Annotated in this window: 59 protein-coding genes, 2 tRNA genes and 1 pseudogene (2 of these 62 cut by a window edge); 30 read left to right on the forward strand and 32 right to left on the reverse strand. The window is 64.8% G+C overall.

Features of this window, described 5'->3' with window-relative positions; all coding sequences use genetic code 11:
• The 4 genes from SBA_RS13225 to SBA_RS13240 all read left to right on the forward strand — a co-directional run.
• Positions 1-59 carry the 3' end of a PhoH family protein gene (locus SBA_RS13225; RefSeq protein ID WP_261934778.1) on the forward strand. The gene continues 946 nt to the left of window position 1, outside the view, so only the last 59 of its 1,005 coding nucleotides appear in the window; its start codon lies beyond the left edge, outside the window; its stop codon occupies positions 57-59.
• An 88-nt stretch (positions 60-147) separates the two neighbouring features.
• A complete protein-coding gene (gene ybeY / locus SBA_RS13230) occupies positions 148-660 on the forward strand; it encodes an rRNA maturation RNase YbeY (protein WP_224549878.1) in 513 nt (170 codons plus the stop codon).
• 8 nt (positions 661-668) lie between these two features.
• On the forward strand, positions 669-1,610 hold the full coding sequence (locus SBA_RS13235; RefSeq protein WP_224549876.1) for a hemolysin family protein: 942 nt from the start codon (positions 669-671) through the stop codon (positions 1,608-1,610).
• A gap of 83 nt (positions 1,611-1,693) precedes the next feature.
• On the forward strand, positions 1,694-3,181 hold the full coding sequence (locus SBA_RS13240) for a DUF2142 domain-containing protein (protein WP_261934779.1): 1,488 nt from the start codon (positions 1,694-1,696) through the stop codon (positions 3,179-3,181).
• A 48-nt stretch (positions 3,182-3,229) separates the two neighbouring features.
• On the opposite strand, the pseudogene SBA_RS13245 reads toward SBA_RS13240, so the two are convergent.
• The 4 genes and pseudogenes from SBA_RS13245 to SBA_RS13260 all read right to left on the reverse strand — a co-directional run.
• Positions 3,230-3,817: pseudogene (locus SBA_RS13245) on the reverse strand (phosphatase PAP2 family protein); the annotation flags it as partial.
• Entirely contained in the window at positions 3,774-5,168 is a 1,395-nt protein-coding gene (gene lpdA, locus SBA_RS13250; protein WP_261934780.1) for a dihydrolipoyl dehydrogenase, read from the reverse strand. The gene lpdA and the pseudogene SBA_RS13245, both read right to left, overlap by 44 nt.
• Before the next feature lie 29 nt (positions 5,169-5,197).
• On the reverse strand, positions 5,198-5,599 hold the full coding sequence (locus tag SBA_RS13255) for an acyl-CoA thioesterase (RefSeq protein ID WP_224549871.1): 402 nt from the start codon (positions 5,597-5,599) through the stop codon (positions 5,198-5,200).
• On the reverse strand, positions 5,599-6,903 hold the full coding sequence (locus SBA_RS13260) for a pyruvate dehydrogenase complex dihydrolipoamide acetyltransferase (RefSeq protein WP_224549870.1): 1,305 nt from the start codon (positions 6,901-6,903) through the stop codon (positions 5,599-5,601). Before SBA_RS13260 ends, SBA_RS13255 begins: the two co-directional genes overlap by 1 nt.
• 183 nt (positions 6,904-7,086) lie before the next feature.
• Between SBA_RS13260 and SBA_RS13265 the strand changes: the two genes are divergently transcribed.
• Complete coding sequence (locus tag SBA_RS13265; RefSeq protein WP_224549869.1) at positions 7,087-7,542, forward strand: universal stress protein; 456 nt, start codon at positions 7,087-7,089, stop codon at positions 7,540-7,542.
• Positions 7,543-7,551: 9 nt separating this feature from the next.
• Here the strand turns inward: SBA_RS13265 and rnr are convergent, their stop codons facing one another.
• The 3 genes from rnr to SBA_RS13280 form a co-directional block, all read right to left on the reverse strand.
• Positions 7,552-9,897 carry a ribonuclease R gene (gene rnr / locus SBA_RS13270; protein ID WP_261936732.1) on the reverse strand — a complete coding sequence of 782 codons (2,346 nt, stop codon included), beginning with the start codon at positions 9,895-9,897 and terminating at the stop codon, positions 7,552-7,554.
• 510 nt (positions 9,898-10,407) lie between these two features.
• Positions 10,408-11,061 carry an MOSC domain-containing protein gene (locus SBA_RS13275; protein WP_261934781.1) on the reverse strand — a complete coding sequence of 218 codons (654 nt, stop codon included), beginning with the start codon at positions 11,059-11,061 and terminating at the stop codon, positions 10,408-10,410.
• Between the two features lie 58 nt (positions 11,062-11,119).
• Positions 11,120-11,338, reverse strand: coding sequence for a hypervirulence associated TUDOR domain-containing protein (locus SBA_RS13280; RefSeq protein ID WP_224549867.1), 219 nt, complete (start codon positions 11,336-11,338; stop codon positions 11,120-11,122).
• Positions 11,339-11,461: 123 nt separating this feature from the next.
• On the opposite strand from SBA_RS13280, the gene SBA_RS13285 reads away from it, so the two are divergent.
• From SBA_RS13285 to SBA_RS13300, 4 genes are all read left to right on the forward strand, one after another.
• Positions 11,462-12,640, forward strand: coding sequence for a glycosyltransferase family 4 protein (locus tag SBA_RS13285; RefSeq protein WP_261934782.1), 1,179 nt, complete (start codon positions 11,462-11,464; stop codon positions 12,638-12,640).
• Positions 12,641-12,668: 28 nt separating this feature from the next.
• On the forward strand, positions 12,669-13,985 hold the full coding sequence (locus tag SBA_RS13290; RefSeq protein WP_224549865.1) for a replication-associated recombination protein A: 1,317 nt from the start codon (positions 12,669-12,671) through the stop codon (positions 13,983-13,985).
• Positions 13,982-14,836 (forward strand): hypothetical protein, encoded by an 855-nt coding sequence (locus SBA_RS13295; protein WP_224549864.1) that lies wholly within the window; start codon positions 13,982-13,984, stop codon positions 14,834-14,836. Before SBA_RS13290 ends, SBA_RS13295 begins: the two co-directional genes overlap by 4 nt.
• A gap of 27 nt (positions 14,837-14,863) precedes the next feature.
• Positions 14,864-14,939 (forward strand) — tRNA-Thr (locus SBA_RS13300).
• A 497-nt stretch (positions 14,940-15,436) separates the two neighbouring features.
• On the opposite strand, the gene SBA_RS13305 is transcribed toward SBA_RS13300, so the two are convergent.
• Positions 15,437-15,877, reverse strand: a complete 441-nt coding sequence (locus SBA_RS13305; protein ID WP_224549863.1) for a cupin domain-containing protein — start codon at positions 15,875-15,877, stop codon at positions 15,437-15,439.
• 121 nt (positions 15,878-15,998) lie between these two features.
• On the opposite strand from SBA_RS13305, the gene SBA_RS13310 reads away from it, so the two are divergent.
• Entirely contained in the window at positions 15,999-16,301 is a 303-nt protein-coding gene (locus SBA_RS13310) for a glycine zipper 2TM domain-containing protein (RefSeq protein ID WP_224549862.1), read from the forward strand.
• Between the two features lie 112 nt (positions 16,302-16,413).
• Here SBA_RS13310 and SBA_RS13315 read toward each other — a convergent pair whose 3' ends face one another.
• Both SBA_RS13315 and SBA_RS13320 read right to left on the reverse strand, forming a co-directional pair.
• Positions 16,414-16,695 carry a hypothetical protein gene (locus tag SBA_RS13315; protein WP_224549930.1) on the reverse strand — a complete coding sequence of 94 codons (282 nt, stop codon included), beginning with the start codon at positions 16,693-16,695 and terminating at the stop codon, positions 16,414-16,416.
• 153 nt (positions 16,696-16,848) lie between these two features.
• Positions 16,849-17,256 (reverse strand): EVE domain-containing protein, encoded by a 408-nt coding sequence (locus tag SBA_RS13320; RefSeq protein ID WP_261934783.1) that lies wholly within the window; start codon positions 17,254-17,256, stop codon positions 16,849-16,851.
• A gap of 105 nt (positions 17,257-17,361) precedes the next feature.
• Between SBA_RS13320 and SBA_RS13325 the strand changes: the two genes are divergently transcribed.
• On the forward strand, positions 17,362-18,309 hold the full coding sequence (locus tag SBA_RS13325; protein WP_261934784.1) for an isopenicillin N synthase family dioxygenase: 948 nt from the start codon (positions 17,362-17,364) through the stop codon (positions 18,307-18,309).
• An 87-nt stretch (positions 18,310-18,396) separates the two neighbouring features.
• On the opposite strand, the gene SBA_RS13330 is transcribed toward SBA_RS13325, so the two are convergent.
• Positions 18,397-18,780, reverse strand: coding sequence for a dihydroneopterin aldolase (locus SBA_RS13330; protein ID WP_224549856.1), 384 nt, complete (start codon positions 18,778-18,780; stop codon positions 18,397-18,399).
• A gap of 110 nt (positions 18,781-18,890) precedes the next feature.
• Here SBA_RS13330 and SBA_RS13335 point away from each other — a divergent pair, with 110 nt between their 5' ends.
• The 4 genes from SBA_RS13335 to SBA_RS13350 are packed head-to-tail and all read left to right on the forward strand — an operon-like array spanning position 18,891 to position 21,833.
• On the forward strand, positions 18,891-19,427 hold the full coding sequence (locus SBA_RS13335) for a GNAT family N-acetyltransferase (RefSeq protein ID WP_261934785.1): 537 nt from the start codon (positions 18,891-18,893) through the stop codon (positions 19,425-19,427).
• Between the two features lie 42 nt (positions 19,428-19,469).
• A complete protein-coding gene (locus SBA_RS13340; protein ID WP_261934786.1) occupies positions 19,470-20,036 on the forward strand; it encodes a DUF1285 domain-containing protein in 567 nt (188 codons plus the stop codon).
• Positions 20,033-20,641, forward strand: coding sequence for a CoA pyrophosphatase (locus SBA_RS13345; protein ID WP_261934787.1), 609 nt, complete (start codon positions 20,033-20,035; stop codon positions 20,639-20,641). Before SBA_RS13340 ends, SBA_RS13345 begins: the two co-directional genes overlap by 4 nt.
• Entirely contained in the window at positions 20,622-21,833 is a 1,212-nt protein-coding gene (locus SBA_RS13350; RefSeq protein ID WP_261934788.1) for a CCA tRNA nucleotidyltransferase, read from the forward strand. The genes SBA_RS13345 and SBA_RS13350 overlap by 20 nt, the downstream gene beginning before the upstream one ends.
• Here SBA_RS13350 and SBA_RS13355 read toward each other — a convergent pair.
• The 5 genes from SBA_RS13355 to SBA_RS13375 all read right to left on the reverse strand — a co-directional run bounded on the left by SBA_RS13355 (position 21,797) and on the right by SBA_RS13375 (position 27,479).
• Entirely contained in the window at positions 21,797-23,551 is a 1,755-nt protein-coding gene (locus tag SBA_RS13355; RefSeq protein WP_224549847.1) for a putative bifunctional diguanylate cyclase/phosphodiesterase, read from the reverse strand. The two genes, SBA_RS13350 and SBA_RS13355, sit on opposite strands and share 37 nt — an antisense overlap.
• 88 nt (positions 23,552-23,639) lie before the next feature.
• On the reverse strand, positions 23,640-25,928 hold the full coding sequence (gene parC / locus SBA_RS13360; protein ID WP_261934789.1) for a DNA topoisomerase IV subunit A: 2,289 nt from the start codon (positions 25,926-25,928) through the stop codon (positions 23,640-23,642).
• Between the two features lie 45 nt (positions 25,929-25,973).
• A complete protein-coding gene (locus SBA_RS13365) occupies positions 25,974-26,270 on the reverse strand; it encodes a CcdB family protein (protein ID WP_129926126.1) in 297 nt (98 codons plus the stop codon).
• Entirely contained in the window at positions 26,270-26,512 is a 243-nt protein-coding gene (locus tag SBA_RS13370; protein ID WP_261934790.1) for a type II toxin-antitoxin system CcdA family antitoxin, read from the reverse strand. The genes SBA_RS13365 and SBA_RS13370 overlap by 1 nt, the downstream gene beginning before the upstream one ends.
• Positions 26,513-26,558: 46 nt before the next feature.
• Positions 26,559-27,479, reverse strand: a complete 921-nt coding sequence (locus SBA_RS13375) for a LysR substrate-binding domain-containing protein (protein WP_261934791.1) — start codon at positions 27,477-27,479, stop codon at positions 26,559-26,561.
• A gap of 86 nt (positions 27,480-27,565) precedes the next feature.
• Here SBA_RS13375 and SBA_RS13380 point away from each other — a divergent pair, with 86 nt between their 5' ends.
• From SBA_RS13380 to purC, 7 genes are all read left to right on the forward strand, one after another.
• Complete coding sequence (locus SBA_RS13380; protein ID WP_261934792.1) at positions 27,566-27,772, forward strand: hypothetical protein; 207 nt, start codon at positions 27,566-27,568, stop codon at positions 27,770-27,772.
• A gap of 76 nt (positions 27,773-27,848) precedes the next feature.
• Complete coding sequence (gene otsB, locus SBA_RS13385) at positions 27,849-28,607, forward strand: trehalose-phosphatase (RefSeq protein ID WP_261934793.1); 759 nt, start codon at positions 27,849-27,851, stop codon at positions 28,605-28,607.
• A 150-nt stretch (positions 28,608-28,757) separates the two neighbouring features.
• Positions 28,758-30,482: a glycoside hydrolase family 15 protein gene (locus SBA_RS13390; protein WP_390902453.1), complete on the forward strand. Its 1,725-nt coding sequence runs from the start codon at positions 28,758-28,760 to the stop codon at positions 30,480-30,482.
• On the forward strand, positions 30,479-31,885 hold the full coding sequence (otsA, locus tag SBA_RS13395) for an alpha,alpha-trehalose-phosphate synthase (UDP-forming) (RefSeq protein WP_224549833.1): 1,407 nt from the start codon (positions 30,479-30,481) through the stop codon (positions 31,883-31,885). Before SBA_RS13390 ends, otsA begins: the two co-directional genes overlap by 4 nt.
• Entirely contained in the window at positions 31,882-32,289 is a 408-nt protein-coding gene (locus SBA_RS13400) for an SRPBCC family protein (RefSeq protein ID WP_261934794.1), read from the forward strand. The genes otsA and SBA_RS13400 overlap by 4 nt, the downstream gene beginning before the upstream one ends.
• Before the next feature lie 32 nt (positions 32,290-32,321).
• Positions 32,322-32,456 carry a hypothetical protein gene (locus SBA_RS13405; protein WP_261934795.1) on the forward strand — a complete coding sequence of 45 codons (135 nt, stop codon included), beginning with the start codon at positions 32,322-32,324 and terminating at the stop codon, positions 32,454-32,456.
• Between the two features lie 231 nt (positions 32,457-32,687).
• Complete coding sequence (purC, locus tag SBA_RS13410) at positions 32,688-33,470, forward strand: phosphoribosylaminoimidazolesuccinocarboxamide synthase (protein ID WP_224549829.1); 783 nt, start codon at positions 32,688-32,690, stop codon at positions 33,468-33,470.
• Positions 33,471-33,671: 201 nt separating this feature from the next.
• On the opposite strand, the gene SBA_RS13415 is transcribed toward purC, so the two are convergent.
• Entirely contained in the window at positions 33,672-34,424 is a 753-nt protein-coding gene (locus SBA_RS13415; RefSeq protein ID WP_261934796.1) for a sulfite exporter TauE/SafE family protein, read from the reverse strand.
• A 120-nt stretch (positions 34,425-34,544) separates the two neighbouring features.
• Between SBA_RS13415 and SBA_RS13420 the strand changes: the two genes are divergently transcribed.
• A tRNA-Pro gene (locus SBA_RS13420) sits at positions 34,545-34,628 on the forward strand.
• Between the two features lie 358 nt (positions 34,629-34,986).
• Here SBA_RS13420 and SBA_RS13425 read toward each other — a convergent pair.
• Entirely contained in the window at positions 34,987-35,136 is a 150-nt protein-coding gene (locus tag SBA_RS13425; protein WP_224549824.1) for a hypothetical protein, read from the reverse strand.
• 161 nt (positions 35,137-35,297) lie between these two features.
• Here SBA_RS13425 and purS point away from each other — a divergent pair, with 161 nt between their 5' ends.
• Complete coding sequence (gene purS / locus SBA_RS13430) at positions 35,298-35,531, forward strand: phosphoribosylformylglycinamidine synthase subunit PurS (protein WP_088182756.1); 234 nt, start codon at positions 35,298-35,300, stop codon at positions 35,529-35,531.
• Between the two features lie 3 nt (positions 35,532-35,534).
• Positions 35,535-36,209 carry a phosphoribosylformylglycinamidine synthase subunit PurQ gene (gene purQ, locus SBA_RS13435; protein WP_261934797.1) on the forward strand — a complete coding sequence of 225 codons (675 nt, stop codon included), beginning with the start codon at positions 35,535-35,537 and terminating at the stop codon, positions 36,207-36,209.
• A 105-nt stretch (positions 36,210-36,314) separates the two neighbouring features.
• Here the strand turns inward: purQ and SBA_RS13440 are convergent, their stop codons facing one another.
• The 5 genes from SBA_RS13440 to wecB all read right to left on the reverse strand — a co-directional run bounded on the left by SBA_RS13440 (position 36,315) and on the right by wecB (position 42,182).
• Positions 36,315-38,432: a GumC family protein gene (locus tag SBA_RS13440; protein ID WP_261934798.1), complete on the reverse strand. Its 2,118-nt coding sequence runs from the start codon at positions 38,430-38,432 to the stop codon at positions 36,315-36,317.
• Positions 38,432-39,139, reverse strand: a complete 708-nt coding sequence (locus SBA_RS13445) for a polysaccharide biosynthesis/export family protein (RefSeq protein ID WP_261934799.1) — start codon at positions 39,137-39,139, stop codon at positions 38,432-38,434. The genes SBA_RS13440 and SBA_RS13445 overlap by 1 nt, the downstream gene beginning before the upstream one ends.
• Before the next feature lie 102 nt (positions 39,140-39,241).
• Positions 39,242-40,537 carry a UDP-N-acetyl-D-mannosamine dehydrogenase gene (gene wecC, locus SBA_RS13450; RefSeq protein WP_261934800.1) on the reverse strand — a complete coding sequence of 432 codons (1,296 nt, stop codon included), beginning with the start codon at positions 40,535-40,537 and terminating at the stop codon, positions 39,242-39,244.
• A gap of 105 nt (positions 40,538-40,642) precedes the next feature.
• A complete protein-coding gene (locus tag SBA_RS13455) occupies positions 40,643-40,879 on the reverse strand; it encodes a hypothetical protein (protein ID WP_129926133.1) in 237 nt (78 codons plus the stop codon).
• A gap of 175 nt (positions 40,880-41,054) precedes the next feature.
• Entirely contained in the window at positions 41,055-42,182 is a 1,128-nt protein-coding gene (gene wecB, locus SBA_RS13460; RefSeq protein WP_261934801.1) for a non-hydrolyzing UDP-N-acetylglucosamine 2-epimerase, read from the reverse strand.
• A gap of 163 nt (positions 42,183-42,345) precedes the next feature.
• Between wecB and SBA_RS13465 the strand changes: the two genes are divergently transcribed.
• The gene (locus SBA_RS13465; protein ID WP_224549818.1) at positions 42,346-43,650 is read left to right on the forward strand and encodes a UDP-glucose dehydrogenase family protein; all 1,305 of its coding nucleotides are present in this window, start codon (positions 42,346-42,348) and stop codon (positions 43,648-43,650) included.
• A complete protein-coding gene (locus SBA_RS13470; protein ID WP_261934802.1) occupies positions 43,643-43,783 on the forward strand; it encodes a hypothetical protein in 141 nt (46 codons plus the stop codon). The genes SBA_RS13465 and SBA_RS13470 overlap by 8 nt, the downstream gene beginning before the upstream one ends.
• A 15-nt stretch (positions 43,784-43,798) precedes the next feature.
• Here SBA_RS13470 and SBA_RS13475 read toward each other — a convergent pair whose 3' ends face one another.
• Positions 43,799-44,659: an ABC transporter permease gene (locus SBA_RS13475; protein ID WP_224549816.1), complete on the reverse strand. Its 861-nt coding sequence runs from the start codon at positions 44,657-44,659 to the stop codon at positions 43,799-43,801.
• Between the two features lie 117 nt (positions 44,660-44,776).
• On the opposite strand from SBA_RS13475, the gene SBA_RS13480 reads away from it, so the two are divergent.
• Positions 44,777-45,472 carry a GcrA family cell cycle regulator gene (locus SBA_RS13480; RefSeq protein ID WP_261934803.1) on the forward strand — a complete coding sequence of 232 codons (696 nt, stop codon included), beginning with the start codon at positions 44,777-44,779 and terminating at the stop codon, positions 45,470-45,472.
• Between the two features lie 69 nt (positions 45,473-45,541).
• On the opposite strand, the gene SBA_RS13485 is transcribed toward SBA_RS13480, so the two are convergent.
• Positions 45,542-46,381 (reverse strand): outer membrane protein, encoded by an 840-nt coding sequence (locus SBA_RS13485; protein ID WP_261934804.1) that lies wholly within the window; start codon positions 46,379-46,381, stop codon positions 45,542-45,544.
• Positions 46,382-46,538: 157 nt separating this feature from the next.
• On the opposite strand from SBA_RS13485, the gene parE reads away from it, so the two are divergent.
• Together parE and SBA_RS13495 are read left to right on the forward strand one after the other, a co-directional pair.
• Positions 46,539-48,515 (forward strand): DNA topoisomerase IV subunit B, encoded by a 1,977-nt coding sequence (gene parE / locus SBA_RS13490; RefSeq protein ID WP_224549811.1) that lies wholly within the window; start codon positions 46,539-46,541, stop codon positions 48,513-48,515.
• Positions 48,512-49,831: a class A beta-lactamase-related serine hydrolase gene (locus SBA_RS13495; protein WP_261934805.1), complete on the forward strand. Its 1,320-nt coding sequence runs from the start codon at positions 48,512-48,514 to the stop codon at positions 49,829-49,831. Before parE ends, SBA_RS13495 begins: the two co-directional genes overlap by 4 nt.
• Here the strand turns inward: SBA_RS13495 and SBA_RS13500 are convergent.
• From SBA_RS13500 to leuB, 7 genes are all read right to left on the reverse strand, one after another.
• Complete coding sequence (locus SBA_RS13500; RefSeq protein ID WP_261934806.1) at positions 49,812-50,222, reverse strand: hypothetical protein; 411 nt, start codon at positions 50,220-50,222, stop codon at positions 49,812-49,814. The two genes, SBA_RS13495 and SBA_RS13500, sit on opposite strands and share 20 nt — an antisense overlap.
• A 104-nt stretch (positions 50,223-50,326) precedes the next feature.
• Complete coding sequence (locus SBA_RS13505) at positions 50,327-51,118, reverse strand: LysR family transcriptional regulator (RefSeq protein ID WP_261934807.1); 792 nt, start codon at positions 51,116-51,118, stop codon at positions 50,327-50,329.
• On the reverse strand, positions 51,115-51,513 hold the full coding sequence (gene apaG / locus SBA_RS13510) for a Co2+/Mg2+ efflux protein ApaG (protein ID WP_261934808.1): 399 nt from the start codon (positions 51,511-51,513) through the stop codon (positions 51,115-51,117). The genes SBA_RS13505 and apaG overlap by 4 nt, the downstream gene beginning before the upstream one ends.
• Positions 51,514-51,545: 32 nt before the next feature.
• Positions 51,546-52,754, reverse strand: coding sequence for a trans-sulfuration enzyme family protein (locus tag SBA_RS13515; protein WP_261934809.1), 1,209 nt, complete (start codon positions 52,752-52,754; stop codon positions 51,546-51,548).
• On the reverse strand, positions 52,751-53,749 hold the full coding sequence (locus tag SBA_RS13520; protein WP_261934810.1) for a threonine dehydratase: 999 nt from the start codon (positions 53,747-53,749) through the stop codon (positions 52,751-52,753). The genes SBA_RS13515 and SBA_RS13520 overlap by 4 nt, the downstream gene beginning before the upstream one ends.
• Positions 53,750-53,836: 87 nt before the next feature.
• Positions 53,837-54,256, reverse strand: a complete 420-nt coding sequence (locus SBA_RS13525; RefSeq protein WP_261934811.1) for a hemerythrin domain-containing protein — start codon at positions 54,254-54,256, stop codon at positions 53,837-53,839.
• A gap of 82 nt (positions 54,257-54,338) precedes the next feature.
• Positions 54,339-55,118: the 3' portion of a 3-isopropylmalate dehydrogenase gene (gene leuB / locus SBA_RS13530; protein WP_261934812.1), read on the reverse strand. It continues 264 nt past the right edge of the window; only the last 780 of its 1,044 coding nucleotides appear in the window; the start codon falls outside the window, past its right edge; it ends in the stop codon at positions 54,339-54,341.

Here is a 55,118-nt window from a genome sequence, read left to right on the forward strand (position 1 = left end):
TCGTCCGGCATCCCGTGGTCGGCCGGATCGTGGAGGCCTATGAGGGGCCGGATGCCTGACGCAAACATCCGTTCGCTTCGCGTTTGTGGCGAAGCGTCGCGTGCAACCGGTTCTCGACCAGCGCGAACCGAACGGAAAGAATGTTAAATGATTGAAGTCGCTGTTCTTCATGACGAAGGCTGGCCGGGTGTCGATTGGGACTTTGTGGCCCAGCGCGCCGTGGCGGCGGCCATTGCGCATAGCCCCTATGCCGCCTTCGCGACCGACGAGGCGCTGTATGAAATCGCGGTCAAGCTGACCAGCGACGCGGAGGTGCATCAGCTCAACCGCGCCTATCGCGACAAGGACAAGCCGACCAACGTCCTGTCCTTTCCGATGGTGCAGGACGACCTGCTGGAAGTGACCGCCAATACCGACGACGGCGAAGTGCTGCTGGGCGATATCGTGCTGGCGGAAGGCGTCTGCGTCGCCGAAGCGGCGGAAAAAGGCATATCGGTGGCCGATCATGCCACGCATCTGATCGTCCACGGGACTTTTCATTTGCTTGGATATGACCATATGGACGACAATGAGGCCGAAGCGATGGAAGCGCTGGAGATTGCAGCGCTGCTGAGCATGGGTCTTTCCGATCCCTATGGGGATCGCGCAACTGGGGAATAAGAACGATCATGGCTGACGGCAGTCCGAAGGACGGCACCGCTTCGAAAGAAGGGGACAGTAGCAACGAGGGCGGATTATGGAGCGGCATCAAGTCGCTCCTGTTCGGCGAGGGGGAAGAGACCAGCCTGCGCAAGGAGCTGGAAGAAGCGCTCGACGAATATGACGAGGACGAGCAGGACGAGAATGGCGGGCCGCCGGCCAAGGGCGACCTGTCGGCGATCGAACGCCAGATGGTGCGCAACCTGCTCCATTTTTCCGAACATACTGTGGACGATGTCGCCGTGCCGCGCGCGGACATCATCGCGATCGAGGAGAAAGCCAGCTTTGCCGACCTCGCCGCGCTGTTCGCCGAGGCGGGGCATAGCCGCGTGCCGGTCTATCGCGGCACGCTCGATACGATCGTCGGCATGATCCATATCCGCGACGCTTTCGCGATCCTGGCAGGCAAGTCGCCTGTGCCCGAGACGCTGGAGCCGCTGATCCGACAGCCGCTCTACGTGCCCGAAAGCATGGGCGCGCTCGACCTGCTCGCGGAAATGCGGGCCAAGCGGACCCATCTGGCCATCGTGCTGGACGAATATTCTGGGACCGAAGGGCTGCTGACCTTCGAGGATCTGGTCGAGGAAATCGTCGGCGATGTCGAGGACGAGCATGACGATGCGCCCGAGGCGATGCTGGTCCCGCTCGACGGCGGCCTGTGGGAAGCCGATGCGCGCGCCGAACTGGACGATGTCGCCGAGGAAATCGACGAGAAGCTGGGCGAGGTCGAGGAAGATGTCGACACGCTGGGCGGCCTGGCCTTCGTCCTTGCCGGACGCGTGCCGGAACCAGGTGAGATACTGGATCACGGCCCCAGCGGCTGGAAGCTGGAGATCGTCGCGAGCGACGGTCGCCGCGTGACCCGCCTGCGACTGCATCCGCCGGTCGAGCGGGAAGAAGCGGAGGCGTAAAAGCCTTTCGCTCCAACGCCATCTTGCCAGCAATAAAGGATTACGGTCGCGAAATGTTAAGCCGCGCCGGATAGGGTGCGGCCATGCGGAACGAGCGGAGCAGATTTACCGGCGCGGCCAATGGCGACATGCTGTTTGCTGGGCCATGGACCCCAATCGAGAGGCTGCTGCTCGCGGCCGTCTGTGTCGCCACGCTCTTCTTCGCCATCGTCACCCCGCCCTTTCAGGCGCCGGACGAAAACCAGCATTATATGAAGGCGCTGGCGCTGGCGCAGGGGCATGTGCTGACCGAACAGCGCGGCGAAGCGATCGGCGTGGAACTGCCGCGAGCGGCACTGGCTATCCATGGCGTGGATTTCCCGACCGATGTGCCGCCCATATTGCGCAGCTTCGATCGCGCGCAGATCGCCCGCAGCGCGGCCGTCGACGCCGGCCGTCCGGGCACGGCCTTTGCCGATTTTCCCAATGTCGCCAGCTATGCGCCCAGCCTTTATGCGCCAGGCGCGGTGGGGCTGACCTTGGGGCGGATGCTGGGCCTGCCGTGGATCGACGCCTTCTATGTCGGGCGGCTCGTCAACGCGCTGATCGGACTGGCGCTGCTGATCGCGGCGCTGCGCCTGTTGCCCTTCGGCCGCAATGCGCTGCTGGCGACCGCCCTGCTGCCGACCTTCGCCTATCAGACCGGATCGCTGTCGCCCGATGCCGTCATCAACGGGCTTGGCTTTCTGGGCCTGGCGCTGGCGCTGCGTACCGGGTTCATGGGGGCGACGCCGGCACGATCGATGGCCTTGCTGGTGACGGGGCCGCTGCTGGCGCTATGCAAGGGCGTCTATCTGCCGATCATGGCCGCGGGACTGCGCTGGCCGCAGGATCGCCGCAACCTGCGGACAGGACTGATCCTGGGGGCGATGGGCCTGGGCGCAATCGCCTTCATCGGCTGGATGCACTATTCGGGCGGAAGTCAGGCGCTCTATCATATCCAGTCGCGCAAGACGGGCGAGACGATGATGACCGCACCGCTGCGCGACCAGCTTGCCATCCTGCTGCATGATCCAATGGGTTATGTCCGCATTCTCGTCGGCAGCGTAGTCGAACGTGCGCCGGTCTATGCGTTGCAGATTGTCGGGCGTTTCGGCTGGAACGCGATCCTGTTGCCGCTGGTCGCCTATCCACTGGCGCTGCTGATGCTGGGTGCGGGCGTCGCCAACGGCAGCGGTGCGCGCTTCGGCATCGGCCAGCGGCTCTGGTGGCTGGCGGTCGCAGCGGGCGTTGCACTGCTGATCGAAACGGCCATGTACCTGACGGGAACGCCGCTGGGCGCCGACTATATCCAGGGGACGCAGGGGCGCTATTTCCTGCCGCTGCTACCGCTGGTGCTGATCGCCCTGTCGCCCGATAGCGCCGTGCGCGGTGCGCAACGGATATTCGCCGTCACGGCGATCATGCTATTGCTGATCGCCGCGGCGACGGTGTTCGACAGTTTCTGGGTCCATGGCTTCATCACCAGCGACGGGATGCCGCCGCACAGCAGCATGGGCCGCGCCCTGCTGCTCCCCTCCCCGCGCTGGTAGCCAGACGCGGCATAAAGCGAGCCAGCCCAGCCCTTCGATCCAGCCCGCGGTAACATCGCTGGGCCAATGGACGCCGAGCCAGACCCGGCTGACGCCGATCAAGGCGATCATAGCCGCCGCCGCATGATAGCCGCCGCGCCGACCGGCGAGCAGCGCCAGCGCGCCGAAGAAGATCATGTTTCCCGCCGCATGGCCGCTGGGGAAGCTGTAACTGTGGACGATGTCGAGATGGGGCAGCAGATCCGGGCGCGGCGCGGCAAAAACCTGTTTCAAGCCAAGGTTGAGCAAGGTGCCGCCCGCCATCGTCAGCGCCAGCCACAAGGCGCCCTGCCGCCGTCCGTGCAGGAGCAGCCAGCCGAAAGCCATGGCGAGCAGGAGCAGCCGCCCCGCGGTACCGCCGACCGCGGAAGCCGATCGCATCAACAGCGTCACATCGCGGCCGATGGCGCTGTCGCGTGCCTGTCCTGCCCCTTCCATCAGCCGGACATTCAGGCCGTCGAGCCACCCGGCCCGTTGCATCAATGCGATCGCCAATACGCAAAAAAGCGCGAGAGCCAAAGCTCCCGCGCCTTTCACCGGCGATATGCGCCAATCAGATATGGAGCGCACGGCCATATGCCGCGAGTACGCTTTCATGCATCGATTCCGAAATCGTCGGATGCGGGAAGACGGTGTGCATCAGTTCCGCCTCGGTCGTTTCCAGCGTTTTGCCGATGGTATAGCCCTGGATCATTTCCGTGACTTCCGCGCCGATCATGTGCGCGCCCAGCAGTTCGCCGGTCTTGGCATCGAATATGGTCTTGGTGAAGCCTTCCGCCTCGCCCAGCGCGATCGCCTTGCCATTGCCGATGAAGGGGAACATGCCGACCTTCACCTCGTAACCGGCTTCCTTCGCCTTGGCTTCGGTCAGGCCGACGCTGGCGATCTGCGGGTGGCAGTAGGTACAGCCCGGAATGTTGCGGACGTCCATGGCGTGGGGATGCTTCCCCGCAATCGCTTCGGCCACGATCACGCCTTCATGGCTCGCCTTGTGCGCCAGCCATGGCGGCGCGGTGACGTCACCGATGGCCCAGATGCCATCGACATTGGTCTTGCAGGTCGGGTCGGTGACGATATGGCCGCGTTCGGACTTGATGCCGAGTTCTTCCAGACCGATATTTTCGGTGTTGGGGACGATGCCGACAGCGACGATGACATGGCTGAAGTCGCCATTCACCACCTTGCCGTCCTTGCCCTTGATCGCGGCCTTCACCCCGTTCGCGCCGACTTCCAGCTTTTCGACGCCCGCGCCGGTCATGATCGTCATGCCCTGCTTCTTGAGCGCCTTTTCGAGGAAGGCGGACACATCGGCATCCTCGACCGGGACGACGCGGTCCATCATTTCGACCACGGTCACGTCCGCGCCCATATCGTTATAGAAGCTGGCGAACTCGATGCCGATCGCGCCCGATCCGATGACCAGCAGCTTGGTCGGCATTTCCGAAGGCGTCATGGCGTGGCGATAGGTCCACACGCGCTTGCCGTCTGCCTTGGCGAAGGGCAGGTCGCGGGCGCGCGCGCCGGTCGCGACGATGATGTTCCTGGCCGTCAGCTCTTCGCTCTTGCCGTCCTTGGTGACGCTGAGCTTGCCTTTTCCGGTCAGCTTGCCGTCGCCCATATGGACGGTGATCTTGTTCTTCTTCATCAGGTGCGTGACGCCCTGATTAAGCTGCTTGGCGACGCCGCGCGACCGCTTTACGACGGCTTCGATGTCCGCGCTGATCTTCTCTGCAGCCAGGCCATAATCCTTGGCATGCTGCATATAATGGAAAATTTCGGCAGAGCGCAGCAGCGCCTTGGTCGGGATACAGCCCCAATTGAGACAGATGCCGCCCAGATTTTCGCGCTCGACGATCGCGGTCTTGAGGCCCAGCTGGGCGGAACGGATCGCGGCGACATAGCCGCCGGGGCCGGAGCCCAGAACGATGACATCGTAATTCTCAGCCATGGTCAGTCTCGCTTATTGTCTTGATCATTTCACTCGCCCGGCAGGGGCGGCACGGAACGGGGCTGGCGATCCTCACCGATCGCCACGAAGCTGAAGGTCGCGTGGGTCACGCGGTAGGACCGGTCGTCATGCCGGGCACGCCGCCAGGCTTCGACATAGATTTTCATCGACGTACGCCCGACGGATTTGAGCGTGGCGAATACCGACACCTCATCCCCAACCACGACGGGGCGCAGGAAGGTCATCCCTTCCACCGCGATCGTCACGGCGCGACCATGGCTGTGCCGGGCGGCGACGGAACCCGCCGCCGAATCCATCAGACTCATCAACCAGCCGCCGAAGATATCCCCATAGGGATTGGTATCGGTCGGCATGGCGATGACCCGCACCGCCGGACTGATATCCGGCGGGGTTTCGTCGACATAGGCCATCAGGCCAGCATACCGATCGGGTTTTCGACCAATTCCTTGAACGCCTTCATCAGGCGGGCGCCATCGGCTCCATCGATGGCGCGATGGTCGAAGCTGCCGGTCGCCGACATGACGGTCGCGATCTGGACCGAGTCATCGACGATATAGGGCCGCTTCTCGCCCGCGCCGATCGCCATGATCATGGCCTGGGGAGGGTTGATGACCGCTTCGAACTGCTTGATGCCGAACATGCCCATGTTGGACAGCGAGGCGGTGCCGCCCTGATATTCCTCGGGCTTGAGCTTGCCGTCCTTGGCACGGGCAGCCAGATCCTTCATCGCTTCGGAAATGGCGGCGACGCCCTTGCTGCCCGCATCGCTGACGATCGGCGTGATGAGACCGCCGGGGATCGACACGGCGACGCTGATGTCGGCGCGCTTGAACTGCAGCATCTGGTCGCCGGCAAACTGCACGTTGCATTCGGGCACCTGGATCAGCGCGACGCCCAGCGCCTTGATGAGCAGGTCGTTGACCGACAGCTTGACCTTGCGGCTGGCGAGACCGGCATTGAGTTCGCCGCGCAGCTTGAGCAGCTTGTCGAGCTGAATGTCGACGGTCAGGTAGATGTGCGGCACCTGCTGCTTGGATTCGGTCAGGCGGCGCGCGATCGTCTTGCGCATACCGCTGAGCTTGATGACGTCGTGCGGGATGCCGAAATCCTGCGCGGCGGCAGCGACCGGCGCGGGCGTCGCAGCGACCGGCGCACTGGCGGGGGCAGCGGTCGGCGCGGCGGCGCCGGGCTGTGCGCCTTCGATATCAGCCTTGACGATGCGGCCGTTGGTGCCCGTGCCGGTGATGCTGGCCAGATCGACCCCCTTGGCCTCCGCCAAGCGGCGCGCCAGCGGGCTGGCCTTCACACGGTCGTCCGACGCCACCGCAGGCTTGGCCGCAGCGGCCTCAGCCTTGGGCGCGGCGTCCGCTTTCGGGGCGGGTGTTTCGGCCTTGGCGGGGACGGGATCGGCCTTTGGCGCGGGAGCGGCGTCCGCTTTGGCACCGCCAGCGGCGACGGTCGCGGCATCTTCCCCCTCTTCGGCGATGATGGCGATGACGGTGCCGACCTTCACGCCCTCCGCGCCTTCGGCGATCAGTATCTTGGCGATCACGCCTTCATCGACCGCTTCGAATTCCATCGTCGCCTTGTCGGTCTCGATCTCTGCCAGCAGATCGCCGGACGATACCGTGTCGCCCTCCTTGACCAGCCATTTGGCCAGCGTCCCTTCCTCCATCGTCGGGGACAAAGCGGGCATCTGGATCGTCTTGCTCATGCTTTCGGGCCTCTTCTTGGCTTCACGGCTTTGACCGTTGGCTGCCCGTTTTCACCCATTCGCCGGATCGGTCAAGGGACGGCTTGCCAGACGCGCCTTTATGCCGCACATTTCACCTCTATGGTTCGTTGAGGCGTTTTGCCAACGTCCGACGCCATTAATTGAACGCGGGGGCGATAAGAAGTGCGGACATATCTGGTTGTCGTGGACGAATCGCCGGAAGCGGAAACCGCTTTGCGGTTCGCCGCGCGGCGCGCAGCCAAAACCGGCGGCGCGGTCCGCATCCTGGCGCTGATCCCGCCGGCCGAGTTCGTACAATGGGGCGGCGTCCAGGCCACCATGGAGGACGAAGCGCTGCAACGCGCAGAGGCGCTGGTGACCAGCGCAGCGGGGACGCTGACCGATGAATCGGGCATCCGTCCCAGCATTACCGTGAGACAGGGTGAGGCGGTCGCTGTCGTGCGCGGCACACTGGAGGAAATGGACGATGTCGCGGCGCTCGTTCTGGGCGCTGCGGCAAGCGGCAATCCGGGCAAGCTCGTTACGCATTTCGCGGGCGCTGACGCGGGCAAGCTGCCCTGCCCGCTCATGATCATTCCGGGCGGGCTGGATAGCGAGGCGATCGACCGGCTGAGTTGATCTGCGACTTTACCGCTTATGCTTGCCGCGCTTCGCCCCCATATGCCGGATATTGGTCGGTCGGCCGCGCTTGATGCCGGGACGGGTGCGATCGCGCTTCAACAGGCCGCCGCGGGGCGCGGGATTGTCGGGCAGTTCAAAGCGTAGCGAGCCGTTGATCGGATCGGCTTCCGCCAATCGCAGTTCCAGCCGCTGGCCGACCGTGTAGCGATCGCCGCTTTCGACGCCCTGCAAGGCCTTGCCCGCTTCGTCATAAAAAAAATGTTCGGCGCCCATGGTGGACACCGGCACCAGTCCGTCGCCGCCCAGCCCGTCGACCGTGGCGAAGAAGCCGAAATTCTGGACCCCGGTGATGCGCGCCTTGACGATTTCGCCGACATGGGCGGACAGGAAGGCCGCGACATAGCGATCGACGGTCTCGCGCTCCGCCTCCATCGCGCGGCGTTCATGGCCGGAGATGAGTTCGCCGACCCGCCCCATATTCTCATAATCGTCCTGGCTGAGCGACGAGCGGCTCGGGATCGCGTCGCCCTTGGGCGCGGGCAGTTCCAGGCTGTAGGCGCCGACCAGCGCGCGATGCACCAGCAGGTCCGCATAGCGGCGGATGGGCGAGGTAAAATGGGCGTAGCTGCCCAGCGCGAGGCCGAAATGGCCCATATTTTGCGGGCTGTAATAGGCCTGGGTCTGGCTGCGCAGGATCTGGACCATGATCTGCTCCTTCTCCTCCGACTCTGCGATTTTGCGGATCAGCGCGTTGAAGGTCGATGGGCGGATGACCTGACCAAGCGCGAAATTCATGTCGAAGGTGGCGAGATAGTCCTTGAGCGCGACCAGTTTTTCGCGGCCCGGCGCTTCATGCACGCGGTACATGACGGGGGCCTTCTTCGCCTCCAGCGCCTTGGCCGCCGCGACGTTGGCCGCGATCATATAATCCTCGATCAGCATATGGGCGTCGAGCCGTTCCCGCACCGCGACGCTGACGATCTTGCCATGCTCGTCCAGCACCACGCGGCGTTCTGGCAGGTCGAGCGCCAGCGGATCGCGCGCGTCCCGCGCCTTGCGCAGCAGCGCCCAGCAGGTCCAGAGCGGTTTGAGGGCGACGTCGAGCAATTCGTCCGCCTGCTTGCGCGATGCTGTCGGCGCAGCGTCGGCTTCCGCTCCGTCGATCGCGGCCTGCGCATCTTCATAAGCCAGCACCGCCGCGACGCGGATCACGGCGCGGGTGAAGCGCCAGCCCGTGACCTTGCCCTGGGCGTTGATGGTGAGGTGGCAGGCCATCGCCGCCCGGTCCTGCCCGGCGCGGAGCGAACACATGTCGGACGAGAGGTCGTGGGGCAGCATCGGCACGACCTGGTCGGGGAAATAGACGCTGTTGCCGCGCTTGCGCGCTTCCTTGTCCAGCGCGCTACCGGGCCGGACATAGTAGCTGACGTCGGCGATGGCGACGATAGCCTTATAGCCGCCGGCATTGCCCTCATCCTCGTCCGGGGTCGCCCAGACGGCATCGTCATGGTCGCGGGCGTCGGACGGATCGATCGCGACGATCGGCAGGTGGCGCAGATCTTCGCGCTTGTCCGCATGCAATGGCAGGGCGGAGGCGGTGATCGCCTCCTCCTCCACCCGCTCCGGGAAGACATGGGGGATGCCATGCTTGTGGATCGCGATCAGGCTGAAGCTGCGCGGGGCGAAGGGGTCGCCGAGAATGTCGGTGACGCGGGCGGCAATGCGCGGCGGGCGGCCATGGGGTTCGGCCAGCACCAGGTCACCGGGCTTGGCGTTGCCGACGTCGCTGATCGGCGTATCCTTGCGGATGCGCTTGTCGACCGGGCGCAGCCATAGCTTGCCGTCGGCCATCACCTCCACCACGCCCAGCAATTCCTCGCTGGCCTTGGCGAGCTTCTTCATGACGTGCGCGACATAGCCGCGCCCGGCTTCCTCGGTGCGGGCGAGGATGCGGTCGCCGATGGTCAAGGCGCCGCGTTTGCCGCGTTCCAGCACGCGCAGGCGGGGCGCAGGCTGGCCTTCGGCTTCCCACCGTTCGGGGGTGGCGATCAGGGTCGTGTCGTCGACATCGACGATGCGCAGCACCGTGACCTTGGGCACGCCACCCATCTTGTGGAAGGCGCGGGCGGGGCCGAGATCGATCAGCCCCTCGTCCGCCATATCCTTGAGCAACGCCTTGAGCGCGATCTTTTCCTGCCCCTTGAGGCCGAACGCCTTGGCGATCTCGCGCTTGCCGGCGGGCTGGTCGGAACTGGTGATGAAGTCCATCACCGCGTCGCGGGTCGGAAAGCCGGCGGGCCGGACTTTGGTGCGCGCGGGGGCGGATGCTTTGTTCTTGGGGGTCGATGCCATGGACCAGCTATAGGCAGGCGTACCGTCCGATGCCAGCGATATGGCGGCGGCTTCGGCGCCCGGGAACGCCGCAGGATCGGCGGGCGGATGACGGACCGGAACTTCCCGAACTTCATGCATGTGCCGCATGGTGAATTTTTTATCCCAAAGTGGGGCGCACCCTCCGGAGACTGGCGGATAAGCGGGGCTGACGATGCGAAGGAACCGGACGCGGATATAGCGGAATCCGGCGCTGTAGGACAGCGAGGACGGCTTTGTGCCTGTGGGGGAATTGGGTCGCGGGGATGGAGGGCCGGGATAGGCGGGAAGCAGACGGGCTTTCCCACCATCATGCCATCGAAAGGCGCGTGACCCTCGGAAGCATCTCTCTTTTCCTTCAAGCGTTTCGTTGGAAGAAGGGAGATTCCAGACTAGGCTGGGATGACGAAGATGAGAGACCAAATATAGTTACTTTTGGACATTGCACTCACCCTGCCGCGGAAACGCGCTCCGCTCCCATCTCCCGCCGACCTATGCCGCCAGTTTGCGTGCCCTCTCCCGCCAGGCTTCGGCCAGGAGCGGCATGTCCGCCAGCGCGCAAACAGCGTCGGGATCGCGTTTGTGGCCACCGCCGATCAGCAACTGGAAAATCCGGGCGATGCTCCAGTCGGGCAAGGGACGGTCCAGCAGGTCCATGCGCGTGCCGGATTCCGCCTCGCCCTGCCGGATGACGCGGAAATAGAGGCCGCTACGCGCGGTCTTGATGATCGTCGTCATGACGTCGCGTGCGCCGAAGCGATGGTCGAGCTTCCAGCAGGGCTGGCGGCCGTGGCTGACCTCCACCACCGCGCTGCCCAGCGAGAAGCGATCGCCCAGGCAGATGTCCGCCTCCGTCATCCCGCGCGAGGCGATATTCTCGCCAAAGGCGCCGGGCGCGTCGAGCAAGGGCTGGTCGGGCTTGCGGCCCCGCCACCAGCCATAATGATCCTGCGGGTAGAGATGGATCGCCTTGTCCCAGCCACCATGATGGATGGGGTCGGCTACCGCATCTTGTTCGAACCCGTCCCATGTGATGCGCACGACGCCATCAACGGGTCGCTTGGCGATGGCGCTATAGTCGCCGTCGCGAAAGGGTGCGGGTGTGCCGACCAGCAGCGCGTCGATGGTCATGAAGGGCGTCGTCATCGGAACGATATGCCATGATCGCACGCGCGGCGCGATGGCCGGTTGACGAACAGAGGCTTCAGCCGCTGCTGAGTTCGGACCGCAGCTTGAGCACCTCACCGCCGCTATCTGCCTGAATGAGATAGGCGGGGTCGCGCGGCGAGCCGTTGCGGCGGATCAGCGATCCTTCGATGGTGCGCTCGACATGGCGATCGAACCGTTCCGCGATACGTCCTCGGCCGACGCCCTGCCCCCAATTCCATTTGACCCGCGTTCCTTTACGGAAAGTCTCGGTCATGGGCATTCTCTCCAATTCGGGCGCAAGCTGCGCCGGCCGTTCCAAGCCCCTGCGAAAAGCAAAATTCCCGACGCGCCGACTGGTTCCCTTGGGTTTTTTCGCCGGTTGCGTTAAGGGGCGGCGATGGATGCTACCGGCCTGCGCGTCGCCCTGTTCAGCGGCAATTATAATTATGTGCGCGATGGCGCGAACCAGGCGCTCAACCGCTTCGTGACCTATTTGCTGCGGCAGGGGGCGGCCGTGCGCGTCTATTCGCCCACCACCCCCACCCCGGCCTTCGATCCGGCCGGGGATCTGGTCAGCACGCCGTCCTTCCCGGTGCCGGGGCGCAAGGAATATCGAGTCCCCTATCGCATGTCGGCGCAGGTTCGCCGCGATCTCAAGGCGTTCGCGCCCAATGTCGTGCATCTGTCGAGCCCCGATCCGCTGGGGCACCGGGCATTGAGCTGGGCGCGCGCGCGCGGGCTGCCGACCGTGGCGTCGGTGCATACGCGGTTCGAAACCTATCCGCGCTATTATGGGCTGGCCTTTCTGGAGCCGCTGATCGAATCCATCCTGCGCCGCTTCTATCGCCGCTGCGACGCGATCGTCGCGCCATCCGAATCGATGGCGCAACTGCTGCGCGATCAGCGGATGAACTATGATGTCGGCATCTGGACACGCGGCATCGACCGGGAGATTTTCCATCCCGGCCGCCGCGACCTGGGCTGGCGGCGGTCGCTGGGCATCGCCGACGACGCGCCCGCCATCGGCTTCATCGGCCGGCTGGTGATGGAAAAGGGGCTGGACGTCTTTTCCGACGCAATCGACCAGCTCGCCGCCCGGCAGGTGCAGCACAAGGTGCTGGTGGTGGGCGAAGGCCCGGCGCGCGAATGGTTCCAGAACCGGCTGCCAGATGCAGTTTTTACCGGCTTCCAGAAGGGGGCGGAGCTGGGCCGTGCAGTCGCCAGCATGGACGTGCTGTTCAACCCGTCGGTGACCGAGACGTTCGGCAATGTCACGCTGGAGGCGATGGCGTGCGGCCTCCCCACCGTCGCGGCGCGGGCCACCGGCAGCGAGAGCCTGGTCACGGACGGCGTCACCGGGCGGCTGATCCGCCCCGGCGCGATCGGCGCCTTCGCCGACGCATTGCAGGCCTATTGCATCGATGACGGCGCGCGGCAGGTGGCGGGCGCGGCGGCGCAGCAACGGGCGGAGCGCAATGGATGGGACCAGGTCAACCAGGCGCTGGTCGACACCTATCTGCGCGTCATCCGCCAGCGCGCCCAGGGGCTGGCGCCGCGATCCAGCCCGGTTCCATAATGCGCGACGCACCCTATACACGGTAGCGATGGCCGACCTTTTCGCTTCCGATGATCTTCCTGCCGACGGACCGGCGGACACCGCCCCCCTCGCCGATCGGCTGCGCCCGCGCACGCTGGCCGATGTGGTGGGACAGGAACATCTGACCGGGCCGGACGGCGCGATCGGCCGGATGGTGGCGGCCGGGCGGCTGTCATCGATCATATTATGGGGGCCGCCCGGCACCGGCAAGACGACCACGGCGCGGCTGCTGGCCGATGCGGTGGGGATGCGCTTTGCCCCGATATCGGCGGTATTTTCGGGCGTGGCCGACCTCAAGAAACTTTTCGCGAACGCCAGGGACCATGCCCGGCGCGGCGAGAAGACATTATTGTTCGTGGACGAGATCCACCGCTTCAACCGGGCGCAACAGGACGGTTTCCTGCCCTTCGTCGAGGACGGTACGGTGACTTTGGTCGGGGCGACGACCGAAAATCCGAGTTTCGAGCTGAACGCGGCCCTGCTGTCGCGGGCGCAGGTGCTGATCCTGCGGCGGCTGGACGCGGCCGCGCTGGAGCAGTTGCTCGACCGGGCCGAGGCGCTGACGGGGCGGCCGGTGCCGATCGACGCCGCCGCGCGCGAGGCGCTGGTGGCGAGCGCGGATGGCGACGGGCGCTTCCTGCTCAACCAGGTCGAGACGCTCTATGCGATCGATTTGCCGCAGCCGCTCGATCCGGCCGGCCTGTCCGCCCTGCTCCACCGCCGGGTCGCGGTGTATGACAAGGACCGGGAGGGGCATTATAATCTCATCTCCGCGCTGCATAAGTCGCTGCGCGGGTCGGACCCGCAGGCGGCGCTCTATTATCTGGCGCGGATGCTGACGGCGGGGGAAGAGCCGCTTTATGTACTGCGCCGGCTGGTGCGCTTCGCGACGGAGGATATCGGCCTCGCCGATCCGCAGGCGGTGGTGCAGTGCCTGGCCGCCAAGGACGCCTATGATTTCCTGGGATCGCCCGAGGGCGAGCTGGCGATCGTACAGGCGTGCCTCTATTGCGCGACCGCGCCCAAGTCGAACGCAGCCTATGCGGCGATGAAGGCGTCGTTCAAATCGGCGCGCGACACCGGGTCGCTGATGCCGCCGATGAACATCGTCAACGCCCCCACCAAGCTGATGAAGCAGGTCGGTTACGGCAAGGGCTATCAATATGACCATGACGCGGCGGAGGGCTTTTCCGGGGCCAATTACTGGCCGGACGAGATGACGCCGCAGATTTTCTATGCGCCGACCGATCGCGGGTTCGAGGCGCGGATCGCCGAGCGCATCGCCCATTGGGACCGGTTGCGGGCGGAACGCGGGGGCGGGTGACGCGGTTCGGGCGGTTCGCCGCGATCGACTGGTCGGGCGCCAAGGGCGCGCGGCACAAGGGGATTGCAGTGGCGTTGTGCGAGGCGGGCGATGCCGTGCCGCGGCTGGTGGCGGCGCCGGGTGGTATCTGGTCGCGGCAGGCGGTGGCCGACTGGCTGGTCGGGGTCGGGCGGCAGGCCCCTACCCTGTTCGGCTTCGATTTCAGCTTCGCGCCGCCCTTCGTCGCGCGGGGCGGCTATCTGCCGGGCGATCGGGTGCCGGAAGACGGCCCCGGTTTCTGGGCCTATGTCGATGCGATCTGCGAGGATGCGGACCTGGGCGCGGCGAGCCTGCTGGAAGTCGCGCATCGCCGCCATTTCTATTTCGGCAAGGCGGACGGGGTGAAGGCCGCTTTCATGCATAATCGTGTCTGCGAGGCGCGGTATAAGGCGGGCGGCGGGGGCAAGCCATCGACCGTCTATGACGCGATCGGCGCGGCGCAGGTGGCCAAGGCCAGCTTTGCCGGGATGCGGATGCTGCATCACCTGCGCGGCAGGCTGCCGGTCTGGCCATTCGATCCATTGCCCGATACCGGGTCGGTAGTGGTGGAAATCTATACCAGCATCGCCGCGCGCGCGGCGGGGCGGCCCAAGGGGCGCAGCAAGATGCGCGATGCGGCCGCGCTGAACGTGGCCCTGGCGGCGTTGGGATCGGCCGCGCATGACGGCCCGATGCCCGACGACCATGGCGCGGACGCGATCGTCACCGCCGCCTGGATGCGCCGGGCCGCGGCTGAACCGGCCATGTGGAAGCCCGCGATGCTGACGGCGCAGATTGCGCATACTGAGGGCTGGACGTTCGGCGTCATCTGATAGTAAGGGCGTGCGTCCGAAAGGCACGCCGGCTTAGCTCAGTTGGTAGAGCACCTGATTTGTAATCAGGGGGCCACGGGTTCGAATCCTGTAGCCGGCACCATTTTAAAATCGTTCCGGACCATCAAGACGCTGCCGCCGCCCAAACGCAAAATGGGGGCCGGCATTGCTGCCGGTCCCCACTTCCGTCGGGTCATGCGATCCGCGTCCCTCGCAGGATGCGATCATCGGCCCGGCGTATCCTGAACGTCATCTTCGGGCGAAGATGGCCATACAGGCTGTGCTTCGGATTCTAGGCCAAGGGCCGCCTTTCCGATGCTGGCTGCTTGCTTCCGATGCCCGACGTTCACTTTCGCGCGTACCCGGCAATGGTCCCAAACATCCCGTCCGTCTGCCCGGCGCCGTCCTTGCGGACATTGCCTGCTAGCGAACTATCTCCACAGCATAATCCCAGATTTCTCGGGGATTTTGGATCTGGATCACTCCGTTTCCGCTGTCTCGATAACTGGATGGTCTCACCATCGGTGAGTCGCTCCAAGCGAAATCGGACGAATTTGTGACGGACCGGTTCGCAAAGCTGTGGATAACTGTGGATAAGTTTCAGCCGGGCGGCGACCAGTCCGGCGGCGCCAGGGAAAAGCCAGCAAAATCAAAGCCCGGCGTGACGGTGCAACTGACCAACACCCATCCTCCTTGCGGTGTCGATGCCTGCCAATGATGCGCCGGCACCCAGCCTTGCGGCCTCTGACCGCCCAGAATGTCCGGCCCCAGCAGTAGATCGCGGGCCGGCGCGCCCGGCGGCGCGATCGACAGGACCAGCGGCGCGCCAGCGTGCCAGAACCAATGTTCGTCGGCATCGACACGATGCCAGTGGGAACGCTGATGCGCCTCCAGCAGGAACAGGATCGCCGTGCCGGCAGCACGCTCGCCGGGCGATTCCGCCGCACGCCACGTCTCCAAATACCAGCCGCCTTCGGGATGCGGGGCGAGGCCGAGCCGGTCGATCAGCGCCCGTCCATCCCGTTCGTCGTCCGCCCGCATCCATTCACCTCAAAATTTATTGCATTGGAAACAGTTACTTAGATTGTTGCCTGACGTTCATGCAACCTCGATCAAGGTAAGCGGGTTGAAGCGACAAATCACGCTATCGGAGGAGATACTCATGCGTAAAGCTCTACTCGCCCTGGCCGCCGTTTCGCTGGCCATTCCCATGTCCATGGCGGTGCCGACCGACGGCGCGCAGGCGCGCAAACATTATCGCTATAAGGAATGGCGTGGCCGCGACGGCCGGACCTATTGCCGCAAGTCGAACGGCACCACCGGCCTGATCGTCGGCGGCGTGGGTGGCGCGCTGGTCGGCCGGGCGATCGATACCCGCGGTGACCGTGCGACCGGCACGATTCTCGGCGCTGCCGGCGGCGCCCTGCTGGGCAAGTCGATCGACAGCAAGCGCACCTGTCGCTGAGGTGTCGGAGCCGGCTGGAAACAGCCGTCTCTTTCCAACAGCTTTGTAGCGCGACAAAAAAGGGACGGCATCCCGTCGGATGCCGTCCCTAACTTTTTGCCAGCCTGAAGGCTTATTCCGCGGCGGCGCCGCGCGCGTCTTCAACCTTGAAGGCGACCGGCTGACCACCCGATACGCCCGAAACCTTGCCATTCTTGACGGCCAGGTTGAACGCGACGGCATCGGGGAAGCGACGGCCGGAAATGACCTTGCCGGTCTTGGTGTCCTTCACCTGATACACGTAGGTATAGCCTTCGTGAGTAAAACGCTGCTTGCCGGCTTCTTCAGCCTGGGCGGGAGAGGCAATGGCGACGATGGCGCTCAGGGCGCCGGTGACAATGAACTTGGACAGCATTCGCATGGGTAAACTCCTTGTGAATGCCGATCAAACACCTCTTGTTTTTTCTTATTCTGTTGCGGGCGCTTCTATGTTGCAGCGCGGCAGAGCCACAATCGCAAAAAACGGCGCGCCAGTTGCATCCTGTGCAACCGCGCGACACGCCGTGGATCAAGCCTTTGACATTGCGACGATATGGTCGAATTGCTCTTTGGTCAGAGGGGCGACGGAAAGGCGCGATTGGCGCAGCATCACCATGTCGGACAGGGCTGAATCCGCCTTCATCGCCTTGAGCGACACTGGCCGCGCGAGTTTTTCATGCGGCGCGACATGGACGGCGATCCACTTCCCGCTGTCGTCGGTGCTGTCGGGCGCGGCTTCTTCGACGATCGTCATGATACCGACCGCCTCAAGTCCGATATTGCTATGGTAGAAGAAGGCCAGATCGCCCTTGCGCATCGCCTTCATATGACCCTGTGCGGCATGGTTGCGCACCCCGTCCCATTCGGCCTTCCCTTTCCTGACGAGATCGTCATAGGAAAAGACATCGGGTTCCGATTTCATCAGCCAGTAGTTCATTTTGCCTCCTTGCAACAGCGTCCCGGCGCGATCAAGGATGGCGTCATGCACGGGCCGCCCCATATGCAGGGCATGACCCCGACAAATGATATTTGGAGATAAGACGTGTCGCAAGCGGTACTGGATCAGGTGCCTGTCCTGTCCATGGAGGCAATGAGCAAGGCGGATTTCGCCGCGGCGTTCGGCCGATCCTTCCAGCAGTTCGGCTTCGCCATGGTGAAGGACCCTGGCATGGACCAGGCGCTGGTCGATGACGGCTGGGCGCTGGCCCGGCGCTTCTTCGCGCTGCCGGAGGATGTGAAGCAGCGCTACAACGCCAGGGTCAATGGCGGACAGCGGGGCTATACCGCGTTCGGCACCGAGATCGCCAAAGGCGCGAGCGAGAACGACCTGAAGGAATTCTGGCATGTCGGCCGCGACCTGCCCGAGGGCGATCCGCTGGCCGCTACGATGCCGCCCAATATATGGCCGGAGGAAATGCCGGAGTTCGAGCCGGTCTTCGCCAAGCTCTATCGCGAGTTCGATCGGGTCGGCGCGGAATTGCTGTCGGCGATCGCGCTCTATCTCGGCCTGCCCGAACGCTGGTTCGACGGACCGATCGACAATGGCAATTCGATCCTGCGGCTGCTCCATTATCCGCCAGTGTCGCCGCAGGCGCCGGGCATTCGCGCGGGCGCGCATGAAGACATCAACCTCATCACCCTGCTGCTGGGCGCGGAAGAAGGCGGGCTGGAGCTAAAGGATCGCGGCGGCAACTGGCTGCCGGTGGTGCCGCCGCCCGGCGCGCTGGCGATCAATGTCGGCGACATGCTGCAACGGCTGACCAACCATCTGCTGCCGTCGACCAGCCACCGCGTGGTCAACCCGCCGCCGGAGCGGCGCGGCCATTCGCGCTATTCCATGCCCTTCTTCCTGCACCTGCGCCCCGATTTCATGATCGACGCGCTGCCGCAATGCGTGAACGAGGAGAATCCACGCCGCGATCCGCCGATCAGCGCGCATGATTATCTGACCGAGCGGCTGATCGAGATCGGGCTGATCAAGAAAGGCTGACGTCGTTGGCTTCGAACCCAGTCGAGAAGCAGGTAACGGAGCGCTTCCCGTTTCTCGACACGCTCGAAACAAACGAAGGTTGGTGCGTTACTTCCGGCCGCGGCCCAGGGTGATGCCGATTTCCTCGCCGCGTTCGGACAAAGCGAGCTTCACGATCTTCACCTCGACATGGCTGACCTTGTCGTCCTGCAGAAAGATGGTGTCGATGATATGGTCTGCCACCGCTTCGATCAGGGTGAAGTGCACGCCCTGGGGCAGCGCGGTCGAGGCGGCGTGCTTGAGGTCCATATAGTTTTTGGATTGGCCAAGCGCCGTGTCCGGCTCGTAATGATCGGCGATTCGCAGGCGGGCGCGGATGGAGATGCGCAGCGGCTGGGGGAGATGCGTCTCCTCCGAATAAATGCCGGTCAGCACGTCGACATGGAGGTTGTTGACCTCCAGCGTCAGAAAATCGTCAAATCCAGTCTGCATAACTCGCCAACTCAGACCCATGCCGTGCCGTGCGGGCGGGCCAATTTAATCTTTCATTTTGCAAAGCGGGCGCTAAAGCCCCGCTTCCGGCGCTGCCCCATGCGCCATTGATGGCGGATCGGCAAGACGTGTCTCACATTGTTCCCCTGGACAGCCAGCCCGAAGCGGCAATCGAGCAACTGCTCGACGCGGCGTTCGGCGCCGACCGGCACGGACGCACGGCCTATCGCATCCGCGACGGTATGCCCTGGTTGCCCGCCCTCTCCTTCGCCACCGTCGACGCCCAAGGCGCGCTGATCGGGTCGCTGCAAAGCTGGCCGGTGGCGCTGACGGGTGAGGATGGCGCGCAAATCCCGCTGATCATGGTGGGGCCGGTGGCGGTCGATCCGGCGCATCAGTTTGGCGGCCATGGCCGGGCGATGATGGACGCGGTGGTCGCCGCCGCGCGCGCGCAGGGCAGCGAGCCGCTGATGATGATCGGCGATCCCGAATATTATGGCCGTTTCTGGGGCTTTGTCGCGGAGGGCACGGCAGGCTGGGACGCGCCCGGCCCGTTCGAGCCGCGCCGGTTGCTGGCATTGTCGGTCGATGGTCGTCCGGTCGGCGGAAGCGGGATGCTCGGTCCCAGAATCGCCGTCGCGGCCTGATTTACCCTTTGCCTTCGGGCGAGAGGCTCCTATCTCCGCCCCATGCCGATGGAGCCCCTGCCCGACCTGTCCACCCTCTCGCTCGCCGATATCGCGCGGCTGGCTGCCGAAAAGCGCCTGCCGCCGGTCGAGAAGTGGAATCCCGATCATTGCGGCGACAGCGAGATGCGGATCGCGCGCGACGGCACCTGGTTTCACCAGGGATCGCCGATCGGCCGGGAAACGATGGTGCGGCTCTTCTCCTCCATATTGCGGCGCGAGCCGGACGGCAGCCATGTGCTGGTGACGCCGTTCGAGAAGCTTGACATCGCGGTGGAGGATGCGCCCTTCGTCGCCGTCGAACTGAAGAGCGAAGGTGAAGGCCGCGGCCGCACCCTCGCCTTCCAGATCAAGAATGGCGACATCGTGACCGCCGGGCCGGACCACAAGCTGTGCCTGCGCGAGACGCCGGATGGGCCGCATCCCTATCTGCATGTGCGCGGCGGAATGGAGGCGCTGGTGGCGCGCAGCGTCTATTATGAGTTGATGAACCTGGCGCTGGAAGAAGACGCCGAGCGCATCGGCCTGTGGAGCGACGGCGCCTTCTTCCCGCTGGACGGGGCGGCATGACGCTGGCGCAGCGGTTGCGCGCCGCGCTGGAAGAAGGGCACAGGCGCGAAGATCTGGCGCCCGACGATATGCGCGATCCGCGGATCGACGGAGAGATTGCGCTGGCGCCCGCGGCCGTGCTGGTGGCGATCACCGACCGAGCGGAACCCGGCCTGATCCTGACCGAGCGATCGTCGCGCCTGCGCAAACATGCGGGCCAGATCGCCTTTCCGGGTGGCCGGGTGGATGCGGGCGACGCCGACGAGATCGCCGGGGCCCTGCGCGAGGCGCAGGAGGAAATCGCGTTGCCGCCCGACCGGGTGCAGGTGATCGGGACGTCCGATCACTACCACACCTTTACCGGCTTCGACATTATCCCGGTGCTGGGCGTCATTCCGCCCGACCTGCCGCTGCGCGCGCAGGAAAGCGAGGTCGCCGACTGGTTCGAACTGCCGCTCGCTTACGCGCTCGATCCCGCGCGCAGGGTGCGCCATGCGGTGGAATATGAGGGCAGGCAGCGTCATTATTACGAGATATATTGGGAAGGCCGCCGCATCTGGGGGATCACCGCCGCCATTCTCGCCAACCTCTCGCGCAGGCTGGGCCATGACCATATACCTGCCTGATGCCGAATGGCGCCATCGCCCCGGCCTGGACGGCCTGTTCGCCGCGCTGGAGGCGGCGGAGAGCAAGGCGCATTTCGTCGGCGGCGCCGTGCGCGACGGGCTGCTGGGCCTGCCGGTCAATGATCTGGACATCGCCACGACGCTGGGCCCGCAGGACGTAGTCGATCGGCTGAAGCGCGCGGGGATCAAGGCGGTGCCGACCGGGATCGACCATGGCACCATCACCGCCGTCCTGCCCGACGGGCCGGTCGAAATCACCACGCTGCGCCGCGACGTCAGCACGGATGGGCGGCGCGCCACCATCGCCTATACGGACGACTGGCGCGAGGATGCGGCGCGGCGGGACTTTACGATCAACGCCCTTTATGCCGATCCGCTGACCGGCGCGATCAGCGATTATTTCGGCGGGATCGCGGATCTTGAGGCGCGTCGGCTGCGCTTCATCGGCGATGCCTCGGCGCGGATCGCCGAGGATCATCTGCGCATCCTGCGCTATTTCCGTTTCCTGGCGCGCTATGGCGACAATGAGTTGGACAGTATCGCCTATGATGCGTGCGTCGCCGCGGCCAACAGCCTGATGGCGCTGTCGCGCGAGCGGATCGCCGACGAACTGCTGAAATTGCTGGGCGTTGCGGCGCCGGTCCATGCGCTGCGGCTGATGGTCGAGGGCGGCATATTGCGGCCGGTGCTGCCGGAAGTGGATGCGGCCGGGATCGGGCGGGTCCATCAGTTGATCGCGCGCGAGGCGGAGGCCGGGATCGCATCATCGGCGCTGCGGCGGCTGGCTGCCCTGCTGCCGCCCGATGCGACATTGGCGGATGGGGTTGGCGCGCGGCTGAAGCTGTCGAACAAGGCGCGCAAGCGGCTGGTCGTCGCGTTGAAGCCGGCGGCGGCGGTGGAAAGTCCGCGCGCGCTGGCCTATCGGGTCGGGCTGGAAGGCGCGATCGACAGGCTGCTGCTCGATTTGGACAGGCCGCTGGCGGTGTTGACCCCGTTGCGGGACTGGACCCCGCCTGCCCTGCCGATCGGCGGCGGGGCGTTGATCGCACGCGGTCTGACGCCCGGCCCGGATGTGGCCAAGGCGTTGCGTGCGGTGCAGGATGAATGGGTGGCGGAAGATTTCCCCGACGCGACACGCGTCGCGGTAATCGCGGATCAGATCGTCTCGAAATTCCAGCGCGCGCGCCAATAGTCGAACGCTTCCGCTTCGGGCATCGGCTTGGCGAAATGATAGCCCTGCCCCTGCCAGCAGCCCATCTGCTGGAGCGCGAGGGCCAGCGCCTGCGTCTCGATTCCTTCGGCGGTGACCCGCAAGTTCAGCGATTCGGCGAGTGACAGGATGGTGCGGACGATGACCGCCTTGTCATGATCCTCCAGCATCGTGGACACGAAGCTGCGATCGATCTTCAATATGTCGATCGGCAGGCTGTGCAGGCTGGCGAGGTTGGAGAATCCGGTGCCGAAATCGTCCATCGCGATCGGCATCTGCAACCCCTTGAGCGCGACGAGCAGTTTCCGCGCCTTGTCGGGATCGGCGATGATCGCGCTTTCCGTCAATTCCGCCGTCAGCCGATGCCCGCCAATGCCCGAATAGCGCAAGGCTTCCTCGAACATCGAGGCGACATCGTCGCGCGCCATCTGGATCGGCGAGAGGTTGACGTTGACGCCCACGGGCAGAGGCTGGCCGAATTTCGCATCCCAGCGCGACAGCGCCTGCGCGGCCTCATAGGCGGCCCACCGGCCCAGCGGCGTGATAAGGCCACTTTCTTCGGCGACGGCGATGAACTCGACCGGGGGCACATGGCCCAGTTCCTCGTCATTCCAGCGAGCCAAGGCCTCGAACCCGGTGATCTCACCGGTCTGGAGATGGATCAGCGGCTGGTAGGCGAGCGTCAGGCCGCCCTGGGCCAGCGCGTCGCGCAGGCGGCTTTCGATCGAGAAGCGCCGCTGCGCTTCCTTGAGCACGCCATTGCGATAGATTTCGACCTTGCCGCTGCGCTTGGCGATCTTCACCGCGGCCTGCGCCTTGCGCACGACGTCGTCGGGATCATCGTCCAGGTTGAGCGAAAGCGCGCAGCCGATGGCGCAGTCGACGCGGATTTGCAGGTCGCTCAAGCGGATCGGCGAACTGAGCGCCTCCTTGATCCGCTGCACGATATGAAGAGCGTCTGACAAGCCGTTGTTCAAACGTGCAAAAATAGCAAAATCATTGCCGCCGATGCGGGCCAGCACATCGCCCTGGCGCAGACTGGACTTCAGGCGCTTGGCGACGGTGATGAGCAGTTCGTCGCCCGCCATGGGACCGAGCGATTCATTGACCCGGCTAAAGCGGCTGAGGTCGATCGCGATGATGCCGAACTGCGCCTTGTCGGGCCAGGCCGAATTGGCGAGACGGTCGTCAATCTCTTCGCCGAATCCCGTGCGATTGGGCAGCGCGGTCAGGCCGTCCGACAGCAATTCCCGGCGGAGATTCTTTTCGATCGTCCGCTCGCCGGTGCGGTCGGTGGCGGTGAAGAGATATTGTTCCGGGCGTCCTTGGGCTGCGGGCAGGCGGCCGATGGTGCACATGAAATATTCCGGCCCCAGCTTGCCGTCGCGACGCAATTCGAAACTGTCCGAATCGCGTCCGGATCGGATGAAGCCCATGACCCGGTCACGCCATGCCGCCGCCATCTTCGCCGCGGCGTCGGCCCGTTCGGACTGCGCCTGAAATGCGGCGGCGAAGCGCGCATTGCCGTGAACCAACGTTATTTCGTTGTTTTCGCAGGAAAATATGGCCGCAAGCTGTGGCAGGGCCGATAGCCAGTCAGGCACGCTGATGCCCGGCACAGGATGCGCGTCATCGCCCCCCGGCAAGGGGGTGCCGCTGGCCTGTTTGACCGGCAAATTGCGCACCGACGTCGATTCCATACGCCCGCTGTATCGAGAAGGAGTAAATTTTCGGGAAACGCTAACCGCCGAATGGGAGGAACTTAGACCAAAGGCGAAATGCTTGAAATCAGAAGCGATTGTCGCGCGGGAACCCCGTCGGCGGCATACGCCCGGCGGCGCCGCGCGCGACCTTCCACGGCATCATGTCGCTTTCCGTCCGGGTACGCCCCGACTCGCCGCCCATCGTCCAGCTCAGGCCATCGGACAGGCGGAAAGCGATTGCGTCGGACAGGCCGCCGTCGCGATAGCGTTGCATCTGCACGCCCTGCCCACGCGTCATTTTCGGCATTTCGGTGATCGGGAACACCAGCAGCTTACGGTTTTCGCCGATCACGGCGATGCTGTCCGCCTCGGCCGGGATCGGTCGGATGACGCTGAGCTTCGCGCCGGCCCGGACGTTGACCACCTGCTTGCCCTTGCGCGTTTCCGCCATCAGGTCCGCCGTTGCCGCCACGAAACCACGGCCATCCGACGAAGCGAGCAGCAATTCGGTCCCGCTGCGCGCCGGCATGAAGGCGACGATCGCGCCTTCATTGTCCATATCGACCAGAGAACGCACCGGGTCGCCAAAGCCGCGACCACCCGGCAGCTTGTCCGACGCCAGCGTGTAGATGCGGCCGGTCGAGGTCGCCAGCAGCAGCTTGTCCGTGGTGTAGGCGTGGAACGCATAATGCGGGCCGTCGCCTTCTTTGAATTTGAGCGTGTCGGCGGCGGCAAGGTCACGATGGCCGCTCATCGCCCTGATCCAGCCGCGTTCGGACAGGATCACGGTGATGGGTTCGCGCTCGATCATCGCCTCCAGCGGAATTTCGCGCGCCGGGGCGGCTTCCTCGACCAGGGTGCGGCGGCGGCCGAGATCGGTTTCGGGGCCGTAGCGCTTGCGCAGTGCGGCCAGATCGCGCTTCAGGCGGGTGCGCTGGCGCGCCGGGCTTTCGACCAGCTTCTCCAGTTCCTCCTTCTCCTTGACCAGTTCCGCATGTTCGCGCCGCAACTCCATCTCTTCCAGCTTGCGCAGCGAGCGCAGCCGCATGTTGAGGATGGCTTCCACCTGGCGGTCGTTGAGGGCGAATTCGTCCATCATCACCGCCTTCGGCTCATCCTCGGTGCGGATGATCTCGATCACCCGGTCGAGGTTGAGATAGGCGATGATATAGCCGTCGAGCAGTTCCAGCCGGCCGGCGATCTTTTCCAGCCGATGCTGGGCGCGGCGGACCAAAACGTCGATCTGGTGCTTGAGCCATTCTATCAGCAGCGGGCGCAAGCCCAGCACGCGCGGAGTCCGGGTAGCGTCGAGAACGTTGAGGTTCAGCGGGAAACGATTTTCCAGATCGGTCAGCCGGAACAGGCTGTCCATCAACATCTGCGGATCGACGGTACGCGCGCGCGGTTCGATGACGATGCGGATTTCCGCGTCGCTCTCGTCCCGAACGTCCGCCAGGATCGGCAGCTTGCGATCGTTGATAAGCGCCGCAATCTGTTCGATCAGCTTGGATTTCTGCACCTGATAGGGAATTTCGGTGACGACCGCGATCCACGTGCCGCGTCCTCCCTCTTCCTTATGCCAGCGCGCCCGCGTGCGGAAAGCGCCGCGCCCGGTGACATAGGCTTCGGAGATGATCGACGGGCTGTCCACCAGGACACCGCCGGTCGGAAAATCCGGCCCCTTCACCACCGCCATCAAGGCGGCATGATCGGTGTCGGGATCGTCGATCAGCAGGCCGGCCGCGTCGATCAGTTCGGTGACATTATGCGGCGGGATGCTCGTCGCCATGCCGACCGCGATGCCGGTCGCGCCATTGGCGAGCAGATTGGGGAACAGGCCGGGAAAGACCTCCGGCTCCTCATCCTCGCCATTATAGGTGGGTCGATAATCGACCGTGCCTTCGTCCAGTCCCGCCATCAGATCGGCGGCGGCCTGGGTCAGGCGCGCTTCGGTGTAGCGCATCGCCGCAGCGTTATCGCCGTCGATGTTGCCGAAATTGCCCTGCCCGTCGACCAGCGGCGTGCGCAGCGAGAATTCCTGCGCCAGCCGCACCATGGCGTCATAGACCGACTGGTCGCCATGGGGGTGATATTTGCCGATGACGTCGCCGACGACGCGGGCGCATTTCTTGTAACTTGTGGTGTTCCGCGCCGGGTTGGCGACCAGCACGTCCGGGGACGCGCCGCCCGGCTCCATCTTTAGCAGGCGCATCGCCCAGAGCAGGCGGCGATGCACCGGTTTCAGGCCATCGCGCAGGTCCGGCAACGACCGGGCGGTGATGGTCGACAACGCATAGACGAGATAGCGCTGCGAAAGCGCATCGTCGAACGGGTGATCCTTGATGGCGTCGAACGGGTCGCGAAAATCAGTCATCGCAGGTCGGATAGCAGGACGGGCACGAAACGGAAACGGATTTGGTCAGAAGCCGGCGATCAGCATATCGAGGGCCTTGGATATCTCATAATCCTGATCCCGCAGCGACAGCACGACTTTCCCCAGCGACCGCGCAGGCACCGCGCCGGAAAATTGCGTCATCATAACCAGTCGATGCCCATCGACATTAAATTGCGGATTGAGGCGCGCCATCGGCGTTCCGACATCGTCGAGCGGGACCAACGGCACTACGAAGCGGGTCGTCAGATGGTCCAGCAGGTCGGTTTGGCAGTCCAGAACATAGGCACCATCAGGCAGGCGATGGACACAAAAACGCGCCATTAGAACCGCCGATATTTTTCGAGCGGCAATCCATGTTGTTCGACATAGGCGTTGGAGGCGGCAATGCCGGCCGCGTTGTCTTCTTTCCATTGCCGTCGGCGCGCCGACGCAATCTCGCTGCGCAAAGCATCTTCGCACGTGCGGGACAGGTTGATGCCCAGTGCTTTCGCATCGGCTACCAGATCAACGTCCAGTGACAGGTTCGTCGCCTTTCGCGTGGCGATCCGCTCATGTTTGGTCACGACCGACTCCTGTATCTGATATGCGCATGAATATACGCATGACGCGTCAATGCGGCAAGTATCGCCCTTCGGGATCGGCGGCGATCTCGGCCGCAAATTCCGCCACGATCCAGTCGCGGAAGGCCTTCACCTTGGGCGTGTTGCGGGCGTGAGGCGGATAGACCACCCAATAGCTGGCGATTTCCCGGACATAGGAGGGCACGGCTTCGACCAGCAGGCCCGACTCGATCTCCATCTTCCACAGGAAATGATTGAGGATGGCGACGCCCTGCCCGCCGATCGCCGCGCGACCCTCCATCACCTGGCTGTCGAGGGCGATGCCGGGCGGGCCGGCCGCCGGATCGGCCTCCACCGCCATCGCCGCGAACCATTCATGCCACCACATGTCATCGGGTGACAGGCGGGGCAAAGCATGGAGCGCTTGCGCATCGGCGATCGGGCCGTGCCGGTCCAGCCAGGCCGGGCTGCACATCGGCACCAGCCGGTTGTGGGTCAGCAATGTCGCCTCCAGCCCCGGCCATTGCCCCTTCCCGCCCCGGATCGCCAGGTCCACGCCGTCGCGGGCGAGATCGACGACACTGTCATCCGCCTGGATGCGCACGGCGAGCTGCGGATGGCGCATCTGGAAGGCGCCGATCTTGGGCGCGAGCCACAGATGCGCGAAGCTGTTGGTGCAACTGATCGTCAGCACGGCCGAATGATCCTGCGTCAGCGCGGCGAAGCCCTGGCGCATCTGGTCGAAGGCGCGGGTCAGGATCGGCGCGATGTCCCGCCCCTTGTCGGTCAAGACGACCTTGCGTCCGATGCGCTGGAACAGGCTGAGCCCCATTCGTTCCTCCAACAACTTCACCTGATAGCTGACCGCAGCCTGGGTCATGCCCAGTTCCAGCGCCGCGGCGGTGAAATTTTCGAGGCGAGCGGCTGCTTCGAACACGCGGATGGCGGACAGGGGCGGCAATGTCGACATGCCGCCATCAATAAGCTGAGCTTATCTAAAGCGTCCAGCCTTTTGTTGGCGGGCGTAGCGGCAATCGGGCAGAAGCAACGGCGCGGATGGCTTTTCCGATCCGCCTCCCGCTTCACGAAAAGGACGGCATCATGCGTGACGAATATGACGACCGGCTGCGGCATGACGGTCGCGAGCAGATCAACGACGGCATCGACAGGCTTCTGGCGAAGATCATGCAGGCGTTTCGCGTCCTGCATGCGATCCATTGGTCTTCACCCTGGGCGGCCAGTGAACGGCGATGCCGCAACTGAGCCGGCCGGCGGAGAAATCGACGGCCGACACCAAATCGGGGGTTGCGGTTTCGGGCGGGGACGCCACCTTGCGCCCGTGTCCGAATCCGCTTTTGCCCCCCTTCCCGCCCTTCCCCCTCCTCCGACCGCTTTGCTGAACGGCGCGGCGCTGTTCGTCGATTTCGATGGAACGCTGGCGCCGCTGGCCGACACGCCGGATGCGGTGGACGTGGGCGACGACCTGTTGTCGCTGCTGGCTCGGCTGCGCGATCGACTGGACGGACGGTTGGCGATCGTCAGCGGCCGATCGATCGCGACCCTGCGTGACCTCGGCTTTGGCGATTTCCTGCTGTCCGGCACCCACGGGCTGGAATTCGCCCGGCCCGGCGCGGCGGTGGACGCCCCGCCCCGCCTGCCTGCGATCGATGCGGTGGAGGCCGCCTTCAACGCCTTTGTCGAGGGCAAGCCCGGCCTGCTGGTCGAACGCAAGTCCATCAGCGTAGGGCTGCATTTCCGCGGCGCCCCGCAGTGGGGCGACGAAGCGGGCCGGCTGGCGAAGGCTCTGGCGGATGCACATGGCCTGGCGCTACAACATGGCAAGATGCTGTATGAACTGCGCCCCGGCGGCGCGGACAAGGGCAGCGCGCTCCTGACCCTGATGCAAAGCGCGCCGATGGCCGGCGGCGTGCCGGTCTTCATCGGCGACGACGTGACCGACGAGGAAGGCTTTGCAGCCGCCGCCGAATTGGGTGGCGCGGGCATATTGGTCGGAATGCCGCGCGCGACATTGGCCGCATTCTCTTTGGAACAGGTTGCCGCCGTCAGGCATTATCTGGCGGAGGGGGTCGCCGGATAGCATATTCGGGCGTCCCTTGTCGTGAGCAACGAAAGGGGCAGACCGATCCAAGCACCAATTGACTCCATCCTGGCCGGTAGCGAGCGCACGCTCGACCTTTGGCCCATCGGCAATTGCCAGGCTTCCGCGCTGATCGATCGCATGGGCCGCATGGTGTGGGCCTGCGTTCCGCGCGTGGACGGCGACCCGGTCTTTTCCGCCCTGTTGGACGCCAAAGCATGGGACGACCCGCAGGCGCGGGGCTTCTGGGCGATCGAACTGGAAAATTGCGTCGCGGTCGAGCAGCATTATATCCGCAACACCCCGATTTTGGTGACCCGCCAGAGCGATGCGCAGGGCAATGCGATCGAGATCCTCGATTTCTGCCCGCGGCACAAGCATAAGGGCCGCATCTACCGCCCGGTCGCCTTCATCCGGATCGTGCGTCCGGTCGCCGGCTCCCCCCGTATCCGCGTCAAGCTGCGTCCCACCACCGCCTGGAACGCTGAAAAAGTGCCGGTCAGCTATGGGTCCAACCATATTCGCATCGTGTTGTCCTATATGGCGATGCGCATATCGACCAATGCGCCGATCGGCCTGATCGCGCAGGAAAGCTGGTTCCGGCTGGAGCAGGACGCCCATTTCTTCATGGGGCCGGACGAAGGCTTTTCCGATGCGCTGCGTCCCGCGATCGAACGGATGCTGGACGACACCATCCATGAATGGCAACTCTGGGTCCGCGGCCTCGCCATCCCGGCCGAATGGCAAGAAGCGGTAATCCGGTCCGCCATCACGCTCAAGCTCTGCCAGCATGAGGAAACCGGCGCGATCGTCGCCGCGCTCACTACCTCCATACCCGAACATGCCGACAGCGGGCGGAACTGGGACTATCGCTACTGCTGGGTTCGCGACGCCTATTATACGGTCGAGGCATTGAACCGGCTGGGCGCGCTCGACGTGCTGGAATCCTATCTCGTCTATCTGCGCAACATCGTCGATGGCGCCAAGGGCGGGCATATCCAGCCGCTCTACGACGTGCGCGGCAACGCGACGTTGACCGAATGGGAGGCCGAGCAACTGCCGGGCTATCGCGGCATGGGACCAGTGCGCGTGGGCAACGCCGCCTATGAACAGATACAGCATGACGCCTATGGGCAGATCGTGCTGTCGTCGGTGCAGGGCTTCATCGACCAGCGCCTGCTGCGCATGGCGGGCCATGCCGATTTCGAGGCGCTGGAGGCAGTCGGCGAACGCGCCTGGGCGGTGTACGACCAGCCCGACGCCGGCCTGTGGGAACTCCGCACCCGCGCCCATGTCCACAGCTATAGCGCGGTCATGTGCTGGGCGGCGTGCGATCGGCTGGCCCATGCCGCCACCGCGCTCGACCTGCCGGTGCGCGCCGGTCATTGGCAGAACCGCGCCGACACGATGAAGGCGCGCATCCTGGAGGCCGCCTGGCGCACCGACAGCAAGGCGATCTCCGCCAATTTCGAGGATGATTCGCGCGATGCGTCGCTGCTGCAACTGCTCGACCTGCGCTTCCTGACTGCCGACGATCCGATGTTCATCGGCACGCTGGCGGCGCTGGAAACCGACCTGCGGCGCGGCAACGACATGCTGCGTTACAGCGCGCCCGACGATTTCGGCGAACCGGTGACGGCATTCAACGTCTGCACATTCTGGCTGATCGAGGCGCTGCATCGCACCGGCCGGACCGACGAGGCCCGCGCCCTGTTCGAGGAGATGCTGTCCCGCCGCACCGCCGCAGGGCTGCTGTCCGAAGATATCGACCCCATTAGCGGGGAATTATGGGGCAATTATCCCCAGACCTACTCATTGGTCGGCATCATCAATTGCGCCGTCTTGCTGAGCAAACCGTGGAGCGCGATGCGATGAGCCGCCTTATCGTCATATCGAACCGGGTCAGTCGGCCCAGCAAGTCGGGCAACCAGGGCGGGCTGGCCGTCGCCCTGTCGCAAGCCTTGCGGGAAAGCCGGGGCATCTGGGTCGGCTGGTCGGGCGACGTCACCGACAATTTCACCGGCCATATCGGCTTTGCCGAGGATGAGGGGGTCAAGACCGCGACGATCGACCTGGAAGAACAGGATGTCGACGAATATTATAATGGCTACGCCAACAAGACGCTGTGGCCGCTGTTCCATTTCCGCATCGACCTGGCCGAATATGCCCGCGATTTCGAGGGTGGCTATAATCGCGTCAACAAGCGCTTCGCGGAGACGGCCAGCCCGCTGATCGAACCCGAAGACGTCATCTGGGTCCATGACTATCATATGATCCCGCTGGGCCAGATGCTGCGCGACAAGGGGCTGAAGAACCGCATGGGCTTCTTCCTCCACATTCCCTGGCCCCCGACCCGGCTGCTGGTGTCGCTGCCCCATCACAGCAAGCTGGTCAGCACGCTGTTCGCCTATGACGTCATCGGTTTCCATACCGAGGAATGGCTCGAATCCTTCCGCCATTATGTCGAGCGCGAGATGGGCGGCAGCGTCAATGGCGACTTCGTCACCGTCGGCGATCGCACAATCCAGGCGGTCGCCTGTCCGATCGGCATCAACGCGAAGGAATTTGCCGAGGCCGCCGAGAGCGACGAGGCGCAGGATATGTTGAGCCTGGTTCGCGCGTCGTTGCAGGACCGGTCGATGATCGTCGGGGTCGATCGGCTGGATTACAGCAAGGGGCTGGAGGAGCGGTTCAACGGCTATGCCCGTTTCCTGAAGGATCATCCCGAACACCACCGCAAGCTGCTGCTGACCCAGATCGCCCCGCCCTCGCGCGGGGAAGTGGAAAGCTACCAGCAGATCCGTGCGACGCTCGATTCCCTCGCAGGACGGATCAACGGCGAATATAGCGACGTCGACTGGACCCCGATCCGCTACGTCAACCAGGGTTATCCGCGCGACAAGCTGGCCGGCATCTATCGCGCCGCAAAGATCGGGCTGGTGACACCGCTGCGCGACGGCATGAACCTGGTCGCGAAGGAATATGTCGCGGCCCAGGACCCCGAAGATCCGGGCGTGCTGATCCTGTCCCGCTTCGCCGGGGCGGCGATGCAGCTCAAGGATGCATTGTTGATAAATCCCTACAGCCCGGAAGAGATGTCCGACGCGATCCTGCGGGCGCTGGCCATGCCGCTGGACGAGCGCAAGCGGCGCTGGCGCGCGATGATGGACAGCGTGGAGCAACAGGATATCAGCTGGTGGCGGCAATGTTTCACCGGCCGGCTGATGGCGGTTGAACGCGCCGAAGCGCCGCCGCTGACGGAAGACATGGCGGGATGACGGCACAGGTCCGCCACCTGAGCATGGGCATCGCCGTGCCTCTGGCGCGGGCCTATGCCTTCGCACGGCGGCCGGAAAATTTTCCGCGCTGGGCCGCCGGCCTGTCCGCGACCCTGCATGAAAGCGATGATGGCTGGGTCGCGGATACGCCCGCGGGCGAAGCGCTGGTGCTGTTCACACCGGCCAATGATTTCGGCATCCTCGACCATCGCGTGCGGCTGGCGGGCAGGCCGGACATCTATATCCCGCTGCGGATGATCGAACATGGCGCCGGGACCGAGGTAATCTTCACTTTGCTGCGCCAGCCGGACGTGGACGATGCGGCGTTCGAGGCCGATGCGCAGGCCGTGACGGCGGACCTGCGCACGCTCAAAGCCTTGCTGGAAGCGGCGCCTGCCGGTTGAGCGGAGCGGCTTCCCTCGCTAAGGCCCGTGTCATGCACAGCGACGATGAAGACGAACCCCGCGGCTTCTGGCCCGCCATTCGAGCCCGATCCGGCCTGATCCTGGGCGTAATCGGCCTGGTCGGCTGGTGCGCGATGATCTGGTTCATGTTCGGGGATGTGCTGTAACGGGCGCACCAATTGCACGCCCATCCACTTTGCTCTATGGGCCGGCCTAGCAGCCCCGGCACCCGCTGATCCTTTCCGATTCGCGTTTGCCGGGGCGCAATCTTTTCTAGATCGGTTTTCGATCCGATGGCATCGGATCGGCCGATCTGGGGTGTTGGTTTTACGCGATTTCCGAGCCATCAGATGAGTCCATCTGATTAGAAATCGCTCTAAGATAAGTCAGGAACGCGCATGGCCCGTCGCCGCCAGATTTACGAAGGCAAGGCAAAGATCCTTTACGAAGGCCCCGAGCCCGGCACGATCATTCAATATTTCAAGGATGACGCCACTGCCTTCAATGCCCAGAAAAAGGGCACGATTTCGGGCAAGGGCGTGCTGAACAACCGGATTTCCGAGCATATCTTCACCCTGCTCGGCCAGATCGGCGTGCCGACCCACTTCATCCGCCGCCTCAACATGCGCGAACAACTGGTTCGCCAGGTCGAGATCGTGCCGATCGAGGTCGTGGTGCGCAACGTCGCCGCCGGGTCGCTCAGCAAGAAGCTGGGCATCGAGGAAGGCACGCAACTCCCCCGCACGCTGATCGAATATTGCTACAAGGACGATGCGCTGGGCGACCCGCTGATCTCCGAAGAGCATATCGCCTGCTTCGGCTGGGCGACGCAGGACGAGATGCACGACATCGCCGACATGGCGATCCGTATCAACGACTTCATGTGCGGCCTGTTCGCGGGCATCGGCATCCGCCTGGTCGATTTCAAACTGGAATTCGGTCGCCTCTATGACGGCGAATATAGCCGCGTCATCCTGGCCGACGAGATCAGCCCGGACGGCTGCCGCCTGTGGGACATGGCGACCAACGAGAAGCTGGACAAGGATCGCTTCCGCCGCGACCTGGGCGGCGAAGTCGAGGCTTATCAGGAGGTTGCGCGCCGTCTTGGCCTGCTGCCCGAAGGGCTGGACACAACCGTCCTCGACCTCGACACCCATCGCAAGAAGCGCGAAAAGGACTGAAAATAGAAAGGCCGGCCACTAGCGCCGGCCTTTTTTTCGGCTCAATCCCCGCTCCTATGCCCGTTCGCCCTGCGTAGGGACTGACCTTGTCGAAGGCCCGTATCGAAGGGGCTTGCGTGCCCACTCCCTCGATACGCCGCTTCCACTTCGCTCGGCGCTACTCAGGACGAACGGCAGGGGGATAGGACTAGCTGCTGAACGCTACGCCATCAGCGCGTCGGCGATCAGTTTGATGCCCAGCAGCACCATCAGCACGTAGATGAGCGTATAGAAGCGGGCGGGATCGACCCGCCGCACCAGCGCCACCCCGGCGAAGGTCGACAGGATCGCCACCGGCGCCAGCATCGCCGTCGCCATCAGATTGGCGTGGGTGAACTGTCCGAGCGCGGCATAGGCGGGCAGCTTCATCCAGTTCATCGCGGCAAAGGCGAGCGCGGTCGTCCCCACCAGCATGTCGCGGGGCAACCGCTTGGGCAGCACCCACATCTGGAAGGGCGGCGACCCGGCATGGGCGATATGGCTGGTGAAGCCGCTGCCGATGCCGAACAGGAAGCCGATCCAGCCGGGCGAATCCGACGGCAGCACCACGGCCGTGCCGCGTTCGATCCACAGGCGCTGCAACCCGAACAGCACGGAGATCGCGCCGAGCACACCCAGCACGGCGGTTTCCGGCACCCGCGCCGCGAAGGCATAGCCAAGGCCGATGCCGACCGCGGCGCCGGGCAGCATGACCTTGAGGATGCCGCCATCCCAACTGTGGCGATAGACCCAGACACTGACGGCATCCTGCAGGATCAGGATCGGCAGCAGGATGGCAGCGCCGCGGACCGGATCGACGGCGAGCGCCATCACCGGCATGGCCAGTGCGCCGATGCCGGCAAAACCGCCCTTGGCGAGGCCCGCAAGGGTGACGGCGATGATGGCGCATATATAATAGAGCGTATCGGGGTTCATGCCCGTCGCTTAGGGGATAGATGGACGGGTGGGAATGGCTTGTATGGGTGGGAAGTGGACGGGCAGCTTTCCAAAGAAATGCACATGTCGACTGGCCGTTAGATCGTGCTATGTCGGTGTGTCAGCGTGGGAGAATGGAGAATCCCGTTGCCTTCGGGTGGCGCTCGTTACGCGGGGTTGTAGGTTCGAATCCTACCTCTGGCTATGTCTACAAATGGTCGCTTCCAGACCATCGTCACCAACGATATTTGATCCTTCCAATGTTGGATTTTCTCTGATTTATCCTTATGGATGACATGTTTTCCGACAACCCGCTCGGCCAACCGCTCACTCCCAACAGATAAGCCGATGTCCCTGACGCGCTGGCGGCGCGCAGGCGTGACCTTGATGACGCGCCCCGGTCAGGCGGGTGGCGCATGCGTGACGCGTCGCGGGCGCGTCGCGAGCGCTTTGGAGGCGCAATGCTCGAAAAAGGCGGACGATGGTGTGAACTTCGGGGGTGTGAACTTCGGGCCGTCGCGTCGGCATGACCGCGACCATGGCCAATAGCAGCCCTCGCGCCTCACCGATTGGCGCGATAGCCGATCAGCAGGCCGAAGCTGAAGGTCGCCAGCAGGGCGAGTTGGACCTTGCCGTGCGGATCGTCATATCCCACGATCTGCTGTCCCCATGCGAACAACCCGACAAACATCGCCAGCGCCAGTCCGGACATCGCCCCGCACGTCCCCCAAAATCCCATAGTCACACTAGCGCAATGGTCGCTAACAAAGTCATAATGGCTTGCCTCCGCGCGCCGCCGCGCCTAGGGGGTGCGGCAAAGTTCGGCCGTGCGGAATCGCGCGGCGTCAGTCGATTCCAAGGAGTCCGCGTCCCATGAAAGCCCGCATCTTCGTCACTCTCAAGGGCGGCGTCCTCGATCCCCAGGGGCGGGCCATCCATCATGCGCTCGACGGGCTGGGCTTTGGCGGCGTCAACGACGTGCGCGCGGGCAAGCTGATCGAACTGGACCTGGCCGACGACACCAGCGACGAGGATATCGACGCCATGTGCCGCAAGCTGCTGGCCAATACGGTGATCGAAAACTATCGCATCGAAAAGGTGGCCTGAAGTATGAAAAGCGCCGTCATCGTCTTTCCGGGCAGCAATTGCGACCGCGACCTGGCGGTGGCGTTCGAGGCTGCGACCGGTAGCAAGCCCGCCATGGTGTGGCACCGCGACACGGAGCTGCCCGACGACATCGACCTGATCGGCGTGCCGGGCGGCTTTTCCTATGGCGATTATCTACGGTCCGGCGCGATGGCGGCCCGTTCGCCGGTGATGCAGGCGGTGGCGAAGGCGGCGACACGCGGCGCTTTCGTGCTGGGCATCTGCAACGGCTTCCAGGTGCTGACCGAAAGCGGCCTGCTGCCCGGCGCGCTGCTGCGCAACGCCGGCGGCCATTTCGTGTGCCGCGATGTCGCCCTGACGGTCGAGAATGCACAGAGCGCCTTCACCAGCCGCTATGCGGCGGGCGAAGCGATCCGCTATCCGGTGGCGCATCATGACGGCAATTATTTCGCCGACGATGCGACGCTCGACCGGCTGGAAGGCGAAGGGCGCGTGGCGCTGCGCTATGCGGAGAGCGTGAACGGATCGGCCCGCAACATCGCCGGTATCCTGAACGATGCCGGCAATGTGCTGGGCATGATGCCGCATCCCGAGCGGGTGATCGAACCGGCCCATGGCGCGACCGACGGCAAGCGCCTGTTCCAGGGGCTGGTCGAAGGGCTGATGGCGCGGGCCTGAGCGCTTCCTCCCTGTTGACGATATGAAACAGCGCCTTCCTCGGGGATGGCGCTGTTTTTGAGAGCCTTCGACAGGCTCAGCCCGAACGGATGTCAAGAATGGCCTTCACCCGCCGCGGTGATAGTCGTAATCCATCGCCCGGCCCTGCTGCTTTGTCAGGATGGCGCCGATGATCGCGCCGCCGCTGCGCCGCAAACGCTCCACCGCTGCGCGCAAGCCGCCATGATGGTTGCGGCCCCATTCGACCACCAGCAGGCTGGCCTGCGCCTTGGCCGCCAGCAAGGGAGCATCGCCGATACCGAGGATCGGCGGGGCATCGATCAACACCGTATCATAACGGTCGCGCACCGCCGTGAGCAGGCCGTCCAGCGCCGGGGTCGACAGCAGTTCCGACGGATTGGGCGGCAGGGTGCCGCAAGGCAGCAGCGCCACGCCCGCGACGCCGGTGTCCACGATCACATCCTGCGCCATGGCCTGACCGGTCAGCACTTCGCTGATGCCGCGCGCGGGGGACAGGCAGAACAGGCGATGCTGCACCGGACGGCGCATGTCGCCGTCGATTACCAGCACCGACTTACCGAGGCCCGCCAGCGCCAGCGCCAGCGCATGGAGGGTCAGCGACTTGCCCTCCCCCTCCTGCGCGCTGGTGACGAGGATCGATCGCGGCAGGCCATCGGCCGACGCGAGCAGCAAAGACGCCGCGATCGGGGTGAATATCTCCGCCGGCTGGGGATTGTCGCCGGTCACCGGCACCGCGCCCAGCAAGGGCAGGCCGACCCGTTCCGCCAGCGTGTCGGCGGAGGTCACGGCGTCGTCGAACATGTGGCGCGCCGCCACCAGCAGCAGCCCGAGCGCCAGCCCGCCGAGCGATGCCAACAGGAGGATCACGCCAATGCGCGGCGAAAAGGGCCGCGCCGGCACCGCCGCGCGATCGAGCGGCTGGATGCGACCAGCCTGGAAGCCTGCCTGGGACGCCATGTCGCGATAGCGCTGGAGCAGGCTGTCGTGCAGCATACGATAGGTATCGACCGAGCGTTCCATGATGCCCATCTGGACATCGCGGCCCTGCTCAACCTGCGCCTGTTGTTCGAGCTGCGCGATTTCCCTGGCGATCTGATCCTCGCCGCGCACCGCCACGTCATATTGTTCGCGCAGCGACGCGCGGATGGTGTTGGCCATGGAATCGGCCTGCTCGTCCAGCGCCGCCAGCTTCGCCCGCGCTTCCCGCATTTCGGGGTGCGCGTCCTTGCGGAACTGCCGTTCTTCGGCGACCGCCGCGCGGGCCTGGGCGCGATCGGCCATGATCTGCTGCATCGCCCCGTTGCCCAACACTTCAGGCAGCGTATCGGCGCTGGCGCGCCGCGCGCTTTCCCAGCGTTTCTGCGCCGCGATGCGATCGGCCGCGGCCTGAGCACGAAAGGCGTTAAGTTGGGCCAGGCGCGTCGCGACCGATCCGTCGGGCGCGGCAGGTTTGACCGGCTTGCTCTCTTCGCCCGGCTGGACCGGCGTGCCCGTGCGCGCGGCATAGACAGCCATGTCGCGCTCCGCCCGCGCCAGATCGTTGCGCGCGCCATCCAGTTCTCCCAGCAGGAAGCGGCGCGCCTGCACGCCGGATTCGAAGCCGCGCTTCAGATCGGCGCGGATCAGGCTGTCGGCATAGCTGTTGGCCACGCGCGCCGACAGCACCGGATCGGCGCTGACGAAGCTGATCCGCAGCACCCGCGACTTGCCGGGCAGTTCGACCTCCAGATTGTCGCGCAGCAGCCGCACGACCATGTCCTGTTCCACCTGGCGCTGCGACAACGTCCCGACGCCCTCGGCCGGCCGGACCTCGTCCATGCCCTTGAAGAAGGTCGGCGTGCCGACCAGCGCCAGATCGCGCGCAACTTCCTCCGCCAGCGCCCGGCTGCGCAAGACCTCCAATTCGGTCTGCATCAGCGTTTCGGTGTCGTTGGCCGTGCCGGCGCGCTGGGCGGCGGCGGAACCGGCCGCGCCGGCCGGCACATCCTCCACCTCGACCGAGGCGGTCGCGCGATAATCGGGCGTCGATGTCAGGATGAAGATCGCGCCGGCCAGCAGGCAGAGCGCCATGGTGACGAACAGGATGATGCGGTGCCGGCGCAAGACCAGCCAGCAGCGCGCGGCGGCGACCGACAGGCGGGCATTGAAACCCTCGCCGCGGCCATCCGCATCGTCACGCGTCGGGAAAGCAGGAAGACCCATCAGCGATTTCCGTCCAGCGCAATGAAGCCGGTGGCGAGCGCGGGCACGGCCAGCAGTGCGCCGCCCACTATCGCCTTGGCGCGCGACAGGCCGACGATGACCATGTCGCCCGGCAGGATTTCAGGATCGGGCGCACGCCCCTTGCGAATGGCGGCCAGATCGAACAGAGCGGCCTGCCGCTGGCCGTCCAGCTGGCGCACGACGACGACCTGGTTGAGCCCCGCCAGCCGGGTCGGCCCCTTCGCCAGGGCGATGGCCTGCAACAGGGTCAGCCGCCCTTCGACCGGATAGAGGCCGGGTTCGCGCACTTCGCCGTCCAATGTGACGCGGCGGCCCACCGCCTGCTTCACGAACAAAGTCACTTGCGGCGAGACCAGATAGCGTTCGCCCAGCCGCCCGGCGATGACGTCGCCCGCTTCGCCGGCGGTCAGTCCCGCGACCGACACGTCGCCGATCAGCGGCATGCGGATCATGCCCGCCGCCGTAACCTGCGCATCTTCCAATGACAGACCCGGCTCGTGATAGACCTGAATGCGCAGCACATCGTCCGGCGCAATGCGATAATCCATACCGATCGCCGGCGGCGGCGGAATTGCGGCATAGGCGGCCTCCCCGCGCGGCGCATCCTCTACGGTCGCGCACGCACCCAGCAACCCGCACGCGATCAGCGCTGCAATCGATCGGTTGATGCTGTTTCCGCGCTTCATCCGCGCTCCCGCCCCGTCTTAACCCAGATGAGGCCGGGGGTTAACGGCGCGGCACCGCGATGGCAACCACGGACGGGACGGGTCGAACGAACCCGATGACCGTCAGACGGCGAGACGGTCGGGCGCCGGTTCCGCCAGGCGACGCGGCTGATCGGGCCAGATTCCTCTGGTGTCATAAACAGCCTTGCCGGCGCGTTCATCGACGGGGACAGATTTGAACATGTCATGATCGACAAGAATGACGAAAACGCCACATTGTTCCAGTGCCGTATCGAGATCGATCAGTTCGGCCCCCGTCCCGGCAAATTCCATCGGCAGCGCCTGCGCATAGGGTTCGACCAGCTTGACGCGGCGACCATAGCGACGCGCCAGCCGCGCCGCGACCTTCACCGCGGGGCTTTCGCGGAAATCGTCGATATTCGCCTTGAAGGCGAGGCCGAGGCAGGCGACGTCTTCGCCGGCGAAGACGTCGATCATGTCGGACGCCTTCGCCACGACATAGTCGGTCTTGCCGTCATTCACTTCGCGCGCAGTACGGATGATGCGGGCATTTTCCGGGTCGCCATGGACGATGAACCAGGGATCGACGGCGATGCAATGACCGCCGACGCCAGGACCGGGCGAGAGGATATTGACGCGCGGATGGCGGTTGGCGAGGCGGATCACTTCCCACACGTCGATGTCCATATTCTCCGCGATCACCGACAATTCATTGGCGAAGGCGATATTGACGTCGCGGAAGCTGTTTTCGACCAGTTTGACCATTTCGGCCGCGCGGGCGGTGGTGGTGATGCAGGCGCCGCGGACGAACTGGCGATAGAAGCCCAGCGCTTTGCGCGCGCAACGCGGCGTGATGCCGCCGATGCAGCGGTCGTTGTCGATCAGTTCGACCAGGATGCGGCCAGGCAGCACGCGTTCCGGGCAATAGGCGATGGCGATGTCGCCGGCCACGCCGGTGCCGGGCATCTTGAGGTCGGGACGGATGGTGCCGATCACGTCGCGCATCGATTCGGTCGTGCCGACGGGAGATGTGGATTCGAGGATCACGGTGTCGCCGGCCTTGAGTACCGGAGCGATCGTGCGCGCGGCGTTCAGGACATAGGAGATGTCCGGCGCCCGATCTTCCGACACCGGGGTCGGCACGGCGATGATGAAGACGTCGCTTTCTTCCACCTCCAGGCTCGCACGGAGCTTGCCGCGTGCGACGACCCCCTGCACCAGGCCGTCCAAGTCGACTTCTTCGATATGGACGCGACCGCTATTGACCGTTTCGACCACGTGGGCGCTGACGTCGACACCCACCACCTGCGCGCCGCCACGCGCGATCAACGCGGCGGTCGGCAGGCCGATATAGCCAAGGCCAATGACGGAAACCTTCTGCTTTGCGTCGACGGGCATGAGGCGGACAATCCTTCAAACGGTGAATTTGCCCGCTTTTCTGCCCGAAAATGCTAAAGATTTCGGTAACGCTGGCGATTCGCAAGCTAACGTACTGGTCAGCTTTCAGCGATAACGCGGCAGAGGCTGGCGCGCCATATGCATGGGCGAGCGAACGACCGGCGTGGTGATGATCTTGGTCTTCATCAGCGTGCGGATACGATCCGCGCCGTCGGGATTGAGCAGGACCACGCGCGTGCCGCCCGACGTCAGCGGCTCGATGGTCGAGATGGCGATGGCATGGCGAGCGCACAGCGCCGTGACATCGTCCAGCGGCGCGTTGAGATTGATGGCGCGGCTCATGCGGACATATCCATCGTACCGACGGTCGGGTTGAGATGAATCGATAAGGTCATGAGGCAGGCTCCTTGCGTGGCAAGCGGGAGCGCGATCTGTCTCTCGGTCGTGGCGAATGCTTGCGGGCAGGTTTCGCGGCGATGCCGTCCGGTAGCAGATAGCGCCCGCAGCGTCGCCGCTTTTATTCCGGCGCTGGGGCATCCGCGCCGATCAGCGCGGCGATTCGCGCCGCCGCCCGACCGTCGCCGAAGGGATTGTGCGCCCGCGCCATCGCCTGATAGGCGCCCTCATCATCCAGCAGCGCCAGCACCTCGCGCACGATGCGGTCGCGATCCGCGCCGACCAGCCTGGCCGTCCCTGCATCGACGCCTTCGGGCCGCTCGGTCGTCTCGCGCATCACCAGCACCGGCTTGCCGAGCGACGGCGCCTCCTCCTGCACGCCGCCGCTGTCCGTCAGCACGAGATGGCACAGGTCGAGCAATCGCACGAAATGCGGATAGTCGAGCGGCTCGATCATCGCGACATTGGGCAGGCCACCCAGCACCGCATCCATCACCGGCCGGACATTGGGATTGGGGTGGACAGGAAAGATCACCGCCACATCGGGTCGCGCAGCGATGTCCGCGATCGAGCGAGCGATCGCTTCCATGCCGCCGCCGAAATTCTCGCGCCGATGGCTGGTGACGGCAACGATCCGCTTGCCCGCGAAGCGTGCCGCCAGACCATCCAGGCCACTGGCCAGCGCCGGCTCCTCCAAGAGGCGATCGCGGGTCGCGAGCAGCGCGTCGATCACGGTGTTGCCGGTAATGTGGATGCTGGCAGCGTCGCGGCTTTCACGCAGCAGCGCATCGGCCGCCGCTTGGGTCGGCGCGAAATTCATGTCGGCGATACAGGCCACGACCCGGCGATTCACTTCTTCCGGCCAAGGATGGTGGATGTCGCCACTGCGCAGCCCGGCCTCCACATGGGCGACCGGAATCTTGCGATAATAGGCGGCCAGACTTGCGACCATCGTAGTGAGCGTGTCGCCATGGACGACGACGCGGTCGGGCTTTTCCGCATCGAAGGCCCTGCCTAGTTCGACGATCAGCTTTGCGGTCAGGCCGTCCAGCGTCTGGTTTGGCACCATGACGTCCAGATCGATATCGGGTACGATCCCGGCAATCTCCAGCACCTGGTCCAGCAGGCCGCGATGCTGCGCGGTCACGATAACGCGTGTCGTCACGCCCGGCTGCGCGCGCAGCGCATGGATCACCGGGAACATCTTGATCGCTTCGGGTCGCGTCCCGAACACCAGCGCTACCTTCACATCAACTCCTTTGCCTGCCGCTCCGTTCAGCCTGTCGCAGAAATTGGTAACCAGCGGCTGAACGCCATCGCCAAATTCACCGCTGCAACGCAGCGAATTGAAATATACGCGGACTATGATAGAGCCGCGCCTAGTCACCACGTCATACGGAGCTGAATAGTCCATGAAAATCACGATGATCGGCACGGGTTATGTTGGACTTGTGTCAGGAGCCTGTTTTGCGGATTTCGGTCATGACGTGGTGTGCGTGGACAAGGACGCGGGAAAGATCGCGGCGATCGAGTCCGGCCGGATGCCGATTTTCGAACCGGGGCTGGACAAGCTCGTGGGGGACAACGCCGCATCGGGCCGGCTGACCTTCACCACCGACCTGGCCGCCGGCGTCAAGGGCGCGGACGCGATCTTCATCGCGGTGGGCACGCCGTCGCGCCGGGGCGATGGCCATGCGGATCTCAGCTATGTCTATGCTGCGGCGCGGGAAATCGTGGCGGCGCTCGATGCGCCCGCGGTGATCGTGACCAAGTCAACCGTACCGGTCGGCACCGGCGATGAAGTCGAGCGGATCGCCCGCGAACTCAAGCCCGACCTTGATATTCAGGTCGTGTCCAACCCCGAATTCCTGCGCGAAGGCGCGGCTATCGGCGACTTCAAGCGGCCCGACCGCGTCGTCGTGGGCACCACCGGATCGGAGCGTGCAATCGCGGTGATGAGCCAGGTCTATCGCCCGCTCAACCTCAACCAGGCGCCTTTGATGTTCACCGGTCGCCGCACCGCCGAACTCATCAAATATGCCGCCAACGCCTTCCTGGCGACCAAGATCACCTTCATCAACGAGATGGCCGATCTGTGCGAAGCGGTCGGCGCCGAGGTGCAGGACGTGTCGCGCGGCATCGGGCTGGACAACCGTATCGGCTCCAAATTCCTGCACGCCGGGCCGGGCTATGGCGGCTCCTGCTTCCCCAAGGACACGCTGGCGCTGGTCAAGACGGGGCAGGATCATGACGCCCCGATCCGCATCGTCGAAACGGTGGTGCAGGTCAACGACCTGCGCAAGCGGGCGATGGGCCGCAAGATCGTCAAGGCGATGGGCGGCGACGCCCGCGGCAAGACGGTCGCGCTGCTGGGCCTGACCTTCAAGCCCAATACCGACGACATGCGCGACGCGCCCAGCCTCGCCATCGTCCAGGCTCTGGAGGATGCCGGTGCGAAGATCGTCGCCTATGATCCCGAAGGCATGGATGTCGCCGCGCCGATGATGCCCACCGTGACCATGGCCAAGGACGCCTATGAAGCAGCCGATGGCGCCGACGCCGTCGTGCTCGTCACCGAATGGGACATTTTCCGCGCACTCGATTTGAAGCGCCTCGCCGACACCATGACCGGCAAAGCGCTCATCGACCTGCGCAACATCTATCCCGCCAATGAGATCGCTGCTGCGGGACTCGCGCTCTCCCGCGTCGGTGGATAAGCAGAAGGCGGGGCGTCCCGGTGACGCCCCGCCTTCTCTGCACCCATGGCCCCGCCTGCATCACTGGCTGATCGCGGCGGCGATGCTGTTCGCGATGGGCATCGCCGTACCACTCTTCGCCGCCTTCATCTGAAGCGGCGCTGGTGGGTCAGGCCTTGATCTTCCAGCCGCGCTTGAGCAGCGCGTAGCATAGTCCGCCCAGCACCAGATTGAGCGCCAGCAACACGCTGCTGCCGACCACGACATTGGTGTCCGCCGCCGCTACGAAGCCGTAGCGGAAGCCGGAAATGATATAGAAGAAGGGATTGGCGTGGCTGATCGCCTGGAAGACCGGCGGCAACCGGTCGATTGAATAGAAGGTGCCCGACAACAGGGCGAGCGGGCCGATCACGAAATTGGTGATCGCCGCGCCATGATCGAATTTTTCCGCCCAGATCGATGTCAGTACGCCCAGAAAGGCAATGAAGCTGGTGCCGAGCAGGCCAAACCAGGCGACCGCCCACAGATGCGCGGGCGTGACATGGACGCCGGGCCACAAGGCCATGGCCAGCCACAGGGCGAAGCCGACGAACATCGCGCGCGTCACCGAGGATGCGACCAGCGCGAACAGCAATTCACCCACCGCGATCGGCGGCATCAGATAATCGACCAGCGTGCCCTGCACCTTGCCCACCATCAGCGCGAAGCTGGCATTGGCGAAACAGGCGTTGATCATACCCATGATGATGAGGCCCGGCGCGATGAAATCGGCGAAGGGCACCGCTTCGCCGCGCAGCAGCACGGTTCGCCCGCTGCCGCCCAGGGCCACGATGAAGATCACCAGGAACATCAGCGTCGTGATCGCCGGCGCCCAGACGGTCTGGAGTTGCACCTTCAGGAAGCGGCGTACTTCCTTGGCGTAGAGCGCCCAGGTGCCCGCCCAGTTGATGTTGCGGATCTGCGGGACGCCAGGCTCGGGGAAAGGCGGCTGGGCCGCAGGCGCGGCGTGAATTTTGGGCTGGTCGTTCATGGTGGGATCGACTATCGGCTGGTCCGTTATGCCGCAAGGGGGAAGGTCCAAGGATTTGAACCTGCGGCGTGGCTTCCCATATAGGGTGCCATAGAAGATTTGTGAGGAGTTTTTTCATTGTCCTGGACCGACGAGCGTATCGACCAGCTCAAGGGGATGTGGGAGCGCGGCCTGACCGCCAGCCAGATCGCCGATGAACTCGGCGGGGTCAGCCGCAATGCGGTGATCGGCAAGGCGCATCGCTTGGGCCTGCAATCCCGTCCTTCGCCGGTGAAGGCGAACGAGACGCCCAAGAAAGCGGCCGCCCCTGCCCAGCGCAAGCCCGCCGCCGCCCCGGACGTGGAAGCGCCCCGCGCCGCGGCGCCGGTCACCTCGCCCCCGGCTCCCGTGCGTGCGCCGGTCGCCCCGCCGCCAGCGCCTGCGATACCGGCCCCCGCGGCGGCGGCCGCCACGGACGCGCCGCCCCCGCCGCCGCAGCCCCGCATCATTTCGGTCGGGCCCGGCGGCTTCCTGCGCCAGGGTCCGGGCGACCAGCAGGCGCCGATTCCGCCCGCGCCGCCGCGCCGCCTGGTGCCGGCCAAGCCGAGCGCCGAGATTGCGGACAAGACGACGCTGCTCGACCTGACCGAACGGATCTGCAAATGGCCGATGGGGCATCCGGGTGAACCCGATTTCCATTTCTGCGGTGAGCAGGTGAATCCCGGATTTCCCTATTGCGTCGAACATTGCGGCCGCGCCTATCAGGCGCAACTGCCGCGCGGCACGCGCCGCCCGCCTCCACCCCTGCCCTTCGGCGGTCCGCGGGTGCGCTGATCCTTCACGCCAGACACAAGAAAGGCCCGGCTTCCATCTGGAAACCGGGCCTTTCTTTATTGAATATATTCAGAAGCGGAAGCTGGTGGTCACCATCACGCTCTGCGTGTCGAACTTGTCGCCACGATTGATGCTGGCGCCGCCCGACGGGGTGATGCGGAACGGATTGGTAGCCGGGGCCGTGCCCGCGCCGACATCTACGCGATAGTCGCCGACATTGTAGCGGGTCCACAGATAACGCGCGCCGATGGAGAAGTTGTTCGACACCTTGGCCTCGATACCACCACCCATGGTGTAGCCCCAGCCATCTTCCTTCCGATCAACTTCGGTGAAGCTGTTGGCGCCGTTGCTGGTGCTGAAGCTGTTCTTCACCTTCGCATAGGCAAGACCGCCGGTGATATAGGGCATGATGCCGCCGGGAGTCGTGTAACCCAGACGGGCACGCAGATTGGCGTTATAATCGATCCGGCGGGTCATGGTGTAGAAGGCCGGCGTGGTCGAATATTCGGTCACGCTGTCGCTGATATAAGCCTTGCCGGCTTCGGCAACGACGCCCGCAACGATGCTGCCGAACTGTCGGTCATAACCGACATGGCCCATCCAGCCGATTGCGTCCTTGTCGCTGGAGCAACCGCTGGCCGGAGTCGACCCCCGCGCCGCGCCGCCGCATGTGCCGGGCGAGAAGGCGTTGGCGCCCGTGCCGGTTCTTATAACGTCGTCATAATCGCCGTCAGCATCGGAATCGAAGCGCAGATGTTCGGCGCCATCCTTCTTCTGCCAGTTATAACCGAAAGAGCCACCGACATACGGTCCCGTCCAGTCCACCGGTGCGCTGTCCTGGGCAACCGCAGGCATCGCCAGGACGAGCGCCAGGGTGGCGCCAAGCGGCGCAATAAAGTTGGTCTTCATTTATTAGTCTCCTCGCCGGACCGGCCGTTTTCTGCCCGTCTTCTCCCCGCTAACGAGCCCGCCATGCTTTTTGTTTCAATTCCCTTTGTGACATATCGTTTCTGCCCGACATGGCTCGACGCTTGCGCCCGCCGCGCGCCCGCTTATAGCTTGTCGCATGTCCGAAGACCTGTTCGCCGCCAACACTCCCGCCACGCCGCAATATGACGCTTCCACCATCGAGGTGCTGGAGGGACTGGAGCCGGTGCGTCGCCGCCCCGGCATGTATATCGGCGGCACCGACGAGCGTGCGCTGCACCATCTGGCGTCCGAAGTGCTGGACAACAGCATGGACGAAGCGGTGGCCGGTCACGCCACCCGGATCGAGGTGACGCTGGAGGCCGGCAACAAGCTGACCATCACCGACAATGGCCGCGGCATCCCGGTGGACGCACATCCCAAATTTCCCGGCAAATCGGCGCTGGAGGTGATCCTGACCACGCTCCATTCGGGCGGCAAATTCGAGGGCAAGGCCTATGCCACCTCAGGCGGCCTGCATGGCGTGGGCATTTCCGTGGTCAATGCGCTGTCGACCGATACGGTGGTCGAAGTGGCGCGCAACAAGGAATTGTTCCGCCAGAAATTTGCGCGAGGCTTGCCCGTCACGACGCTGGAAAAGGTCGGCGCGGCGCCCAACCGGCGCGGCACGCTGGTCAGTTTCGTGCCGGACACCGAGATTTTCGGCGAACAGAAGTTCAAGCCGGCCCGGCTGCATCGGCTTGCCCGGTCCAAGGCCTATCTGTTTGCGGGCGTCGAAATCCGCTGGAAATGCGATCCGTCGCTGATCAGCGACGATACGCCGGCCGAAGCCGTGTTCCAGTTTCCCGGCGGCCTGGCCGACCATCTGAAGGAACAGGTGGGCGACCGCGATTGCGCGACCAGTGTCTTCTTTTCGGGCAATCAGGATTTCCCCGGCACCGCGGGCCGGGTCGAATGGGCGGTCGCCTGGCCGCTCTGGTCGGACGGCAGCTATAGCTGGTATTGCAACACCATTCCGACACCCGACGGCGGCACCCACGAAGCGGGACTGCGCGCCGCGCTGGTCAAGGGCATCCGCGCCTTTGCCGAACTGATCGGACAGAAGAAGGGCAAGGACATCACCGCCGATGACATCATGACGTCATCGGAAATCATGCTGTCCGTCTTCATCCGCGATCCGCAGTTTCAGAGTCAGACCAAGGATCGGCTGACCAGCCCCGACGCCGCGCGACTGGTAGAAAATGCGGTGCGCGACCATTTCGACCATTATCTGACCGACCATATGGATCGGGGCAAGGCGCTGCTCGCCTATGTGCTCGACCGCATGGACGAGCGCCTCAAGCGCAAGCAGGAGAAAGAGGTCAAGCGCAAGACCGCGACCAATAGCCGCAAGCTCCGCCTACCCGGCAAGCTGACGGATTGTTCGAACGATGACCCGGAAGGCGCTGAAATCTTTTTGGTCGAAGGCGATAGCGCCGGCGGTTCCGCCAAGCAGGCGCGCGATCGCAAGACCCAGGCGATCCTGCCCCTGCGCGGCAAGATATTGAACGTCGCGTCCGCCAATAACGCCAAGATCCTGGCCAATCAGGAAATCGCCGACATGATCCTGGCGCTGGGCTGCGGCACGCGCAAGGACTGCAACCCGGACAATCTGCGCTACGAGCGCATCGTCATCATGACCGACGCCGACGTGGACGGCGCGCATATCGCGACGCTCCTGATGACCTTCTTCTTCCAGGAAATGCCTGAACTGGTACGGCGCGGCCATCTCTATCTCGCCCAGCCGCCGCTCTATCGGCTGGTGGCGGGCGGCAAGAGCCTCTACGCCAAGGACGACGCCCATCGCGAACAGCTCATGGCCAAGGAGTTCAAGGGCAAGAAGGTGGAGGTCAGCCGCTTCAAGGGGCTGGGCGAAATGAACCCGATGCAGTTGCGCGAAACCACCATGGACCCCAAGACCCGAATGCTGATCCGCATCACCCTGCCCGACGATATCGAGGATCGGCAGCAGGTGCGCGATCTGGTCGACCGGCTGATGGGCACCAACCCCGCGCATCGCTTCGCCTTCATCCAGGAAAATGCCGCCGCGGTGGACGAGGAAGCGATCGACGCTTGAAGGACGGGCGCACCTCTGCCCTGAAGTCGGTGCGCCTGGCCATGCTGCCTCGCCTTATCGCTGGCTTATGGATGCTGATCGCCATGTTCGTGTCCCCTGCACAGGCAGCCCCCTCCCCGGCCTATCAGGCTCGCGCGGAACAGTTGCTCGCCATCCTCGGCGCTACGGGCGGCGAGGAGGCCTATTTCTCCACGCTCTTTCTGGAAGCCGTGCCGGTCGACCGCTGGCGCGCCATCGCCGCCGACCTGCGCGCCCAGCATGGCAAACCGCTGGCGCTGGGCGCGGTGCGGACCGACAGCGCCACCGCGGGTCAGGTCGAAATTCGCTATGAGCGCGCGACCGTGGGCTTCACCCTGGTCGTCGCGCCGCAAGCGCCCAATCTGGTCGTCGGCCTGCATATCGTCGGTGCCCGTACCGCCAATGACAGCCTGGACAAGGTGATGGCGGAGATCGCCGCCCTGCCCGGCACCACCGCCTTCGCGATCGCGCAACTGACCGATATGGGTCCGCAGTCGCTGCGCACCCATCGCGCCGACGCGCAGATGGCGACAGGCTCCAGCTTCAAACTCTATATTCTCGCCGAACTGGCGCGCGCGGCGGCGGGCGAGCGGCGCTGGAGCGACGTCATTCCGCTCGGCCCGAAAAGCTTCTCCGGGCGGCTGCTGAACTGGCCCGACCGCGCGCCGATGACGCTGCACAGCCTCGCCACAGCGATGATCGCCGAAAGCGACAATAGCGCGAGCGATACGCTGCTGCGCGCGCTGGGGCGGGATCGGGTAGACGCCATGCTGGCCACGACCGGCCATGCCGATGCGGCCAAGGTGCTGCCGATCCTGAGCACCGCCGAAGCCTTCGCGCTCAAAATGCCGGCCAATGCCGATCTGCGCCGCCGCTACGAAGCGGGATCGCTCGCTGACCGTCGCGGGCTGCTGCACGATGCGGCTCCCCGTCTGACTGCCGACAAGGTGGACGTAGGCAGCGTGGCTGAAATTCCCACAGCGATCGACAGCATCGAATGGTTCGCATCATCAAGGGACATGATCGGCCTGCTCGACTGGCTGCGCCTGCATGGCGGCGACGCGCTGTCGGTCCTGGCCGTCAACCCCGGCATCGCGCCCGCCGATGCGAAACGCTGGCGCTATCTGGGCTATAAGGGCGGCAGCGAACCCGGCGTGATGGCGATGAACGTGCTGGCGCAGGCGCGCAACGGCCGCTGGTATGCGGCCAGCGCCAGTTGGAACAACCCCGCCGCGCGGCTGGACGAACCAAAGCTGGTAGCGCTGATGACGAGGGCGCTTAACCTGCTGGCGGAATAGGGCCTACCTGCTCCGCCGACGCGAGATCGGCTTCTTCCGCCACCCAGGCCTGCGCCTCCTCCATGGTCAGGAAGACACGCACCCTGGGATGGACCAGGGTGCGTTCCGCTTGCGCTCTGTTCAACTGGCTGCCGACGACCACCGCCGTGCGTCCGCTGGTAAGCGTCATGCCCCCGCGCATGATGCCGGCGAGCAGATCGGCGACGTCGTTCGCCTGCACCGGGAATTCGAAGGATTCGACGATGACGTTGAAATCGTCACGGATCGCCTTGGCCTGATTGGCCTTCGCTCCCACTTCCTTGGCGAGGGCCACCACATTGTCCGCATTCCAGAAGCCTTCGACCTTCATCATCAGGCAATTGGCGCGGGGGTCATATTCTACATGAAACATCGGCGCCTCGGTCTGTGGCCAGGCACGACCTTAAAAGCCGTAACATATTGGTCCATGGCCGCTTTTCACGGACATTGCCAATCATCATCGCCCAATGGAGCGACTTAGCTCGTCAGCGCCTCGACCAGCGCCTTGACCTTCTTCTGCCGCCACTGCGGCAGCGGCGCGATCAGCCAGTAAGCGAGCAAGGTCGGCGTCGTATCGCCCACCTGCCGCACCCGGCCGGCCACCAGGTCCGCCTGCGCCAGCAACAGCGGCACCCGCGCCCGGCCAAAGCCGCTGACCGCCGCCTCGATCGCCAGGCCGCCGTCGGCGACGCGGATGATCGCGGGCTTGTCGCCCGCCGGGCAACCGGGCCAGTCGATGCGATGGTCGGGGCCACCGGCCGCCGCCTCGACCGTGACATAGGCAGCTTCGCCGATCTTGACGCCTTCATGCTCGCCTGCACCGTCGGCCAGACGTATGGCGATGTCGAGATTGGCTTCGGTAAAGTCGAGCGCCTCGTCTGCGGCGATCAATTGGAAAGTCAGGTCGGACTGGCCGGCGGCATAGGCGGCCAGTCGCGGCTGGAGCCATTTTCCGGTGATGTCGCGCGGCGCGGCGATGGTCAGCGCATGGCTGGACTGGCCCGCCTGCATCGCCCGCACCGCTTCCTCAAACTCCAGGAAACCGGCGCGCAGCGCGTCGAGCCCCGCCTCCGTCTCCGGCGTCAGTTCCAGCCCCTTGGGCGTGCGGCGAAACAGGACGACGCCCAGCATGTCCTCCAGTGCGCGAATCTGCTGCCCCACGGCGGCCGGCGTTACCGCCAGTTCGTCCGCGGCGCGGGTGAAGGACAGGTGCCGCGCGGCGGCATCCAGCACGCGCAGGCCGTTGAGCGGCAAATGGGTCCGCTTCATTCGGCCACCGCCGGCGCGATGAGCGCGAAATGCGGGATCGCCACGTCGAACGTCTCGCCGCCGACGCCTATCATGCGATAGCTGCCCTTCATCGACCCGGTCGGCGTATTGAGAGGGCAAACCGATACATAGTCATAACTTTTCCCCGGCTGCACCACCGGCTGTTCACCGACCACACCATCGCCATCGACCATATGCTGCGCGCCGCGCCCGTCGGTGATGATCCAGTGGCGGGTCAGGAGCTGTACCGGCTGGTCACCCTGATTTTCGATACGGATATGATAGGCCCAGAACCAGCGGCCCCGGTCCGGCTCCGACTGTTCGGGCAGGAAGGTGACCGCGACATGGACGATGATGTCCCGCGTGGTGGCGTGGAAGGGGAAGAGCGCGTTCACGTCTCAGAAATGCGCCCTAACCCCCTCATTCGTCAACGCCCTATCGACCGCAGCGCCTGATCGAGGTCGGCGATGACGTCGTCTGCATCCTCCAGCCCGACATTAAGGCGCAGCATGTCTTCGGTGATGCCGACTTCCAGCCGCGCCGCTTCGGCCATGCCGAAATGGGTGGTCGATGCCGGATGAGTCATCAGCGAACGCGAATCGCCGATATTGTTGCTGATATCGACCAGTTCCAGGCCATTGAGCAGGCCATGCGCCTCCGCCCGGCCACCGCCGACATAAAGCGAGAAGATCGGGCCGGCCATGGCCATCTGACTCATGGCGAGCGCGTGCTGGGGATGGCTTTCGAGGCCGGGATACAGAACCTTGGCGACGCGCCCTTCCAGAAAGGCGGCGACCTTGAGCGCGTTTTCGCTCTGGCGGCGGATGCGCAGGTCGAGCGTTTCCAGCCCCTTGAGCACCACCCACGCGTTGAACGCGGCCAGCGTCGGCCCGGTATTGCGATGGAAGGGCAGCAGGACATTGTCGATCCAGTCGCGCGAGCCGCAAATGGCGCCGGCGAGGACGCGGCCCTGCCCGTCCATCATCTTGGTCGCGCTATAGGCGACGACATCCGCACCGAAGTCCATCGGCCGTTGCAGCGCGGGCGTCGCGAAAGCGTTGTCGACGACGCTGGTGATGCCATGCGCCTTGGCGATGGCGCAGACCGCCGCCAGATCGACCACGTCCATCGTCGGATTGGCCGGGGTTTCGAAGAAGAAGACCTTGGTATTGGGCCGGATCGCCGCTTCCCAGGCCGCGGTGTCGCTGCCATCGATCGTCGTCGTTTCGATGCCGAACTTGGGCAGCAGCGTATCGGTCAGCCAGCGGCACGAGCCGAAGGCCGCCTTGGCGCCGACGACATGGTCGCCCGCGGACAATTGGCACAGCAAAGCCGCGGTCATCGCTGCCATGCCGGTGGCGGTGGCGCGGCAGGCTTCTGCCCCTTCGAGCAGGGCGATCCGCTGTTCCAGCATCTCCACGGTCGGGTTCTGGAGGCGGCTATAGGTCATGCCGACCTGTTCGCCGGCGAACCGCGCGGCGGCGTCTTCCGCCCGGTCGTAGCTGTAGCCGCTGGTCAGGAACAGGGCTTCGGACGTCTCGCCATATTCGCTGCGCGCCGTGCCGCCGCGGATCGCCAGCGTCGCGGGCTTCCAGTTCCTGGTGATGTCGGGATTTTGTCCGCTCTTGCGCTTCATATCGCTTTCCGCATGTCCTGATTCACTTGCGGCGTGGCGCCGCCCAATATCTCGGCCATCTGGCTCATGTCGCCATTACCGCCCGAGAGGATAACCGCAACCTTCTTGCCGCGCATTCGGTCCTTTTCCTGCAAGAGCGCGGCCAGAGCGACGGCGCCCGCCCCTTCGGCGAGGTTATGCGTATCCTGCCAGTAGATACGGATCGCCTGCGCCACCTCATCGTCGGTGACGTCCACGAAACGGTCGGCGCGCGACCCGAAATAGTCAAGCGCCGCCTGGACGGGGGTGCAGACCGCGACGCCGTCGGCAAAGGTATAGGCGGTTGGGCTGGAGATCAGCCGTCCGGCTTCGAAGCTACGCTTTGCCGCATCGACATGGGCGGACACCACGCCGACGACCCTAGTCTTGAGGCCCAATGCGTCGCGCGCAGCGATCGTGCCGCACAGGCCCGATCCGCAACCGACCGGGACATAGACGGTGTCGAGGTCGGGCACCGCGTCGAACAGTTCCAGCCCGTAGCTGGCGACGCCGCGCACCAGTTCGTCATGATAGGCCGGGACCATGAACAGGCCCTGCTGCGCCGACAGACGGATCGCTTCGGCTTTGGCGCTGTCGAAATCATGTCCATGTTCGATCAATGTCGCGCCGAATGCGCGCATCGCCGCGTTCTTTTCAAGCGCATTGCCGTGCGGCACGACGATGGTGGCGGAGATGCCGGCGGCGGTGGCGGCGCGCACCTGCGCCTGTCCGTGATTGCCGCGGGTCGCGGTGATGATGCCCTTCACTTCCGGATGGGTACGCCGCAGCCAGTCGATATAGGTGATCGCGCCCCGCGCCTTGAACGCGCCGGTAGGGGTGTGATTCTCATGCTTGACCCAAAGGTCGCAGCCGGACCGCTGGCCCAGCAGCGGCCAGGCGTATTGCGGGGTGGGCGGCACTTGCGCATGTACCATCTGGGCGGCGGCGCGGAGGCTGGACAGGGGAAAATCGGTCATCGCAACGCCCTATCGATCGCGCAGGCGCGACGACAGGACCGATGCTGCGCAATTGGCCCTGTAACTGGCCCTTCCCGACCAGTCCTGTTAAGCGGCCCGGCGCGGCGCCTCGGCCATCAGCGGGTGCAGATGCCGCTCTTCCCACGCCATGCGGTCGAGCAGGCCCTGCTGCAATTCCAGCACGGAGTCACGATAGCCCGACCAGTCCCGTTCGATCCGGGCGGGTGTCCAGCTCTTGATATGGTCGCTGTAGCGCAGGAACAGCGCGACCATGGCGCGGCTATGGTCGCGCGCGACCGGATCGGACTGCACCGCCGTCCGCCCGGTGCGCAAGGCGACGACCAAGGCGTCCTCGCGGCCCATATGATCGCGGAACAGCTGGGAAAAGGCGATGCGTCTGCGGGTGATGTCCGGCAGCGCCTCGGGCCCCTGCGTGCGCATGACATGCGCAAATTCCCGCATCATGCCCCGCAAGGCATCATGATCCTGTCTCAATTCCGTCGGCATTATGCGTCCCCATTTTCCGATTAGATCGGACCGGGGACGCAAAGATTAAGTCCATCCGAGACTTATGCGACGAACCGAGCGGTCAGAGCACAGCCAGAACCGCGTCGCCCATCTCCACGGTCGACATGGTCCCGCCCAGATCGGGCGAGCGCGCGCCGTCGGCCAGCGCCTTGGCCACAGCGGTTTCGATCCGGTCGGCCTGTTCGGGCAGGTTCAGCGAATAGCGCAGCATCATCGCCGCCGACAGGATCGTCGCGAGCGGATTGGCCTTGCCGGTGCCGGCGATATCGGGGGCGGAGCCATGGATCGGCTCGTAAAGGCCCTGGCCGCCGCCGTTCAGCGTGGCCGAGGCCAGCATCCCGATGGAGCCGACGCACATGCTGGCCTGGTCGGAGAGGATATCGCCGAACAGATTGCCGGTGACGATGACGTCGAACTGGCCGGGGTTGCGGACCAGCTGCATCGCGGCATTGTCCACATACATGTGGCTCAGCGCCACGTCGGGATAGTCGGCCGACACGGCGATCACCACGTCGCGCCAGAGCTGGCTGGTTTCCAGTACATTGGCCTTGTCCACCGAGCAGAGCTTGCCGCGACGGGCGCGGGCCGCTTCGAAGCCCGCAATGGCGATGCGGCGCACTTCGGCTTCGTTGTACGACATCACGTCATAGCCTTCGCGCAGGCCGTCGGCGGTGGTGCGGAAGCCCTTTTCGCCGAAATAGACGTCGCCATTGGTTTCGCGGACGATCAGCAGGTCAATGGCGCTGGCGACTTCGGGGCGCAGCGCGGATTCGTCGGCCAGTTCGGGGAAGACCTTGGCCGGGCGCAGGTTGGAGAAGAGGCCCAATTCCTTGCGCAAGCC

This window comes from Sphingomonas bisphenolicum, from assembly GCF_024349785.1.
Taxonomy (GTDB): domain Bacteria; phylum Pseudomonadota; class Alphaproteobacteria; order Sphingomonadales; family Sphingomonadaceae; genus Sphingobium; species Sphingobium bisphenolicum.

What these genes read in the sequence shown, in the direction of transcription:
- ybeY (WP_224549878.1), top strand. Translation starts at nt 148, where the DNA reads ATGATTGAAGTCGCTGTTCTTCATGACGAAGGCTGGCCGGGTGTCGAT.
- SBA_RS13235 (WP_224549876.1), top strand. Translation starts at nt 669, where the DNA reads ATGGCTGACGGCAGTCCGAAGGACGGCACCGCTTCGAAAGAAGGGGAC.
- SBA_RS13240 (WP_261934779.1), top strand. Translation starts at nt 1,694, where the DNA reads ATGCGGAACGAGCGGAGCAGATTTACCGGCGCGGCCAATGGCGACATG.
- lpdA (WP_261934780.1), bottom strand. Translation starts at nt 5,168, where the DNA reads ATGGCTGAGAATTACGATGTCATCGTTCTGGGCTCCGGCCCCGGCGGC.
- SBA_RS13255 (WP_224549871.1), bottom strand. Translation starts at nt 5,599, where the DNA reads ATGGCCTATGTCGACGAAACCCCGCCGGATATCAGTCCGGCGGTGCGG.
- SBA_RS13260 (WP_224549870.1), bottom strand. Translation starts at nt 6,903, where the DNA reads ATGAGCAAGACGATCCAGATGCCCGCTTTGTCCCCGACGATGGAGGAA.
- rnr (WP_261936732.1), bottom strand. Translation starts at nt 9,897, where the DNA reads ATGGCATCGACCCCCAAGAACAAAGCATCCGCCCCCGCGCGCACCAAA.
- SBA_RS13275 (WP_261934781.1), bottom strand. Translation starts at nt 11,061, where the DNA reads ATGACGACGCCCTTCATGACCATCGACGCGCTGCTGGTCGGCACACCC.
- SBA_RS13280 (WP_224549867.1), bottom strand. Translation starts at nt 11,338, where the DNA reads ATGACCGAGACTTTCCGTAAAGGAACGCGGGTCAAATGGAATTGGGGG.
- SBA_RS13285 (WP_261934782.1), top strand. Translation starts at nt 11,462, where the DNA reads ATGGATGCTACCGGCCTGCGCGTCGCCCTGTTCAGCGGCAATTATAAT.
- SBA_RS13290 (WP_224549865.1), top strand. Translation starts at nt 12,669, where the DNA reads ATGGCCGACCTTTTCGCTTCCGATGATCTTCCTGCCGACGGACCGGCG.
- SBA_RS13305 (WP_224549863.1), bottom strand. Translation starts at nt 15,877, where the DNA reads ATGCGGGCGGACGACGAACGGGATGGACGGGCGCTGATCGACCGGCTC.
- SBA_RS13310 (WP_224549862.1), top strand. Translation starts at nt 15,999, where the DNA reads ATGCGTAAAGCTCTACTCGCCCTGGCCGCCGTTTCGCTGGCCATTCCC.
- SBA_RS13315 (WP_224549930.1), bottom strand. Translation starts at nt 16,695, where the DNA reads ATGCTGTCCAAGTTCATTGTCACCGGCGCCCTGAGCGCCATCGTCGCC.
- SBA_RS13320 (WP_261934783.1), bottom strand. Translation starts at nt 17,256, where the DNA reads ATGAACTACTGGCTGATGAAATCGGAACCCGATGTCTTTTCCTATGAC.
- SBA_RS13330 (WP_224549856.1), bottom strand. Translation starts at nt 18,780, where the DNA reads ATGCAGACTGGATTTGACGATTTTCTGACGCTGGAGGTCAACAACCTC.
- SBA_RS13335 (WP_261934785.1), top strand. Translation starts at nt 18,891, where the DNA reads ATGGCGGATCGGCAAGACGTGTCTCACATTGTTCCCCTGGACAGCCAG.
- SBA_RS13340 (WP_261934786.1), top strand. Translation starts at nt 19,470, where the DNA reads ATGCCGATGGAGCCCCTGCCCGACCTGTCCACCCTCTCGCTCGCCGAT.
- SBA_RS13345 (WP_261934787.1), top strand. Translation starts at nt 20,033, where the DNA reads ATGACGCTGGCGCAGCGGTTGCGCGCCGCGCTGGAAGAAGGGCACAGG.
- SBA_RS13350 (WP_261934788.1), top strand. Translation starts at nt 20,622, where the DNA reads ATGACCATATACCTGCCTGATGCCGAATGGCGCCATCGCCCCGGCCTG.
- SBA_RS13355 (WP_224549847.1), bottom strand. Translation starts at nt 23,551, where the DNA reads ATGGAATCGACGTCGGTGCGCAATTTGCCGGTCAAACAGGCCAGCGGC.
- parC (WP_261934789.1), bottom strand. Translation starts at nt 25,928, where the DNA reads ATGACTGATTTTCGCGACCCGTTCGACGCCATCAAGGATCACCCGTTC.
- SBA_RS13365 (WP_129926126.1), bottom strand. Translation starts at nt 26,270, where the DNA reads ATGGCGCGTTTTTGTGTCCATCGCCTGCCTGATGGTGCCTATGTTCTG.
- SBA_RS13375 (WP_261934791.1), bottom strand. Translation starts at nt 27,479, where the DNA reads ATGTCGACATTGCCGCCCCTGTCCGCCATCCGCGTGTTCGAAGCAGCC.
- SBA_RS13380 (WP_261934792.1), top strand. Translation starts at nt 27,566, where the DNA reads ATGGCTTTTCCGATCCGCCTCCCGCTTCACGAAAAGGACGGCATCATG.
- SBA_RS13390 (WP_390902453.1), top strand. Translation starts at nt 28,758, where the DNA reads ATGGTGTGGGCCTGCGTTCCGCGCGTGGACGGCGACCCGGTCTTTTCC.
- otsA (WP_224549833.1), top strand. Translation starts at nt 30,479, where the DNA reads ATGAGCCGCCTTATCGTCATATCGAACCGGGTCAGTCGGCCCAGCAAG.
- SBA_RS13400 (WP_261934794.1), top strand. Translation starts at nt 31,882, where the DNA reads ATGACGGCACAGGTCCGCCACCTGAGCATGGGCATCGCCGTGCCTCTG.
- SBA_RS13405 (WP_261934795.1), top strand. Translation starts at nt 32,322, where the DNA reads ATGCACAGCGACGATGAAGACGAACCCCGCGGCTTCTGGCCCGCCATT.
- purC (WP_224549829.1), top strand. Translation starts at nt 32,688, where the DNA reads ATGGCCCGTCGCCGCCAGATTTACGAAGGCAAGGCAAAGATCCTTTAC.
- SBA_RS13415 (WP_261934796.1), bottom strand. Translation starts at nt 34,424, where the DNA reads ATGAACCCCGATACGCTCTATTATATATGCGCCATCATCGCCGTCACC.
- SBA_RS13425 (WP_224549824.1), bottom strand. Translation starts at nt 35,136, where the DNA reads ATGTCCGGACTGGCGCTGGCGATGTTTGTCGGGTTGTTCGCATGGGGA.
- purS (WP_088182756.1), top strand. Translation starts at nt 35,298, where the DNA reads ATGAAAGCCCGCATCTTCGTCACTCTCAAGGGCGGCGTCCTCGATCCC.
- purQ (WP_261934797.1), top strand. Translation starts at nt 35,535, where the DNA reads ATGAAAAGCGCCGTCATCGTCTTTCCGGGCAGCAATTGCGACCGCGAC.
- SBA_RS13440 (WP_261934798.1), bottom strand. Translation starts at nt 38,432, where the DNA reads ATGGGTCTTCCTGCTTTCCCGACGCGTGACGATGCGGATGGCCGCGGC.
- SBA_RS13445 (WP_261934799.1), bottom strand. Translation starts at nt 39,139, where the DNA reads ATGAAGCGCGGAAACAGCATCAACCGATCGATTGCAGCGCTGATCGCG.
- wecC (WP_261934800.1), bottom strand. Translation starts at nt 40,537, where the DNA reads ATGCCCGTCGACGCAAAGCAGAAGGTTTCCGTCATTGGCCTTGGCTAT.
- SBA_RS13455 (WP_129926133.1), bottom strand. Translation starts at nt 40,879, where the DNA reads ATGAGCCGCGCCATCAATCTCAACGCGCCGCTGGACGATGTCACGGCG.
- SBA_RS13465 (WP_224549818.1), top strand. Translation starts at nt 42,346, where the DNA reads ATGAAAATCACGATGATCGGCACGGGTTATGTTGGACTTGTGTCAGGA.
- SBA_RS13475 (WP_224549816.1), bottom strand. Translation starts at nt 44,659, where the DNA reads ATGAACGACCAGCCCAAAATTCACGCCGCGCCTGCGGCCCAGCCGCCT.
- SBA_RS13485 (WP_261934804.1), bottom strand. Translation starts at nt 46,381, where the DNA reads ATGAAGACCAACTTTATTGCGCCGCTTGGCGCCACCCTGGCGCTCGTC.
- parE (WP_224549811.1), top strand. Translation starts at nt 46,539, where the DNA reads ATGTCCGAAGACCTGTTCGCCGCCAACACTCCCGCCACGCCGCAATAT.
- SBA_RS13500 (WP_261934806.1), bottom strand. Translation starts at nt 50,222, where the DNA reads ATGTTTCATGTAGAATATGACCCCCGCGCCAATTGCCTGATGATGAAG.
- SBA_RS13505 (WP_261934807.1), bottom strand. Translation starts at nt 51,118, where the DNA reads ATGAAGCGGACCCATTTGCCGCTCAACGGCCTGCGCGTGCTGGATGCC.
- SBA_RS13515 (WP_261934809.1), bottom strand. Translation starts at nt 52,754, where the DNA reads ATGAAGCGCAAGAGCGGACAAAATCCCGACATCACCAGGAACTGGAAG.
- SBA_RS13520 (WP_261934810.1), bottom strand. Translation starts at nt 53,749, where the DNA reads ATGACCGATTTTCCCCTGTCCAGCCTCCGCGCCGCCGCCCAGATGGTA.
- SBA_RS13525 (WP_261934811.1), bottom strand. Translation starts at nt 54,256, where the DNA reads ATGCCGACGGAATTGAGACAGGATCATGATGCCTTGCGGGGCATGATG.